The organism is Vibrio sp. YMD68 (assembly GCF_029958905.1).
Lineage (GTDB): Bacteria > Pseudomonadota > Gammaproteobacteria > Enterobacterales > Vibrionaceae > Vibrio.
This window is the reverse complement of the sequence record NZ_CP124614.1, coordinates 1-57,671: the sequence shown is the minus strand read 5'-3', so window position 1 is coordinate 57,671 and position 57,671 is coordinate 1. Positions and strand designations below refer to the sequence as shown.

Annotated in this window: 46 protein-coding genes, 4 tRNA genes, 3 rRNA genes and 1 riboswitch (1 of these 54 running past the window's edge); of the genes, 26 read left to right on the top strand and 27 right to left on the bottom strand. The window is 45.3% G+C overall.

Annotated features, from left to right (window positions below; translation table 11 throughout):
- On the top strand, positions 1 to 1,716 hold the 3' portion of the coding sequence (locus QF117_RS06210; protein WP_282388218.1) for an EAL domain-containing protein. 819 nt of this gene lie to the left of the window's left edge; the window shows 1,716 of its 2,535 coding nt (coding positions 820-2,535); the start codon falls outside the window, past its left edge; its stop codon occupies positions 1,714 to 1,716.
- 104 nt (positions 1,717 to 1,820) lie between these two features.
- The gene (gene add, locus QF117_RS06205; RefSeq protein ID WP_282388217.1) at positions 1,821 to 2,822 is read left to right on the top strand and encodes an adenosine deaminase; all 1,002 of its coding nucleotides are present in this window, start codon (positions 1,821 to 1,823) and stop codon (positions 2,820 to 2,822) included.
- A gap of 195 nt (positions 2,823 to 3,017) precedes the next feature.
- Here the strand turns inward: add and QF117_RS06200 are convergent, their stop codons facing one another.
- The 8 genes from QF117_RS06200 to QF117_RS06165 form a co-directional block, all read right to left on the bottom strand.
- A complete protein-coding gene (locus QF117_RS06200; RefSeq protein WP_282388216.1) occupies positions 3,018 to 5,150 on the bottom strand; it encodes a GGDEF domain-containing protein in 2,133 nt (710 codons plus the stop codon).
- A gap of 445 nt (positions 5,151 to 5,595) precedes the next feature.
- A tRNA-Ser gene (locus tag QF117_RS06195) sits at positions 5,596 to 5,686 on the bottom strand.
- A gap of 106 nt (positions 5,687 to 5,792) precedes the next feature.
- Positions 5,793 to 5,908 (bottom strand): 5S ribosomal RNA (rrf, locus tag QF117_RS06190).
- Between the two features lie 87 nt (positions 5,909 to 5,995).
- Positions 5,996 to 8,884 (bottom strand): 23S ribosomal RNA (locus tag QF117_RS06185).
- A 359-nt stretch (positions 8,885 to 9,243) separates the two neighbouring features.
- Positions 9,244 to 9,319: transfer RNA gene (locus QF117_RS06180), tRNA-Val, on the bottom strand.
- A gap of 71 nt (positions 9,320 to 9,390) precedes the next feature.
- A tRNA-Lys gene (locus tag QF117_RS06175) sits at positions 9,391 to 9,466 on the bottom strand.
- Positions 9,467 to 9,468: 2 nt separating this feature from the next.
- Positions 9,469 to 9,544, bottom strand: a tRNA-Glu gene (locus QF117_RS06170).
- 123 nt (positions 9,545 to 9,667) lie between these two features.
- Positions 9,668 to 11,214: ribosomal RNA gene (locus QF117_RS06165) — 16S ribosomal RNA — on the bottom strand.
- Together the 16S, 23S and 5S rRNA genes with 4 tRNA genes alongside form the textbook arrangement of a ribosomal RNA operon.
- 638 nt (positions 11,215 to 11,852) lie before the next feature.
- On the opposite strand from QF117_RS06165, the gene QF117_RS06160 reads away from it, so the two are divergent.
- Entirely contained in the window at positions 11,853 to 12,404 is a 552-nt protein-coding gene (locus QF117_RS06160) for a gamma carbonic anhydrase family protein (RefSeq protein ID WP_282388215.1), read from the top strand.
- 24 nt (positions 12,405 to 12,428) lie between these two features.
- Here the strand turns inward: QF117_RS06160 and QF117_RS06155 are convergent, their stop codons facing one another.
- The 3 genes from QF117_RS06155 to hemF all read right to left on the bottom strand — a co-directional run bounded on the left by QF117_RS06155 (position 12,429) and on the right by hemF (position 14,564).
- The gene (locus QF117_RS06155) at positions 12,429 to 12,689 is read right to left on the bottom strand and encodes a DUF1488 domain-containing protein (RefSeq protein ID WP_282388214.1); all 261 of its coding nucleotides are present in this window, start codon (positions 12,687 to 12,689) and stop codon (positions 12,429 to 12,431) included.
- Positions 12,689 to 13,522: a shikimate dehydrogenase gene (gene aroE, locus QF117_RS06150; RefSeq protein ID WP_282388213.1), complete on the bottom strand. Its 834-nt coding sequence runs from the start codon at positions 13,520 to 13,522 to the stop codon at positions 12,689 to 12,691. Before aroE ends, QF117_RS06155 begins: the two co-directional genes overlap by 1 nt.
- A gap of 124 nt (positions 13,523 to 13,646) precedes the next feature.
- On the bottom strand, positions 13,647 to 14,564 hold the full coding sequence (gene hemF, locus QF117_RS06145; protein WP_282389429.1) for an oxygen-dependent coproporphyrinogen oxidase: 918 nt from the start codon (positions 14,562 to 14,564) through the stop codon (positions 13,647 to 13,649).
- A 448-nt stretch (positions 14,565 to 15,012) separates the two neighbouring features.
- On the opposite strand from hemF, the gene purE reads away from it, so the two are divergent.
- A complete protein-coding gene (purE, locus tag QF117_RS06140) occupies positions 15,013 to 15,498 on the top strand; it encodes a 5-(carboxyamino)imidazole ribonucleotide mutase (protein WP_017034326.1) in 486 nt (161 codons plus the stop codon).
- Between the two features lie 3 nt (positions 15,499 to 15,501).
- Positions 15,502 to 16,626: a 5-(carboxyamino)imidazole ribonucleotide synthase gene (locus tag QF117_RS06135; RefSeq protein WP_282388212.1), complete on the top strand. Its 1,125-nt coding sequence runs from the start codon at positions 15,502 to 15,504 to the stop codon at positions 16,624 to 16,626.
- Between the two features lie 64 nt (positions 16,627 to 16,690).
- Here the strand turns inward: QF117_RS06135 and QF117_RS06130 are convergent, their stop codons facing one another.
- Genes QF117_RS06130 through QF117_RS06115 form a run of 4 tightly spaced genes read right to left on the bottom strand, consistent with a single transcriptional unit; the run spans position 16,691 to position 20,065 of the window.
- Positions 16,691 to 17,251, bottom strand: coding sequence for a topoisomerase DNA-binding C4 zinc finger domain-containing protein (locus QF117_RS06130; RefSeq protein ID WP_282388211.1), 561 nt, complete (start codon positions 17,249 to 17,251; stop codon positions 16,691 to 16,693).
- 33 nt (positions 17,252 to 17,284) lie between these two features.
- Entirely contained in the window at positions 17,285 to 17,761 is a 477-nt protein-coding gene (locus QF117_RS06125; RefSeq protein ID WP_017034329.1) for a DUF494 family protein, read from the bottom strand.
- A 2-nt stretch (positions 17,762 to 17,763) separates the two neighbouring features.
- Positions 17,764 to 18,876 carry a DNA-processing protein DprA gene (dprA, locus tag QF117_RS06120; protein WP_282388210.1) on the bottom strand — a complete coding sequence of 371 codons (1,113 nt, stop codon included), beginning with the start codon at positions 18,874 to 18,876 and terminating at the stop codon, positions 17,764 to 17,766.
- A gap of 55 nt (positions 18,877 to 18,931) precedes the next feature.
- The gene (locus tag QF117_RS06115; protein ID WP_282388209.1) at positions 18,932 to 20,065 is read right to left on the bottom strand and encodes a LysM peptidoglycan-binding domain-containing protein; all 1,134 of its coding nucleotides are present in this window, start codon (positions 20,063 to 20,065) and stop codon (positions 18,932 to 18,934) included.
- Between the two features lie 139 nt (positions 20,066 to 20,204).
- Here QF117_RS06115 and def point away from each other — a divergent pair, with 139 nt between their 5' ends.
- From def to QF117_RS06090, 5 genes are all read left to right on the top strand, one after another.
- Positions 20,205 to 20,723, top strand: coding sequence for a peptide deformylase (gene def, locus QF117_RS06110; protein ID WP_017034332.1), 519 nt, complete (start codon positions 20,205 to 20,207; stop codon positions 20,721 to 20,723).
- 91 nt (positions 20,724 to 20,814) lie between these two features.
- The gene (gene fmt / locus QF117_RS06105; RefSeq protein WP_282388207.1) at positions 20,815 to 21,762 is read left to right on the top strand and encodes a methionyl-tRNA formyltransferase; all 948 of its coding nucleotides are present in this window, start codon (positions 20,815 to 20,817) and stop codon (positions 21,760 to 21,762) included.
- 125 nt (positions 21,763 to 21,887) lie between these two features.
- A complete protein-coding gene (gene rsmB, locus QF117_RS06100) occupies positions 21,888 to 23,171 on the top strand; it encodes a 16S rRNA (cytosine(967)-C(5))-methyltransferase RsmB (protein ID WP_282388206.1) in 1,284 nt (427 codons plus the stop codon).
- A 90-nt stretch (positions 23,172 to 23,261) separates the two neighbouring features.
- On the top strand, positions 23,262 to 24,638 hold the full coding sequence (trkA, locus tag QF117_RS06095; protein ID WP_017034335.1) for a Trk system potassium transporter TrkA: 1,377 nt from the start codon (positions 23,262 to 23,264) through the stop codon (positions 24,636 to 24,638).
- Positions 24,639 to 24,666: 28 nt separating this feature from the next.
- Positions 24,667 to 26,112, top strand: a complete 1,446-nt coding sequence (locus tag QF117_RS06090; protein ID WP_282388205.1) for a TrkH family potassium uptake protein — start codon at positions 24,667 to 24,669, stop codon at positions 26,110 to 26,112.
- An 84-nt stretch (positions 26,113 to 26,196) separates the two neighbouring features.
- Here QF117_RS06090 and QF117_RS06085 read toward each other — a convergent pair whose 3' ends face one another.
- The gene (locus tag QF117_RS06085) at positions 26,197 to 26,856 is read right to left on the bottom strand and encodes a hemolysin III family protein (protein WP_282388204.1); all 660 of its coding nucleotides are present in this window, start codon (positions 26,854 to 26,856) and stop codon (positions 26,197 to 26,199) included.
- Positions 26,857 to 26,941: 85 nt separating this feature from the next.
- Positions 26,942 to 27,736: a sporulation protein gene (locus QF117_RS06080; RefSeq protein ID WP_282388203.1), complete on the bottom strand. Its 795-nt coding sequence runs from the start codon at positions 27,734 to 27,736 to the stop codon at positions 26,942 to 26,944.
- 345 nt (positions 27,737 to 28,081) lie between these two features.
- Here QF117_RS06080 and QF117_RS06075 point away from each other — a divergent pair, with 345 nt between their 5' ends.
- The 6 genes from QF117_RS06075 to QF117_RS06050 all read left to right on the top strand — a co-directional run bounded on the left by QF117_RS06075 (position 28,082) and on the right by QF117_RS06050 (position 33,162).
- Positions 28,082 to 28,249 (top strand): hypothetical protein, encoded by a 168-nt coding sequence (locus QF117_RS06075; RefSeq protein ID WP_282388202.1) that lies wholly within the window; start codon positions 28,082 to 28,084, stop codon positions 28,247 to 28,249.
- A 113-nt stretch (positions 28,250 to 28,362) separates the two neighbouring features.
- Entirely contained in the window at positions 28,363 to 28,629 is a 267-nt protein-coding gene (locus tag QF117_RS06070) for a YihD family protein (RefSeq protein ID WP_282388201.1), read from the top strand.
- A gap of 346 nt (positions 28,630 to 28,975) precedes the next feature.
- A complete protein-coding gene (gene ccoG / locus QF117_RS06065) occupies positions 28,976 to 30,394 on the top strand; it encodes a cytochrome c oxidase accessory protein CcoG (RefSeq protein ID WP_282388200.1) in 1,419 nt (472 codons plus the stop codon).
- Between the two features lie 57 nt (positions 30,395 to 30,451).
- Positions 30,452 to 31,438, top strand: a complete 987-nt coding sequence (locus QF117_RS06060) for a serine/threonine protein kinase (protein WP_282388199.1) — start codon at positions 30,452 to 30,454, stop codon at positions 31,436 to 31,438.
- A gap of 36 nt (positions 31,439 to 31,474) precedes the next feature.
- Entirely contained in the window at positions 31,475 to 32,074 is a 600-nt protein-coding gene (locus tag QF117_RS06055) for a thiol:disulfide interchange protein DsbA/DsbL (protein ID WP_282388198.1), read from the top strand.
- 131 nt (positions 32,075 to 32,205) lie between these two features.
- Positions 32,206 to 33,162: a DUF2860 domain-containing protein gene (locus tag QF117_RS06050; protein ID WP_282388197.1), complete on the top strand. Its 957-nt coding sequence runs from the start codon at positions 32,206 to 32,208 to the stop codon at positions 33,160 to 33,162.
- A 120-nt stretch (positions 33,163 to 33,282) separates the two neighbouring features.
- Here the strand turns inward: QF117_RS06050 and QF117_RS06045 are convergent, their stop codons facing one another.
- The gene (locus tag QF117_RS06045; protein ID WP_282388196.1) at positions 33,283 to 34,806 is read right to left on the bottom strand and encodes a YifB family Mg chelatase-like AAA ATPase; all 1,524 of its coding nucleotides are present in this window, start codon (positions 34,804 to 34,806) and stop codon (positions 33,283 to 33,285) included.
- A 489-nt stretch (positions 34,807 to 35,295) separates the two neighbouring features.
- Between QF117_RS06045 and ilvG the strand changes: the two genes are divergently transcribed.
- From ilvG to QF117_RS06015, 6 genes are all read left to right on the top strand, one after another.
- The gene (gene ilvG, locus QF117_RS06040) at positions 35,296 to 36,942 is read left to right on the top strand and encodes an acetolactate synthase 2 catalytic subunit (protein ID WP_282388195.1); all 1,647 of its coding nucleotides are present in this window, start codon (positions 35,296 to 35,298) and stop codon (positions 36,940 to 36,942) included.
- Positions 36,942 to 37,226 carry an acetolactate synthase 2 small subunit gene (ilvM, locus tag QF117_RS06035; RefSeq protein WP_282388194.1) on the top strand — a complete coding sequence of 95 codons (285 nt, stop codon included), beginning with the start codon at positions 36,942 to 36,944 and terminating at the stop codon, positions 37,224 to 37,226. The genes ilvG and ilvM overlap by 1 nt, the downstream gene beginning before the upstream one ends.
- 11 nt (positions 37,227 to 37,237) lie before the next feature.
- Entirely contained in the window at positions 37,238 to 38,203 is a 966-nt protein-coding gene (locus tag QF117_RS06030; protein WP_282388193.1) for a branched-chain amino acid transaminase, read from the top strand.
- Positions 38,204 to 38,220: 17 nt separating this feature from the next.
- A complete protein-coding gene (gene ilvD / locus QF117_RS06025) occupies positions 38,221 to 40,077 on the top strand; it encodes a dihydroxy-acid dehydratase (RefSeq protein ID WP_282388192.1) in 1,857 nt (618 codons plus the stop codon).
- A 4-nt stretch (positions 40,078 to 40,081) separates the two neighbouring features.
- Positions 40,082 to 41,629, top strand: a complete 1,548-nt coding sequence (gene ilvA, locus QF117_RS06020) for a threonine ammonia-lyase, biosynthetic (protein WP_282388191.1) — start codon at positions 40,082 to 40,084, stop codon at positions 41,627 to 41,629.
- Positions 41,630 to 41,785: 156 nt separating this feature from the next.
- Positions 41,786 to 42,766: an MDR family oxidoreductase gene (locus QF117_RS06015; RefSeq protein ID WP_282388190.1), complete on the top strand. Its 981-nt coding sequence runs from the start codon at positions 41,786 to 41,788 to the stop codon at positions 42,764 to 42,766.
- A gap of 118 nt (positions 42,767 to 42,884) precedes the next feature.
- On the opposite strand, the gene QF117_RS06010 is transcribed toward QF117_RS06015, so the two are convergent.
- The gene (locus QF117_RS06010) at positions 42,885 to 43,829 is read right to left on the bottom strand and encodes a LysR family transcriptional regulator (RefSeq protein WP_282388189.1); all 945 of its coding nucleotides are present in this window, start codon (positions 43,827 to 43,829) and stop codon (positions 42,885 to 42,887) included.
- Between the two features lie 165 nt (positions 43,830 to 43,994).
- Positions 43,995 to 44,180 carry a hypothetical protein gene (locus QF117_RS06005; protein ID WP_282388188.1) on the bottom strand — a complete coding sequence of 62 codons (186 nt, stop codon included), beginning with the start codon at positions 44,178 to 44,180 and terminating at the stop codon, positions 43,995 to 43,997.
- 150 nt (positions 44,181 to 44,330) lie between these two features.
- Here QF117_RS06005 and tusA point away from each other — a divergent pair, with 150 nt between their 5' ends.
- The gene (tusA, locus tag QF117_RS06000; RefSeq protein WP_282388187.1) at positions 44,331 to 44,579 is read left to right on the top strand and encodes a sulfurtransferase TusA; all 249 of its coding nucleotides are present in this window, start codon (positions 44,331 to 44,333) and stop codon (positions 44,577 to 44,579) included.
- A gap of 78 nt (positions 44,580 to 44,657) precedes the next feature.
- Here the strand turns inward: tusA and QF117_RS05995 are convergent, their stop codons facing one another.
- A complete protein-coding gene (locus QF117_RS05995; protein WP_282388186.1) occupies positions 44,658 to 44,915 on the bottom strand; it encodes a hypothetical protein in 258 nt (85 codons plus the stop codon).
- Positions 44,916 to 45,079: 164 nt separating this feature from the next.
- Positions 45,080 to 45,634, bottom strand: coding sequence for a TMEM165/GDT1 family protein (locus QF117_RS05990; RefSeq protein WP_282388185.1), 555 nt, complete (start codon positions 45,632 to 45,634; stop codon positions 45,080 to 45,082).
- Positions 45,635 to 45,726: 92 nt separating this feature from the next.
- Positions 45,727 to 45,852, bottom strand: a riboswitch (yybP-ykoY riboswitch).
- Between the two features lie 210 nt (positions 45,853 to 46,062).
- Here QF117_RS05990 and glyQ point away from each other — a divergent pair.
- The 3 genes from glyQ (at position 46,063) to QF117_RS05975 (ending at position 50,553) form a co-directional block, all read left to right on the top strand.
- On the top strand, positions 46,063 to 46,986 hold the full coding sequence (gene glyQ, locus QF117_RS05985; protein ID WP_017038344.1) for a glycine--tRNA ligase subunit alpha: 924 nt from the start codon (positions 46,063 to 46,065) through the stop codon (positions 46,984 to 46,986).
- A 2-nt stretch (positions 46,987 to 46,988) separates the two neighbouring features.
- Positions 46,989 to 49,070, top strand: coding sequence for a glycine--tRNA ligase subunit beta (gene glyS / locus QF117_RS05980; RefSeq protein ID WP_282388184.1), 2,082 nt, complete (start codon positions 46,989 to 46,991; stop codon positions 49,068 to 49,070).
- A 232-nt stretch (positions 49,071 to 49,302) separates the two neighbouring features.
- Positions 49,303 to 50,553, top strand: coding sequence for a valine--pyruvate transaminase (locus QF117_RS05975; RefSeq protein ID WP_282388183.1), 1,251 nt, complete (start codon positions 49,303 to 49,305; stop codon positions 50,551 to 50,553).
- Between the two features lie 81 nt (positions 50,554 to 50,634).
- Here QF117_RS05975 and QF117_RS05970 read toward each other — a convergent pair whose 3' ends face one another.
- From QF117_RS05970 to dnaA, 5 genes are all read right to left on the bottom strand, one after another.
- On the bottom strand, positions 50,635 to 51,069 hold the full coding sequence (locus QF117_RS05970; protein WP_282388182.1) for an Hsp20 family protein: 435 nt from the start codon (positions 51,067 to 51,069) through the stop codon (positions 50,635 to 50,637).
- A 484-nt stretch (positions 51,070 to 51,553) separates the two neighbouring features.
- Positions 51,554 to 53,971 carry a DNA topoisomerase (ATP-hydrolyzing) subunit B gene (gene gyrB / locus QF117_RS05965; RefSeq protein WP_282388181.1) on the bottom strand — a complete coding sequence of 806 codons (2,418 nt, stop codon included), beginning with the start codon at positions 53,969 to 53,971 and terminating at the stop codon, positions 51,554 to 51,556.
- A gap of 18 nt (positions 53,972 to 53,989) precedes the next feature.
- Complete coding sequence (gene recF / locus QF117_RS05960; RefSeq protein ID WP_282388180.1) at positions 53,990 to 55,069, bottom strand: DNA replication/repair protein RecF; 1,080 nt, start codon at positions 55,067 to 55,069, stop codon at positions 53,990 to 53,992.
- Positions 55,070 to 55,088: 19 nt separating this feature from the next.
- Positions 55,089 to 56,189 carry a DNA polymerase III subunit beta gene (gene dnaN / locus QF117_RS05955; protein WP_282388179.1) on the bottom strand — a complete coding sequence of 367 codons (1,101 nt, stop codon included), beginning with the start codon at positions 56,187 to 56,189 and terminating at the stop codon, positions 55,089 to 55,091.
- A 75-nt stretch (positions 56,190 to 56,264) separates the two neighbouring features.
- A complete protein-coding gene (dnaA, locus tag QF117_RS05950; RefSeq protein WP_017034363.1) occupies positions 56,265 to 57,671 on the bottom strand; it encodes a chromosomal replication initiator protein DnaA in 1,407 nt (468 codons plus the stop codon).

The following is a 57,671-nucleotide window of genomic DNA, read 5'->3' as shown; positions in this document are numbered from 1 at the left end:
AACCCTATCATTCAATCCATGGCTGAATTTATTCGACCACTCGCTTTCCCTATACAATCTCGATTATATAAATTCGATTCCATCATCTCTGGTGAACGCTACTTTAGCCAAGTCACCCCGTATACCGATCAACATGGGCTTGAATGGTATATCGGCGTTTCCATTTCAGAACCAGATTTGCTGGGAAAATTACCGAATAACCAACGCCTGAGTTGGAGTCTTGGCATTTTCGTCAGTGTTATCGGTATCGCTCTTGGCTTCATCGCGTTTAACAAAATTACTCAACCACTGACGGCTACCGCTCGAGCAGCTAGCGATCTAGCAGATGGCAATTGGCATAGCACCATGCCTAAGTCTGGCCATATCTATGAAATTAACCTTCTCGTCAACGCATTCAACGAAATGACGGATAACCTCAAAATCTCCTTTGATGCTCTTCGTAACCAGTTGTTGTATGACTCATTAACCAAGGTATATAGCCGCGAAGGACTCATTGATTGTTGTGATAAATTACCAACTCTTAATGGTCATTTATTGATGATTGGGATAAATAGGTTTCGAAACATTAATGACAGTATTGGGCACAACAGAGCCGATCACTTACTGAAAGATATCTCGCAACGCATTAAGCATATCGCGCACAAAAATACTTACCTTGCTCGTATTGGAGGTGATGAGTTTGCGATTTACTTACCAGAGCAAATAACCGAGAGCGATCTCAAGCAGTTGGCATTGCGTGTTCATCAAGCCTTTGCTTCACCGTTTGTTATCGATGGCCAAAACCTCATTATCAGTGTCTCTATCGGGATTGTCTCGGACAATGATAACCAGTCATCTATGGGGAAATGGTTAAGAAATGGCAGTATTGCACTGAGCAACTCTAAACTCGAACCCTCGAACATCAGCTACTACCGACCTGAAATGGCGGATATTTCCAAAAACCGAACAACAATGATGGCTAAAATTAAAACGGCGATTGAGAACAATGAGTTCGTTGCCTTTTATCAGCCAATTATGGATCTTAATACCGGTGATGTTATTGGTGCTGAAGCTCTTGCCAGATGGATATCCCCTAAAGAAGGCCTGATCCCACCTCTAGATTTTATCCCTATAGCAGAAGAATATGGTTTTATTTCCGAAATCGGTGAACAAATCTTGCGCCAAGCGTGCCGAGATACGATGCTCGGTGTAGAACAAGGAAAATGGGGCAAAGATTTTCACATGCATGTCAACGTGTCGGCTAATCAACTCTCCCAGCAAGATTATATTTCCAGCTTGACCAAAACAATCGAAGACTCAGGTATTGACGCTCAATACCTTACCCTCGAAATCACCGAATCTCGCATCGTCAGTGGTGATAAGCTGGTGCTAAATAACATGCAAGCTATTCAACAGTTAGGCTGCAAAATCGCCATTGATGACTTTGGAACTGGCTATAGTTCGCTGGCTTACTTACATGAATTACCCTTTAACTGCATTAAGATAGACCGAACTTTCATTGAACAAATGAACATTGAGACTCTCGATAACTCTATTGTCTCAGCCATTATTAATATGACAAAAGGAATGAAGGTTAATATTGTCGCCGAAGGTATTGAAACAATAGAGCAAGTGCAGATGCTTAACTCCCTTCACTGTCCCCAAGGCCAAGGCTTCCTCTATAGCCGCCCTGTTCCTTTCACGGAGTGGCCAACACATTTAGTTAACATTAAATGACAAATAGGGGATTCAATAACTTTTCCCCACTTTTACTACTGACAGTATAGTGATTGGTTTTTATACTTGGCATTAGCCCCCTAATAGCAATTGGAATGATTACAATGATTACAAAGAACATCCCTTTAACTGATCTGCACCGTCATCTCGACGGCAATATTCGTACTCAGACCATATTAGACCTTGGAAAAAAGTTTGGCGTTTCTCTTCCTGCTTATGATATTGAAAGCCTAACTCCTCACGTACAGATCGTTGAAGCTGAGCCATCACTGGTCGCTTTTCTATCAAAACTAGACTGGGGAGTGGCCGTATTGGGCGATCTTGACGCTTGTCGTCGTGTTGCTTACGAAAATGTTGAAGATGTTCTGAATGCACAAATTGATTACGCTGAGCTGCGTTTTTCACCGTACTACATGGCCATGAAACACAAACTGCCTGTCGAGGGTGTCGTTGAAGCTGTGGTTGATGGTGTTAGAGCTGGCGTCCGTGATTTTGGTGTTCAAGCCAATCTAATCGGTATTATGAGCCGCACATTTGGTATCGATGCCTGCCAGCAAGAACTTGATGCGATCTTAACTCAGAAAGATCATATTGTTGCCGTCGACTTAGCTGGAGATGAACTGGGTCAACCCGGAGATCGCTTCATTAGTCATTTTAAACAAGTTCGTGATGCGGGCCTGAATGTCACTGTTCATGCGGGAGAAGCAGCAGGCGCAGAAAGCATGTGGCAAGCAATTCAAGAGCTTGGAGCAACTCGCATTGGACACGGCGTTAAAGCCATTCATGATCCGAAATTAATGGATTACCTTGTAGAGCACCGTATTGGAATAGAGTCATGCTTAACCTCTAATTTCCAAACAAGCACAGTTGAGTCTTTAACAAATCACCCCATTAAACAGTTCTTAGATCACGGCGTTTTGGCGTGTCTAAACACCGATGATCCGGCTGTAGAAGGTATAGAGTTGCCTTACGAATACGAAGTGGCTGCACCACAAGCAGGCCTAAGCCAAGCTCAAATTAAACAAGCTCAAATTAATGGTTTGGATCTGGCATTTATCTCTGAACAAGAAAAACAAGCGCTGAAAGATAAAGTCAATCAGCGTTAGAGCCGATTTAAAGCAATAAATAGCATAATACTAAAAAGCCTCTTTTTCATATCTCTTTCGAAGAGCTCTGTGAATCAGAGGCTTTTTAATATATGTAGGGTGACCAACCCTTATCAAAAGTGCAGTCTCGCAACTCATCTACCCCCACTCTTCTCTGCTTTTTTTGGCACTTAGAATAGGAATATGGGGCGTTTTTTACTTAATTGTTTTACTCATACAGCAGTTCTTACCTTGCTCTTTAGCTTGATAGAGTGCTTCATCAGCTTGTGAAAAAAGACCTTCTTGAACTTTTTCACTATTGGGAATAGTAGACACTAAACCAATAGACAACGTCACTGATTTATATTGCTCTTCCAAGATGTCACGAAAACATTTGCGTAATTTATCTAAATGAGCAAACGCTGCTTCTGGAGTAAAATCGATGAGTAGGATAGCAAATTCGTCACCGCCAATCCGAAAAACTGTTTCTGAAGGTCGATGAAAAAATATCTGTAGGTACTTTGACAGTAACTGCAGCAGCTCGTCGCCGGCCTGATGGCCATAAGTATCATTCACCATTTTAAAGCCATCTAAATCCATAACAGCTAAAGATAAGTAACCTTTAGATTGCCACTGAGCTTGCCATTGTTTGATCAATACCTCTTCATAAGCTCGCCGATTTTTAAGCATGGTCAACATATCTTGTTGTGCAATATTGCTTAATTTTTTATTGGCGATTTCAAGCTCATGAGTTCGCTCTGCGATTCGTTTCTCTAATAAATTATTGGCTTCAATCAACGATTCTTGACTGCTTATACGCATCACCATTTCACCGACATTATTAAAAAACAGCTGTAGCAGTTGTTTCCGTTGACTGGTTAATACTCGCTTATGCAATAAGTTATCAGCAAAGACACAAACCGTGTCCACATCATTAACACGCACTAGAATACACGCATTCCAACCTTTCCCCACCACCTTGCTATCGTAATATAAAGGAGTGTCATCAAGCACAAATAGCTGGTTTGGTGTCTCTTGTGCCAGTAGATTGAGTTCGCTTTCCGGCATAGCTAAAATAATATGCGATTCGTCTCGAATTTTGCCTTCGGCATCAACGCCAAAAGTACCTTGTATCTGACTGATATCGCCATCAATAGGGAGGAAAATGCCAACCCTATCAATATCTAACTGTTCGACCGCGAACTGCACCGCATGACGACATAGATCGTGTCTGTTTTCCGCCCGAGACATAAAGCTCAGTGCTTTACCTAGCATTCTTATCTGAGAGTTATGACGAATTTCCACAAGAAAACGGGCGATGGTTTTACCAAAAATATTAAACGCTTCATTCAAATTTACATCGAATGGTTGTTTGTTCCAGAGATTGTCCATAGCAAACCAGCCTAATGCTTCTTGTTCATTTCGAAGCACTACCATACCGTTCCAACCTATACCAATAGGTTGATCGATATAATATAGCGTTACATCATTTTCTACATGGAGCACCTTTTCCGGATCAGTCAGTACCGTACAAAAGGGGGGGGATAAATGTGAAAATTTATACACATCTTGGCTTTCATCGCGATATTTTCCATCCGGGTCGATACCGTACACACCACGATATTCGTTTTCTTTTATATCAATAACAAACGCACCGGCTCTATCGATTCCTAACCGTTCATGTAAAATTTGAATGCTTTGCTGTAACAACTGATATTCATCACGACAAGCCGCCAGCTCAGCGAGAGCAGTAGCTACAATCTCCATCGCCTGATTTTTTTTCGTTTCACCCTGAAGCTGATTGAGTATGATGTTGTACTGTGTATCAATCAGATTCCGATGATTTTGTGACGACATCTCTGATAGTCGTTGCTGCCAGATATTTTGCAGTATCAACGCAAACATTGGTAAATCTTGTGGCTCTTTTCGCCACTCACTTTCGGGATGATAAACAACAACCAGTGCGAAATGCCCTTGATTGTCGGAACTTAACGTACAAATGTCGTAAGAACGTTTATTTTTTTGGCTCAACATCCTCTCTTTACTTAGCATACTTAAAGGCACGGTTAACATGCCTTTTTTCTCGTTAATTGAAGAGACTAAATAGAAGAATGAATCGAGTTGTTCACCCAGCAGATCCTTGGTTAAGGTTTCACCATCATAAGAAAAATTCAATTTATTATTCGATAAATCACAAATCTGTACGCCCTCAACAGGCAAAGTTTGCTTTAAAAGAACTGATAAACTGCATGCCAGCTCATTGATGCTCTTATCCTGCTTGCTAAGTTCTAATAACGACACCGCAGCATGATACAAAGCAGTAGTATGTAAAATAGAGGGTTCTGTCATTAGCGCACTATTGAATAATAAATATGTATGGCTTAATTATCATACATATTTATCAATATATCCAAAAACTAACCCTCATAACTTGATCGCTGCAATTAACATTCAATACTGGTCAGGTATCACGTTGTCAGTGTCTTTATCTATTAGGTCTAAACTTGAGATAGGAACAATCTATTAAAAACTGGCCTTTGTACTTCATACCAAGATGAAGTCATTATTTAGGGAGACAACGTTTTAAAAAGGTAGATTTATACCAAAAACGCAAGATGAGCCACTCCAAGTTAAGCATGAGGTGTGGAATGAATAAGACTCTGAAAATCGTGCTTCACGAAGACGCCTTTAAGAGCCTTTATTAGATCACGTAATTAATGGGGTTGGGATTAGTTGAATTGGCATTACTTTAAACGTAAAAAAGCCCAAGTCTTTCGACTTGGGCTTCTCAATGTGGCGGAGAGATAGGGATTTGAACCCTAGAAGGGCTACAAACCCTTGCCGGTTTTCAAGACCGGTGCTTTCGACCACTCAGCCATCTCTCCGTAAATCTTCATCGTCAGATTAGTACACTGATGATGTTTGTTATTTGCGTGAGCAAATAACGGTACCTTTTTGTCTTCACTTTTAAAAAGTGAAAATAAAATTAAAGCCTGGCGATGTCCTACTCTCACATGGGGAAGCCCCACACTACCATCGGCGCTACTGCGTTTCACTTCTGAGTTCGGCATGGGATCAGGTGGGTCCGCAACGCTATGGTCGCCAAGCAAATTCTTAATTCGGAAAACTGATTATAAAAGTTCAATCACACATTCAATGTTCTATTTGAGTCCACAAAACCCCTTGGGTGTTGTATGGTTAAGCCTCACGGGCAATTAGTACAGGTTAGCTCAATGCCTCGCAGCACTTACACACCCTGCCTATCAACGTTCTAGTCTTGAACAACCCTTTAGGGCACTTAAAGTGCCAGGGAAGACTCATCTCAGGGCTCGCTTCGCGCTTAGATGCTTTCAGCGCTTATCGATTCCGAACTTAGCTACCGGGCAATGCCACTGGCGTGACAACCCGAACACCAGAGGTTCGTCCACTCCGGTCCTCTCGTACTAGGAGCAGCCCCCTTCAATCTTCCAACGCCCACGGCAGATAGGGACCGAACTGTCTCACGACGTTCTAAACCCAGCTCGCGTACCACTTTAAATGGCGAACAGCCATACCCTTGGGACCGACTTCAGCCCCAGGATGTGATGAGCCGACATCGAGGTGCCAAACACCGCCGTCGATATGAACTCTTGGGCGGTATCAGCCTGTTATCCCCGGAGTACCTTTTATCCGTTGAGCGATGGCCCTTCCATTCAGAACCACCGGATCACTATGACCTGCTTTCGCACCTGCTCGAATTGTCATTCTCGCAGTCAAGCGGGCTTATGCCATTGCACTAACCACACGATGTCCAACCGTGTTTAGCCCACCTTCGTGCTCCTCCGTTACTCTTTGGGAGGAGACCGCCCCAGTCAAACTACCCACCAGGCACTGTCCGCAATCCCGATAAGGGACCAACGTTAGAACATCAAACGTACAAGGGTGGTATTTCAAGGTTGACTCCACTCCATCTAGCGACGAAGTTTCAAAGTCTCCCACCTATCCTACACATGTAGGTTCAATGTTCAGTGCCAAGCTGTAGTAAAGGTTCACGGGGTCTTTCCGTCTAGCCGCGGGTACACTGCATCTTCACAGCGATTTCAATTTCACTGAGTCTCGGGTGGAGACAGCGTGGCCATCATTACGCCATTCGTGCAGGTCGGAACTTACCCGACAAGGAATTTCGCTACCTTAGGACCGTTATAGTTACGGCCGCCGTTTACCGGGGCTTCGATCAAGAGCTTCGACCGAAGTCTAACCCCATCAATTAACCTTCCGGCACCGGGCAGGCGTCACACCGTATACGTCATCTTACGATTTTGCACAGTGCTGTGTTTTTAATAAACAGTTGCAGCCACCTGGTATCTGCGACTCCTAGTAGCTCCATCCGCAAGGGACTTCACCGCCAAGAGCGTACCTTCTCCCGAAGTTACGGTACCATTTTGCCTAGTTCCTTCACCCGAGTTCTCTCAAGCGCCTTGGTATTCTCTACCCGACCACCTGTGTCGGTTTGGGGTACGATTTCTTATAATCTGAAGCTTAGAGGCTTTTCCTGGAAGCATGGCATCAATGACTTCACCACCGTAGTGGCTCGACATCGTATCTCAGCGTTAAGAAAGTCCGGATTTACCTAAACTTTCCGCCTACGTACTTGAACCTGGACAACCGTCGCCAGGCCCACCTAGCCTTCTCCGTCCCCCCATCGCAATTATAAGAAGTACGGGAATATTAACCCGTTTCCCATCGACTACGCCTTTCGGCCTCGCCTTAGGGGTCGACTTACCCTGCCCCGATTAACGTTGGACAGGAACCCTTGGTCTTCCGGCGAGGGGGTTTTTCACCCCCTTTATCGTTACTCATGTCAGCATTCGCACTTCTGATACGTCCAGCAGCCCTTACAGACCACCTTCAACCGCTTACAGAACGCTCCCCTACCCCGCATACAAAGTATGCAGCCGCAGCTTCGGTGTATAGCTTAGCCCCGTTACATCTTCCGCGCAGGCCGACTCGACTAGTGAGCTATTACGCTTTCTTTAAATGATGGCTGCTTCTAAGCCAACATCCTAGCTGTCTAAGCCTTCCCACATCGTTTCCCACTTAGCTATACTTTGGGACCTTAGCTGGCGGTCTGGGTTGTTTCCCTCTCCACGACGGACGTTAGCACCCGCCGTGTGTCTCCCGGATAGTACTTACTGGTATTCGGAGTTTGCAAAGGGTTGGTAAGTCGGGATGACCCCCTAGCCTTAACAGTGCTCTACCCCCAGTAGTATTCGTCCGAGGCGCTACCTAAATAGCTTTCGGGGAGAACCAGCTATCTCCAGGTTTGATTGGCCTTTCACCCCTAGCCACAAGTCATCCGCTAATTTTTCAACATTAGTCGGTTCGGTCCTCCAGTTGATGTTACTCAACCTTCAACCTGCCCATGGCTAGATCACCTGGTTTCGGGTCTAATCCTAGCAACTGTACGCCCAGTTAAGACTCGGTTTCCCTACGGCTCCCCTAAACGGTTAACCTTGCTACTAAAATTAAGTCGCTGACCCATTATACAAAAGGTACGCAGTCACCCAACAAGTGGGCTCCTACTGCTTGTACGTACACGGTTTCAGGTTCTATTTCACTCCCCTCACAGGGGTTCTTTTCGCCTTTCCCTCACGGTACTGGTTCACTATCGGTCAGTCAGTAGTATTTAGCCTTGGAGGATGGTCCCCCCATATTCAGACAGGATATCACGTGTCCCGCCCTACTCGATTTCACTGATTATGATGTGTCGGTTACGGGGCTATCACCCTGTATCGCGAGACTTTCCAGACTCTTCACCTGCATCATTAAAAGCTTAAGGGCTACTCCAATTTCGCTCGCCGCTACTTTCGGAATCTCGGTTGATTTCTACTCCTCCGGGTACTTAGATGTTTCAGTTCCCCGGGTTTGCCTCGTTGTGCTATGTATTCACACAACGATACGTGCTTATGCACGTGGGTTTCCCCATTCAGAAATCCCAGACTCAAACGGTTATTACTACCTAATCTGGGCTTATCGCAAGTTATTACGTCTTTCATCGCCTCTGACTGCCAAGGCATCCACCGTGTACGCTTAGTCACTTAACCATACAACCCCAAGAGGTCTTATGTATGGCAAACAACCAAGTTGTCTCTCTATTTTATGAGTGAGAGACGTTCGATTTTGCCGGACTCAAATATAAACAATCATGACGAGTCATGGTTGTTTCCAAGAACACTTGAATGTGTGTTGGTACCTAGTCTCTAAAAGAGAATAGGATTTGAGAACTTTTATTTGAACAACAACCAATCACAGTCGTTGTTCGTCAGCTTTCCAAATTGTTAAAGAGCGAGTGTTTACTTTTTCAAGTTAAAGCACTTTCTAATGACTTTCGTCGACAAGAATCCGAACCATATTCGTTTTACTGAATTGGTTTGGAAGTCAACATCCAAAAGTCTTTAGAGAGTGGTGGGCGATACCGGGCTCGAACCAGTGACCCCCTGCTTGTAAGGCAGGTGCTCTCCCAACTGAGCTAATCGCCCACATTAAGTTTCTTTCTATTTTCACTTTTTAAAAAAGTGACAATAAAAAGCCATCTTCCTGTGGAGAAGAATGGTGGGTCGTGCAGGATTCGAACCTGCGACCAATTGATTAAAAGTCAACTGCTCTACCAACTGAGCTAACGACCCAATGGTATCCCGTAGGGGAGTCGAACCCCTGTTACCGCCGTGAAAGGGCGGTGTCCTAGGCCTCTAGACGAACGGGACACTAGATTTACTTTCACTTCTTAAAAGTGAAAACAAACTGTTGAAATATCTTGGGAGATATTTCTTTCTCTTTACATTTTAAACCATCAATCTGTGTGGGTACTCATCGTGAAAATCATCGTATAAGGAGGTGATCCAGCCCCAGGTTCCCCTAGGGCTACCTTGTTACGACTTCACCCCAGTCATGAACCACAAAGTGGTGAGCGTCCTCCCCGAAAGGTTAAACTACCCACTTCTTTTGCAGCCCACTCCCATGGTGTGACGGGCGGTGTGTACAAGGCCCGGGAACGTATTCACCGTGACATTCTGATTCACGATTACTAGCGATTCCGACTTCATGGAGTCGAGTTGCAGACTCCAATCCGGACTACGACGCACTTTTTGGGATTCGCTCACTATCGCTAGCTTGCTGCCCTCTGTATGCGCCATTGTAGCACGTGTGTAGCCCTACTCGTAAGGGCCATGATGACTTGACGTCGTCCCCACCTTCCTCCGGTTTATCACCGGCAGTCTCCCTGGAGTTCCCACCATTACGTGCTGGCAAACAAGGATAAGGGTTGCGCTCGTTGCGGGACTTAACCCAACATTTCACAACACGAGCTGACGACAGCCATGCAGCACCTGTCTTAGAGCTCCCGAAGGCACACCTGCGTCTCCGCTGGCTTCTCTAGATGTCAAGAGTAGGTAAGGTTCTTCGCGTTGCATCGAATTAAACCACATGCTCCACCGCTTGTGCGGGCCCCCGTCAATTCATTTGAGTTTTAATCTTGCGACCGTACTCCCCAGGCGGTCTACTTAACGCGTTAGCTCCGAAAGCCACGGCTCAAGGCCACAACCTCCAAGTAGACATCGTTTACGGCGTGGACTACCAGGGTATCTAATCCTGTTTGCTCCCCACGCTTTCGCATCTGAGTGTCAGTATCTGTCCAGGGGGCCGCCTTCGCCACTGGTATTCCTTCAGATCTCTACGCATTTCACCGCTACACCTGAAATTCTACCCCCCTCTACAGTACTCTAGTCCAACAGTTTCAAATGCAGTTCCGAGGTTGAGCCCCGGGCTTTCACATCTGACTTATTGAACCACCTGCATGCGCTTTACGCCCAGTAATTCCGATTAACGCTCGCACCCTCCGTATTACCGCGGCTGCTGGCACGGAGTTAGCCGGTGCTTCTTCTGTCGCTAACGTCAAGAGATAAGCGTATTAAACTTACCCCCTTCCTCACGACTGAAAGTACTTTACAACCCGAAGGCCTTCTTCATACACGCGGCATGGCTGCATCAGGCTTTCGCCCATTGTGCAATATTCCCCACTGCTGCCTCCCGTAGGAGTCTGGACCGTGTCTCAGTTCCAGTGTGGCTGATCATCCTCTCAGACCAGCTAGGGATCGTCGCCTTGGTGAGCCATTACCTCACCAACTAGCTAATCCCACCTAGGCGTATCCAATAGCACAAGGCCCGAAGGTCCCCTGCTTTGCTCCAAAGAGATTATGCGGTATTAGCCATCGTTTCCAATGGTTATCCCCCTCTACTGGGCAACTTCCTAGGCATTACTCACCCGTCCGCCGCTCGTCAGCAAAGAAAGCAAGCTTTCTTTCTGTTACCGCTCGACTTGCATGTGTTAGGCCTGCCGCCAGCGTTCAATCTGAGCCATGATCAAACTCTTCAATTTAAGATTTTGATTCCCTAAATAAATAGGGCTCGGCTCAACGAATACTGACTTCAAAACTAGGATTTATCCGAAGATAAACCTGTAATTCTAAAGCTATTATCTTTCCAACAGAAAGATAATGAATTGACTGTGCTCTTTTTGGTTTTCACTTTAAAAAGTGAAATCAAACAGCTCAAGGCTGTACCAAATTGAATTGGTCACTCAGTTCATTGAAACCAAAGTTGTTTCCGAAGAAACTGTTTTTACCTAGGTAAAAACATATTGGATTATCATCAACGAGTGCCCACACAGATTGATAGGTTTAAATTGTTAAAGAGCGTTGCTTGTCGAAGTGTTCTTCTCTAAGCGGACGGTCATTCTAGCGATTTAAGTTTTAGTGTCAACCACTTTTTTCAAAACTTTTTTAAGCACTTGGCTTAAGCTATTTGACCTTGCTAACTCGACTATCAAAACCGAAGTTGTGATGCTTTCCCGTGTCAGCGAGGGGGCATTATAGAGATCGCCGTCACGTTGGCAAGTGCTTTTTTCGGTTTTTTTGCTTTTTTTATTCACTCGATTAGTTTTCAATCAAAGAGGCCGATTTTTGCTACTATTTCAACCAAATTTACCGTTTAATCATCATCAATAAGGAGAACAATATGAATTCTATTCGTAGTTATAAAGGTATCAGCCCGCAAATTGGTGATCGTGTCTATATAGATAGCAGTTCTGTTTTAGTCGGTGATATAAAAATTGGTGACGATTCGAGTATTTGGCCGCTTGTTGCTGCTCGAGGGGATGTAAACCATATTCACATTGGCCAACGTAGCAATGTACAAGATGGTAGCGTTCTTCATGTTACCCATAAGAATGCGGAAAACCCAAGTGGCTACCCTCTGATTATTGGTAATGACGTGACGATTGGTCATAAGGTCATGCTTCACGGATGTACTATCCACGATCGAGTTCTCGTTGGTATGGGTGCAATCGTATTAGACGGCGTGGTTATTCAAGATGAAGTGATGATTGGTGCAGGCAGCCTTGTTCCACCGAATAAAGTATTAGAGAGTGGCTATCTTTATGTGGGTAGCCCAGTAAAACAAGCACGCCCTTTAACGGATAAAGAGCGTGCGTTCTTGCAAAAATCGTCAGATAACTATGTTCAGAACAAAAACGACTATATTAATGAAGTCACTTCTATTCCACTCTAAGCTCCGTCTTTGCCTGAGTTAGACCTACACATCAATAGAGCCAGAAGAGGTCCATTCTTCTTGCTCTATTTTTTCTTCTGCTATTTCTTCAATATCAAAACGGTACTGATTAAACACATCAAGCGCTTGTTGTGGTGACTTAACTTCTTGAGCCGATAATTTTTCTAGTTGCTCCATCGATATATAGCATTCAATTAATGCACCGGCTTGTTGAGCAGGGAAGCTCACCCTCTCTAAATTCTCATCCCAATTCTGCATGTCTGGAAATAAAATAGACTGATTCATTAAAGACCTTCCAAGTTTTTACGTAACTCTCTTAGGATTTGTCTCGAGCCAGGCCTCAATCCTCTCCATAGCATAAAACTTTCTGCGGCTTGGCCGACGAGCATTCCTAAACCGTCATAGGTGGCTGACACTAAGTGCTCTGTCGCCCATTGGTTAAATTTCGTTTTTCCTGAGCCATACACCATGTCATAAACAACGCTGTAAGGAGAAAATATTGCTGGAGATATTGCTGGCAAGTCGCCAGTTAAGCCCGATGAAGAAGAATTGATGATGACGTCGAAAGATTCATCCACCTCCCCAATGTTGATCGCTTTAATATTTCCATAAGGTTCAAACATCTCTGCAAGCTGTTGAGCTTTTGCATGGGTTCGATTGGCAATAATGATTTCAGCTGGGTTTTGATCCAAAAGCGGCTTGATGACACCTCTTGCAGCCCCACCGGCGCCAATCAGTAGAATACGAGCACCTTTCAAAGGCACTTGGTATTGAAGGAGGTCCTGGACGAGCCCTTCACCATCGGTATTGTCACCAATGATCTCTCCATCATCTAATTTCTTTAGTGTATTCACGGCACCTGCTAACTGTGCTCGCTCGGTTAAACGGTCAGCGAATTGATAAGCATCTTCTTTAAAAGGCGCCGTAATATTACAGCCCTTGCCACCTTCTGAAAAAAAGAGCGTTGCCGCTTGTTTGAATCCATCTTTGGGTGGACAAGCAGACACATAAGTAAGAGGCTGGTTGGTTTGGCGCGCAAATAGAGTATGGATGAAGGGAGATTTACTTTGTTTAATGGGATTGCCGAAAACCACGTAACGATCTATTTGCTGAGTCATATCCTTAACCTATCAGAAATTTAAAAGAGTCATACTAAAAGACATGTGCCTTAAAATATGACCCTATCACTAACTCTAGGCAGAAGAAACTACATATAGAAGAAAGCCTATAGAAAGCGACCGATTACCAATCTCGAGGTTTTAAGTAGTGATCGTAAAGCGCCGCTTCTGGAGAATCACTTTCTACCTGGTAGGCATATTCCCAGCGAGCTAATGGTGGCATCGACATCAGAATCGATTCTGTCCGCCCTCCGCTTTGCAATCCGAACAGCGTTCCCCTGTCATACACCAGATTGAATTCAACATAACGTCCACGACGGTAAAGCTGAAACTCACGCTCTCTTTCACCAAATGGCGTCTCTTTTCTTCGCTCAACAATAGGCAAGTAGGCATCAGTAAAGCCCTCACCCACCGCTTGCATATAAGAAAAGCACTGATCGAAGCCCCACTGATTGAGATCATCAAAAAACAAACCACCAACGCCCCGAGTTTCTTTGCGATGAGGCAAGAAGAAGTATTTATCGCACCAAGCTTTATGCTCAGCATAGACCTGGGCACCAAAAGGCTCACAAATATCTTTGGCAACATTGTGCCAATGCTGACAATCTTCCTCAAAAGGATAAAACGGCGTTAAATCAAAACCACCACCAAACCACCAAATCGGAGCCTCGCCCTCTTTTTCAGCAATAAAAAAGCGTACATTAGCATGAGATGTCGGAATGTACGGGTTATTAGGATGCATCACTAACGAAACACCCATCGCCTCAAATTTTCGGCCTGCTAACTCTGGTCGGTGCGCCGTTGCTGATGCTGGCATTTGTTCACCCAATACATGTGAGAAGTTAACACCACCTTGCTCAAAAACATGCCCATTGCGCATGACTCTTGTTCGGCCACCACCAGCAAGTCGCTCACTCGGACCTTTCTCCCAATCGTCATGTTCAAACTTAGCCGTGCCATCCGCCCGTTCTAGTGCGGAACAGATGTTATCTTGCAGTGATAATAGAAACTGCTTCACTTTGTGCTTATCAATACTTGCCATCATTTTTATCCAACGCTGATTTTGGTTATCTTTCTGACTTCATCTGACTTTCTTTATCAAACTTGCTATATCGTACATTCTCTATCGAAATGGTCAGCCTTGCCTTACGACCTTTGAGGTTTTGGCATCTCTATAACTCACTCGGCTTATCTCTTCTACTCGTTTTCCATTCGAGTATGTCAAACCGTTTATCACCCAGTAGCGGCTAAACTTCAGAAATGGTAATGCACGAAGTAAACCCCCGTCGGGTTAGCACCCTGACTCTGATTTATCAGCAGTGAGCACGGTAAGTGTACAAATAATCACAATCCGTGCATAAGGTATTTGTTTACAAATTGTATGATTCTTCTTTTAACACCAACGCAAACGTTTGCTTGATGAGGTTTTACCCGTATAATGCGCCCAAAATATCCACTCACCTAATTATTGAAGCTTGAAGGAGTTTGAGATGAAAGTCGGCATTATTATGGGTTCTAAATCAGATTGGCCAACCATGAAACTAGCAGCAGAGATGCTAGACCAATTTGGTGTCCCTTACGAAACCAAGGTCGTTTCTGCACACAGAACTCCTCAGCTACTCGCGGATTACGCAACTACTGCAAAAGAGCGTGGCATTAAAGTCATCATCGCAGGAGCGGGCGGGGCTGCTCACTTACCAGGAATGGCTGCGGCCTTTACCAGTGTTCCGGTATTAGGGGTTCCAGTACAATCTCGCGCTCTTAAAGGGATGGATTCATTGTTATCCATTGTACAAATGCCTAAAGGGATCGCCGTGGGTACTTTGGCTATCGGTGAAGCCGGTGCGGCCAATGCTGGAATTCTAGCTGCACAAATCATCGGCACACACGATGAGACAGTCATGGCTAAAGTTGAAGCGTTCCGAACAGAACAAACCGACACCGTCCTTGCCAACCCGAATCCTGCTGAGGACTAAACCATGCACGTATTGGTATTAGGTGCAGGTCAACTTGCTCGAATGATGTCACTGGCTGGCGCACCACTTAATATTGAGATATCTGCCTTTGACGTGAACAGTGCAACTATTGTTCACCCTTTGACCCTGGCGGTAATGGGTCAAGGATTAGAAAATGCCATTGCACAAGCCGATGTGATCACGGCTGAATTTGAGCACATTCCACATGATGTGCTCGATATCTGTGAACAAAGTGGAAAGTTCCTTCCCAGGACAGAAGCAATCAAGGCGGGTGGTGACCGACGAATAGAAAAAGCGCTGCTTGATCAAGCCCAAGTGAGAAATGCTGACTATTACATCGTGAATACCCGTGAAGATTTTGATGCCGCTATTGAGTCTGTGAAGCTTCCAATGGTGTTGAAGAGTGCGTTAGGCGGGTATGATGGAAAAGGTCAATGGCGTCTTAAATCGCTAAAAGACGTTGATGCCATCTGGTCTGAAATGGCTGAATGTATCGCCTCTTCTCCTTCTCAATCGATTGTGGCAGAAGCCTTCATTCCGTTTAATCGAGAAGTCTCTCTTGTGGGAGCAAGAGCAAAAGATGGCAGCATTGCCGTTTACCCATTAGCGGAAAACGTTCACACCAATGGCGTACTCAGCTTATCAACAGCTATTGATGATCCCCAACTGCAAAGCCAAGCACTGCAGATGTTTTCAGCGATTGCCAATCGCCTAGATTATGTGGGCGTTCTTGCGTTAGAGTTTTTTGATGTTGATGGGCAACTACTGGTCAACGAAATAGCTCCGCGAGTGCACAACTCCGGACACTGGACTCAGCAAGGTGCAGAAACCTGTCAATTTGAAAACCACCTACGCGCTGTTTGTGGTCTGGCTTTAGGGTCAACTAAGCTTATCCGTCCTACTGCGATGATCAATATACTGGGTGAAGACAAACTACCAGACGCTCTGCTTTCTACGGAAGGCTGTCATATACATTGGTATGGAAAAGAAAAGAGGGCGGGTCGAAAAATGGGCCACATCAATGTTTCAGCTCAAACAGCCACAGAACTTAAGCTGACTTTGGCCTCTCTGGCTAAGGTTCTCAATGAACGTGCTTACCCCGCTATTCATGAACTGGCTAAAAATTAATGTTTAGCGTCAGTAACCCATGTGAAAACCAAATAAAAAATGACGCTATTGCGTCATTTTTTATTTATTTCTGAATGTGATGACAACGTCTGTCGGCGCATTGCAGCTTAACCCCACTGGCGAGTTTCTTTTCAACTAATAATGGAAAACCACACTGCTCACAGCGACCTTTAACGGGGGGCAAATTCACAGCAAATTTGCATTTAGGGTAGCAATCGCATGCATAAAATACCTTGCCGAAGCGTGTTTTCCTCTCAGCGAGATGTCCTTTGCCGCAATCAGGACACGCGTACTGTGGTGCTTTGTCATCACTTTTGTCTTCTAATGACTCAATGTGATGACAAGTGGGATAGTCACTACAGCCAATGAACATCCCATATCGCCCCTGGCGTAAAACCAACTCGTTTGTACACAATGGGCAAGCCACACCCAATGGTTTGATTATGTGCCCATCATTTTGATGCAATGGTCGAATAAAATCACAGCTAGGGTATTGGTTACAACCTAAAAAAGGGCCGTGTTTGCCATGGCGAAGTTGAAGTTCTCCATCACAATTAGGACAAGGTTCATGCTCTAGCGCATGCTCGTGGTTCGAAAATAAATGTTGATCAATTTTACTGCTCATTGGGCTCTTAAGTGGTTAATAAAAGATGGCAACTTAATGCAAAATACCTTGCTCGGTTGTGTATAACAGCTCTTCCATTAGCGTATAAGCATTTTCATTTCCAGGTACATTAAACAGCACCATCAAAATAATCCACTTCAAATCATCCAATTCAAATTCGTTGGTTTCTAGCCCCATCACGCGATCAACCACCATTTCACGCGTTTCTGTTGTAAGCACATTAATATGCTCTAAAAACAGTAAAAAGCCACGACTCTCTAAATCAAGCCGCTGCATCTCTTTTGCTGTGTAAATGCGCATTGATGTCGCTGCACAGGTAGAAATAGCCGAGTGCTCATCACTCTGTTGAAGTAATGCCAGCTCTTCCAACCAATGAAGGGCTTTATAGATATCTTTTTCGTGAAACCCCGCACGAAGAAGTTCATCTTCAAGCTCATCTTGGTCCACTTGTAATTCCACATCGCTATGGATATAGGTTTCGAACAAATACATCAGTATGTCCATCATCATAGCTAGCCCCTCCCATTTCGAATATAGCCACCGGAAACTGCAACAACATGCCCTGAAAGCTCAAGCTCTAGGATCTGCATCATGACTTCATGAACAGGTATATTGGTCCTGCTCGCGAGAATATCAACTGGCGTAGCCTCTACCCCTACGTTAGCTAACAGTTGTGGAAATGGCAATTCTTGTTCACTCTCTATTTGATCAAACAGCTCAGCTTGACTGCTGAACCGTTGTTTAATCGACCAGTCTACCAAAGTATCGATTTCATCTAAAACATCTTGTTCATTTTGAACCAAACAAGCGCCGTTTTTAATCAGTGCATTCCCCCCTTGATTATTACCGCTATAAATAGAGCCTGGAATCGCAAACACATCTCGCCCTTGTTCTGCAGCGTATCTTGCGGTGATCAGTGAGCCACTTTTTTCTGCCGCTTCAACGACCAGCACCCCAACCGACAAACCACTGATAATGCGGTTTCTGCGCGGAAAGTGCGTTGGCCTTGGCTTAACCTGTGGAGCGAACTCAGACACCAGAGCCCCTGATTCTATGATTCGTCCTGCTAGGCTCTTGTGCCTAGATGGGTAAATTTGATCCAATCCCGAACCCAACACGGCAATGGTTTTTCCGTCAGCACTCAGCGCCCCATCATGAGCATAGCCATCAATCCCCAAAGCCAAACCACTCGTCACCACTAACCCATGCTGAACAAAGCGACTCGCATAAGACTGAGCACTATTCAATCCTTCCATACTGGCATTTCTGCTGCCAACCATAGCAATTTGTGGATGAGACAGTGTGGTGACATCGCCTTTAACGAACAAAACTGGCGGAGGTAGGGCTATCTCTTTAAGTAAAGGCGGGTATTCTTCATCAAGAGGCGTCAAAATATGATGATTGGATGCCTGGAACCACTCCATACACAGGTCCACATCACGCTCAGAGCCTTGCTTAAAATAGGTAATCTGCTCAAGAGATAAACCAAGAGAAGACAACGATTCCGTATCTCTATCCATCAAATTACACGGTGCGTCAATCGCAATAAGCCGAGCGAGAGCTTTACTGCCGACCTTTGGGGTAAAAGATAGCGCCAACCAAGCGGCGAGCTCCCGTTCTAACATAAGAATAGACTAACAACCTTAATGGGCAGCGCTCTCTTTGTGAACAACGTCATGACTAGCCTTCGTCGACAATTGAACGTTCATTAATAATAGAAAGCTCATCCGTGGTATTGGTTGTTTTTTTCAATGAATGATTTGGAGACACGAGCAAAGCCTCGCTACTGATAGGCGCCTTGCTGTCTGTAATGAGAGCTAAGCTGAAATAACGGTAAGGTCGGATAACAATTAAACTGCCAATGGAGGTATCAGGCAAGCGAAGTTCAGAGGCGTTAGATTCATCGGTATAACTATATTTACCCTGTTGTTGATACACATTCACCCCCGGCTGAAGCAACCGAAACATACTGCCCTGGATAACTTGGTCTTCAGAACCTTTATCAATAATAACCACCTGATTTTTTACCGAGTACTGACTGCCATTAAGCGCCCCTAAAATCTTCGCCATCGTCTCATCAGGGGCGGGTAGCGGATAAAAGGTGGTTGATAAACCGTGACTCTTGACCGTAATGTCAGGAAGTGCAATATCATTGAGCCAAATTTCATTGGCCTGAGTGAGCACCTTCAATTGGGTAAAATCTTCTTGTTGCTTTTCAAGTTGCGCGCTGGCAATGCGTTGCAGTGCCACCATAGTTTGAGTGTCACGCTTAAATTCACTCGCAACACGATAGATACCCCAATGGCGTTCGTTTGTTGTCCGAGAGATAAACAACGCATCCTCAGACGTTAAAAATTTCTTACCACCACTCGACCCTAAGACTTTACTGCCTGAACTGAGCGTCTCTAGGCTGACGAGTCGATCAGATTGCAAATAAGGGACAACCAGACTCTCCTTAAGCGTAGGAACGGCTTGTTTATCCAACACCCTGACCTTGGGGCTCATTTTCACCATGGGTTTTAAGCTCAAGACAGGCTGACCATTTAGCCAAACCAAGGTGAGCTTATCTCCAGGGTAGATTAAATGAGGGTTGTCTATTTCAGGGTTGTTCCTCCACAATTTAGGCCAAAGCCATGGGCTGTTCAAATACAGGGCAGAGATATCCCAAAGTGTATCGCCTTTGACGACCGTATAAGTCTTAGGGGCGCCCTCTTTTAGCGTTAATAGTGTACTTTTGCTTGCAAAAACAGACCAAGAAACGAACATTAGAATTGAAAAAGAAAGCATAAGAACCCAATGATTAATGCGCGGCATAGCCTCATTCCTTTAGTCTTAAAAGTAATCAATAATTCGATTATTCACGTTTGGATGCTGTCATTTAGGGTCTAAAATGTCTAGAATTGACCCAACCACCTTTAGGCCGATTCGGCACAGTTCAACATTTAGAGTGTATATGTCTGTATTACAAGTATTAACGTTCCCCGATGACCGCTTACGCACTGTCGCTAAGCCAGTAGAAAAGGTAACACCTGAAATTCAAAAACTCGTCGATGACATGATTGAAACCATGTACGAAGAAGAAGGTATTGGCCTCGCTGCGACACAAGTTGATTTTCACCAACGTATTGTCGTGATTGATGTTTCTGACACACGCGATCAGCCTATGGTGCTTATCAATCCAGAGATCACTGAAAAGCGCGGTGAAGATGGCATTGAAGAAGGTTGTTTATCGGTTCCTGGTTCACGTGCTTTAGTATCACGCGCGGCAGAAGTGTCAGTAAAAGCGCTCAACCGCGATGGTGAAGAATTTACCTTTGAAGCGGATGACTTACTGGCTATCTGTGTCCAGCACGAACTGGATCACCTCAAAGGGAAACTCTTTGTCGATTACCTATCTCCTTTAAAGCGCAAGCGTATCCAAGATAAGCTAGCAAAAATTAAACGCTTTAACGAAAAGCAAGCGAACCGATAATAACGGCCTAGCAACAAACACAGCTAAACCGGCTATTGATGACAAGATATTATTGATAGCTAAAGACCATCATTAAAAAAGGAAGCCTACCTTGAGCCAGTCTTTGAGAATTGTCTTTGCAGGTACTCCAGATTTCGCCGCCCGTCACTTGGCGGCGTTGTTGTCTTCGGTACATGAAGTCATTGCTGTTTATACTCCGCCAGATCGCCCAGCAGGACGCGGTAAAAAACTGACCGCGAGCCCAGTAAAAAACATGGCATTAGAAAACAACATTCCTGTTTATCAGCCAGAAAACTTTAAGTCTGATGAAGCAAAGCAACAATTAGCAGAATTAGATGCCGATATCATGGTCGTTGTAGCGTATGGGTTACTGCTACCTCAAGCGGTTCTTGATACACCAAGGCTCGGCTGCATCAACGTTCATGGTTCTATTCTCCCTAGATGGCGCGGCGCGGCTCCCATTCAGCGTTCAATTTGGGCGGGGGATAAAGAGACTGGCGTAACCATCATGCAGATGGACAAAGGGCTCGATACGGGCGACATGCTTAAGATCGCAACCTTACCGATTGAAGCCGATGATACCAGTGCTTCGATGTACGAGAAGCTAGCAGAACTAGGCCCTGATGCTTTGGTCGACTGCCTTGCTGATATTGCTTCTGGCACGGCTGTGGCGGAAAAGCAAAATGATGAGTTGGCCAACTACGCGAAGAAATTGAGCAAAGAAGAAGCCAGAATTAACTGGGCAGACGACGCAGAGCACATTGAACGCTGCGTACGGGCATTTAACCCTGGGCCAATGAGTCACTTTTCCGTCGCTGACAACAACATCAAGGTGTGGCAAAGCCGAGTGGATGAAAAGCCATGTGACCAACCCGCAGGGACGATCATTCAAGCCGATAAAACGGGTATTTACGTGGCGACGGGCAATCAGGTTCTCATCCTAAGCCAACTGCAAGTTCCGGGTAAAAAAGCCATGCCCGTACAAGATATCCTCAACGCCCGTGCAAGCTGGTTTGAGGTGGGTACGGTGCTCAGTTAGTCTCGATTTCTATCGGATAGGTCGACCCAATAAAGCACTACCAAAGCAACTCCCCGACTTAGCCAATGCTAAGTCGGTACATTTTAGGAAGCCGAGACGCCTCCACTAATTTTAAGGTATTCACAATGAATGTTCGCGCAGCAGCAGCTAACGTACTTTTTCAAGTCGTCGACAAGGGTCATTCTCTTTCTCACGCTTTACCCGCCGCTCAAAAAACAATCCGCCCGAGAGACCACGCCCTGCTGCAAGAGATTTGCTACGGTTCATTGCGTTATTTACCGCGCTTAGAGTCCATTGCTAACGAACTGATGGAAAATTCACTCAAAGGCAAAAAGCGTGTTTTTCACCATCTGATTCTGGTGGGCATCTACCAACTTGGCTTTATGCGTATCCCTTCTCATGCCGCAGTAGGCGAAACCGTTGAAGCAACCAATACACTGCGAGGCCCAAGCTTAAGCGGCTTGATCAACGCTGTGTTACGAAACTACCTACGCAGCCAAGAAGAGCTTGATGCGTTCTCCGTTAGCCACAACGCTGGAAAATATAGCCACCCAAGCTGGATTTTAAAGATGCTTCAAGAGAGTTACCCAGAGCAGTGGGAAACCATCATTGAGGCTAACAACAGCAAAGCACCAATGTGGTTGAGGGTGAACCGCCAGCACCACACGCGAGATGAGTATCTAGAACTGCTCAAAAATGAAGACATTGAATTCACCGTTCATCCAGAAGCATCGGATGCGATAAAGTTAGCCACGCCTTGCGATGTCTCCAAATTACCCGGGTTTGAAAAAGGCTGGGTATCGGTACAAGATGCAGCAGCGCAACTGTCTGTCGATTATTTAACACCGCAAGAAGGCGAGCTAATTCTAGATTGCTGCGCCGCACCAGGCGGAAAAACCGCACATATTTTAGAGCACACGACAGATACAGAAGTTGTCGCCATTGATAGCGACGCGAAAAGACTGGACCGTGTTTACGATAACCTAGACCGATTGCAGCTGAAAGCAGATGTTCTTTGCGGTGACGCACGTTACCCAGAAGAGTGGTGGCAAGGTGAGCAATTTGATCGTATTTTGCTTGATGCACCGTGTTCCGCAACCGGTGTTATTCGTCGCCACCCAGACATCAAATGGCTGCGTCGAGCTACAGACATCGAAGCGCTAGCAGAACTGCAAAGTGAAATTATGGATGCGATGTGGCAGCAATTGAAACCAGGTGGCACTATGGTATATGCAACGTGCTCAATTGCACCGCAAGAGAACAGCTTACAAGTGAGTGCATTTTTGAATCGCAAAGATAACGCCGAGCTTATTGGATCAGAACCATCATCCCCAGGCAGACAAATTCTTCCCGGTGAAAATGATATGGATGGTTTCTACTACGCTGTATTGAAAAAGGCTTTAGCATAACGTTACCTTGCTAGATAGAACCGCACAGAGTGAAAGTGCAATAGAGTACTTTCATTCTACGATTTAAAGCAGTAATAGAAGAGAAACGGCATGAAAATCATTATTCTTGGCGCAGGTCAAGTGGGCGGCACGCTCGCAGAAAACCTAGTGGGTGAAAATAACGATATCACTATCGTCGATAGAAATGGTGATCGCCTTCGTGAGCTACAAGATAAATATGATCTGCGAGTCGTGAATGGATACGCTAGCCACCCTGACGTGTTAAGAGAAGCCGGCGCACAAGATGCCGACATGTTAGTGGCCGTCACCAATATGGATGAAACGAATATGGCCGCTTGCCAAGTGGCTTTCACACTCTTTAATACGCCAAATCGTGTTGCTCGTATTCGCTCTCCTGAGTATTTAATCGAAAAAGATGCCTTGTTTAAGTCGGGTGCGGTTCCTGTCGATCACTTGATTGCTCCCGAAGAGCTCGTCACCAGCTATATTGAACGCTTAATCCAATACCCTGGTGCTTTGCAAGTGGTCAGTTTTGCGGATCAAAAAGTCAGCCTAGTGGCGGTTAAGGCCTACTATGGTGGCCCACTAGTGGGTAATGCACTATCAGCACTTCGTGATCATATGCCACATATTGATACTCGTGTTGCAGCGATTTTTCGTCAAGGCCGACCAATCAGACCACAAGGCACAACTATCATTGAAGCAGACGATGAAGTGTTCTTTGTTGCCGCAAGTAACCACATTCGTGCGGTCATGAGTGAACTGCAACGACTAGAAAAGCCCTACCGACGCATTATGATTGTGGGTGGTGGTAATATTGGTGCCGGTTTAGCGAAACGCCTTGAACAAGACTACAGTGTCAAACTGATTGAGCGCAGTTATAAACGAGCAGAGAAGCTCTCTGAAGATCTTGAAAATACCATCGTTTTTTGTGGTGATGCCGCCGATCAAGAATTATTAACGGAAGAAAATATCGATCAGGTTGATGTGTTTATTGCGTTAACCAATGAAGATGAAACCAACATCATGTCAGCGATGCTCGCGAAACGCATGGGAGCCAAAAAGGCGATGGTGCTGATTCAGCGAGGCGCCTACGTTGACTTAGTGCAAGGCAGTGTTATTGATGTGGCGATCTCACCACAACAAGCGACAATATCCGCCCTATTAACCCACGTGCGTCGAGCCGATATTGTTAATGTTTCATCACTTCGTCGCGGTGCAGCGGAAGCCATTGAAGCGATTGCTCATGGCGATGAAACCACCTCTAAAGTCGTTGGTCGCGCCATTGGCGATATTCGACTTCCACCGGGTACAACCATAGGTGCCATTGTTCGCGGAGAAGAAGTACTCATCGCCCACGATAGAACCATCATCGAACAAGATGACCACGTTGTGATGTTCTTGGTCGACAAAAAATACGTACCCGACGTAGAAGCACTATTCCAACCAAGTGCATTTTTCTTATAGATATTATGGCGACTAGGAGCATCATTGAATGGTAAACCTGCGTCCCATACTCTTTGTAATAGGGCTACTTTTATCAAAACTAGCCCTATTTATGTACATCCCAACTCTCGTTGCCTTTTTTACCGGTACTGCTGGTTTTTGGGAGTTTGGTCAATCGATATTGATTACCCATGTTGTGGCTTTTTTGTGCTTATCACTGGGTCGGACGGCGAAGTTTAAACTCAGTGTTCGTGATATGTTTCTCATCACTAGCCTCGTCTGGACGATCGCCAGTGCGTTTGCCGCTCTCCCCTTTGTGTTTATTAACCACATTAGTTTCACCGATGCCTACTTCGAAACCATGTCTGGGATTACCACTACGGGATCCACCGTATTAAGTGGCCTAGATACCATGGCACCTAGCATTTTATTATGGCGTTCTATATTGCAGTGGTTAGGCGGCGTTGGATTTATTGTCATGGCGGTCGCTGTTCTGCCGATGCTCAATGTCGGTGGTATGAAGCTGTTCCAAACCGAGTCCTCCGATTGGTCCGATAAAAGCAGCCCTAGGGCCAAAACCGTGGCAAAAAATATCGTGATTGTTTATCTGACCCTAACCCTGTTGTGTTTTATTGGGTTTGTTGTCACTGGTATGTCACTGTTTGAGGCGATTAATCATGCCTTTACCACCTTGTCCACCGGAGGGTATTCCACCTCTGATGGTTCGATGAATAGCTTCTCTCATGGGTCGCATTGGGTAGCAACGCTGTTTATGTTTTTGGGGGGGTTACCCTTTTTGCTCTTCGTCACCGCATTAAAAAAACGTAAGCCCAACGTACTGTTACAGGACTCTCAAGCAAGAGGCTTTACCTATCTCTTCCTAATTTCTAGCTTCGTTGTTGCCTTATGGCTGGTCGTGAGAGATGGATATTCGAGCATAGATGCCCTTCGCGTTGCGATGTTCAATATCGTCTCTGTTGTTACGACGACTGGGTTTGGTTTAGAAGATTTCACCGCCTGGGGCGCACTTCCTACCACTCTCTTCGCGTTTTTAATGATGGCAGGTGCGTGTTCTGGGTCAACCTCTGGGGGGATTAAAGTCTTCCGGTTTCAGATTGCGATAGCGCTACTGAATAAACAGATGATGAAACTTATTCACCCTAATGGAGTGTTTGTTCAGCGCTACAATCAGCGCCCAGTAAACGACGATATCGTTCGTTCTGTCGTCTCATTTGGCTTAATGTTCTTCATTACCATTATCTTCATTGCCGCTGGGCTGAGTACAATGGGGCTTGATCCTATCACCAGCATTTCAGGATCCATTACTGCGGTCGCCAATGTCGGGCCGGGAATGGGTTCTGTCATTGGCCCAACGGGTAATTTCGCTCCGTTGCCCGATGCCGCTAAATGGTTATTAAGCTTTGGTATGTTAATGGGAAGGTTGGAGATTTTAACTCTACTCGTGCTATTTTTTCCTGCGTTTTGGAAAAGCTAGCGGTTTACGGTATTCCGACTTATTCAAAACCCGACTCATTAAAACCCCTGAGATAAAATAGCCACAGCCCCCTATCTCCTGCCCCTATGAAGAAACAGGAACCACATACAGATATATAGAAAGAAAGTGGCAAACGCACCCTGCTAAAACAAACACATGCCAAATGGCATGATTATAAGGAATGCGTTTAATGGCATAAAACACCACACCGAGTGAGTAGACAATCCCGCCTGCGGCAAGCAAAATTAGACCCTCGACTTCAATACTGATAGCCAATTGATAGATAACGACTAACGACAACCACCCCATGGCTAAATAAGTCATCAATGACAACTTTTCAAACCTGTACACAAAAAACAGCTTAGCGATAACACCGAACAAGGCAATTAACCAAATGACGGCCATCAACCCAATCGCAAGTGGCGTTCGAAGACTCACCAATAAATACGGGGTATAGCTGCCGGCAATCAGTAAATAAATCGCACAGTGATCAAAGGTTTTTAACCAACGTTTAGCTTTAGGGGAAGGGATAGAGTGATACAAAGTTGAAGCCAGAAAAAGCACAATAATGCTTACGCCATAAACAACCATGCTCACTAGAGTCAGCGTATCACCTTGGGCATATATCGATTTTTGCAGTAGGAGTCCTAACCCGGCGATGCCAAAAAGCACACCAAGACCATGGGTTATTGCATTTGCCTGTTCTTCACGGACAGAATATTCCGAGCTAACCGCAGAGTTCATGAGCTACCAACCAAAGTAGAAATTCAATAATCCGCAGTATCGCACATTTAAGCTTACACTTGTAAGCTTAAATGATTATCCACGCTTAACAGCTCTCTTCTAAAAATGCTAGAACCTGTTGCCCTGCCAGTTCCGGATTGGTTCCGATAGGAATAGATAGCTCTCGCTTTAATTCCCCCAACCCAAGCAAGCTTGCCAACATGCCTTTTGCACCTTTGCGATTTCGATCCACTTCAAACCAAAGTTTCAACTCGCTTTCTGTATGATGCGCGACAATTTCAACTTCACGCCACCGCCCATGGTAAGGACCTGTCGTTGGTACAAATTCGAACTCTTGAACAAAAGGCAATTCAAAGCCTTTAACCGCTTCACACTCCACTTGCCTAATTCTGAGTCCCTGCTCCTCGAGTGCCGTAAAAATCCCATCCATTAACGGGTCGGGCCTCACCGTCAAAATATCTTTGTCTGTGGGATCGATCGCCATCGAAATATCCAGACCGGTCTCCAACCACACTTTCGCATCCCCGATGGTCACTGGGGTATTAAGTGGGACGTCGAGCTCAACGTTAAAGTCTCGCTCTTCACCTGATTTTATCGTGAATGCATAGGGCAACGTCCACTCGGCTAATGTATGCGTTTTATTGACACGACGAGTACGCTGGCCTTCAGAATTTTTTCCAGGCTCAGTCGTCACCTCTTCGACATATCGACAACACAGCTTTAGCTCAATATTATCGATTTCTTGTTCACTTGAACCGCCATAGACATGAATGGTCACATTGACGCCTTGACCAGGGTAGAGCACTTCTTGTTGCAATACCGAATCAACCTTGGCTGAACCGATACCAAAACTTGCGAGGGTTTTCTTGAAAAATGACATACACACCTCCTTGATGAGTCTCCATAGTAACCACGAATCGAGTCTTAACTCAATCGCCCCTCTGGCGTTTTTCCCACTTCACCCCTGAAAAGCCCCGTCAAATTGTTAGCCGCTATTTCAATCGCATTTTTATCATAATAAACCCACACAAAAACTGTTTATATATCGACCAATCCACAAGTTGGTGCTAATCTACTTTTTGATGTGCTTGCATATCACAACTCCTGAGTCGTTATTTGGATTGGCGAGAGCCAGAAGAGCCACCCTTCAAGCAATTGAAGCTCAACTCATAACGACTTAGGCCATTAAATTGGCAATGGATATGCCTGGCAGTTAGGTTAATCAATGCGCCCAACACCCGTCAGGTTTGCGCACTCAAATCGCAGTGCGTCTCGTCGTCGTAGTGGCTTTGCTACTGCTCCGACAGCAAGACAGGCAACACCCGTGATGACTTTGGCAGAGAAGACAGCAAGAACGATGTCCGACCCTACTAAAGAAACAAAAGCGGCTTAATAAAAAGCGCAGTACTCACTGCGCTTTTTTGTACCTAAAATCGACCAACCCTAGATTTAAACGTGATATTTGATACATTACATCCCATAAAATGATAACCGTGAGATGAAATAGTGAAGTGCCATAGAATTGAAGAATTAGTCGAACTTCTCGAGCCTGAATGGCAAAAAGATCAACAGCTGAACTTATTACAATTTATTGTAAAATTAGCGGAAGAAGCTGGCTATGAAGGTAAACTCGACGATCTCACTGACGACGTGCTTATTTACCATCTAAAAATGCGTAATAGCGATAAGTCAGACATGATCCCAGGATTAAAGAAAGACCAAGAAAATGATTTTAAAGAGGCGATTCTGCGCGCCCGAGGCATCATCAAATAACGTATTTTCCTTTCTTGTGATCTTAGCGACCGACCATCCGGTCGCTTTTTTATTCCCTTTAAGGCTAACCCACCACAAAACAGGCACATTTTGTTATGAAGTGTGGTTAATGTTAAACAATTGAATCCACAATCCACTGTATAATAACCCGCCACTTAGCGCTCAGGGATTTAAAATACGTCTCAGCAAACAAGATGAATTTGCAAAAAGCGTTAATTTGCGAACAACGTTTATTTACAAACACAAGTATTAACTAACCAAAAGTATTGACCAAACAAAATGCAATGTCGATAGAGCATGAGCAATAGAACTCATGCCTAGCAGCCCCAAAGAAAAGGATGACTTCATGAGTCAGGACAAGATCGATGTTAAGGATATCACTCCCAAAACATATAACCCCAAGACCCATAAAGGGAAACAAGATCGCTTCAACCCAAGCAATCGCATCTATGTTCGAGAAAGCAAAGGGGTATTTCAGCAACTACGCCGCTATGGGGGCTGGTTTTTACTCGCTCTATTCACGCTAATTCCGTGGATACCTTATGGAGAACGTCAGGCGATCCTGCTCGATATTGCCAGCCAGCAGTTTAACTTCTTCGGAACCACACTCTACCCACAAGATCTCACGCTCCTCGCGTTGCTCTTTATGATTGCAGCATTTGGGCTGTTTTTTATCACCACTTTTTTAGGTCGAGTCTGGTGTGGTTATCTTTGCCCACAAACCGTTTGGACTTTTATGTACATCTGGTTTGAAGAAAAACTCGAAGGCAGTGCCAACAAGCGGCGTAAGCAAGATTCAGGAAAACTCACTGGAAAAATACTGTTTCGAAAAGTATTGAAACATTGCGCCTGGATAGCCATAGCATTAGCCACAGGTTTAACCTTTGTCGGCTACTTTATTCCGGTCAAAGAGTTGGTTGTCGATTTCTTCACCTTTAGTGGCACTTTTTGGCCTGTATTTTGGGTCATTTTCTTCGCCGCATGTACTTATGCGAATGCCGGTTGGATGCGCTCAATTGTGTGTATTCACATGTGTCCTTATGCTCGTTTTCAATCAGCAATGTTCGACAAAGATACCTTCATTGTCGGCTACGATAGCAAGCGAGGTGAAGAGCGCGGCCCACGAGCACGTAAAGCCGATCCAAAAGAATTGGGATTAGGTGACTGTATCGATTGTGACCTTTGTGTTCAGGTTTGCCCTACGGGTATTGATATCCGTGACGGTCTGCAATACGAATGTATTAACTGCGGCGCGTGTATTGATGCTTGCGATCAAACCATGGAGCGCATGAAATACAAAAAAGGTCTCATTAGCTATACCACCGAGCATCAATTGGCGGGCAATAAGACCGATATCATGCGGCCAAAACTGATTGGCTACGGCTTGGTGCTTCTTGTGATGATTGGGTTATTCTTTGTGCAAATCGCCAGAGTCGATCCAGCTGGGCTCAGTGTTATCCGCGATAGAAGTGAGCTGTTCCGGGAAAACAACGTCGGTGAAATTGAAAATACCTACACCTTAAAGATAATCAACAAAACACAACAGACGCAGCGTTACCAACTCGAAGTCACCGGCTTAACCGATGCGACTTGGTATGGTCGCCAAACGATTCAGGTGAAACCAGGGGAAGTACTCAACCTGCCAATGAGCTTAGGAGTCAACCCTGACAACTTAACCTCATCGGTCACGACAATTCAGTTTATACTGTCCGACAATGATGACTTCAGTACCGAAGTAGAAAGTCGATTTATCAAGAATCTTTAATCGATACTCTCACTCTTACACTAAGGAAAAGGCTCAGTTAATGAGCCTTTTTATTTTATGACCGAAAAAGCCTTTAATTTTAATGCCCTGACACCCGATTTCATGTGGTACGCATTAGAGAGTATCGGGATTCGTGCCGAGTCTGGTTTCTTGCCTCTTAATAGCTACGAAAACCGTGTGTACCAGTTCACTGATGAAGAACGCCAACGCTATGTTGTGAAATTCTATCGCCCTGAGCGGTGGAGCGAACTGCAAATCCAAGAAGAGCACGACTTTACCCTCGAACTTCACGAGGCCGAAGTACCGGTCGCACCGCCATGTCGAATTAACGGTCATACTCTGCATCAATACCAAGGCTACCAATTTGCATTGTTTGTGAGTGTAGGCGGAAGACAATTTGAAGTGGATAACTTGGATCAACTGGAAGGCGTAGGTCGCTTTCTTGGTCGCATTCACCAAGTCGGACAGCAGCGTACATTTGCTCATCGACCGACGATCAGCCTAGATGAGTATTTGTATCAACCGAGGAAATTGTTGGAAAATTCAACCTTTATTCCAATGCACCTTGAGAACGCTTTTTTCAGCGATCTTGACCTGTTGATTTCGCGATTAGAGGCACAATGGCTGCCTAACGTCGATGTTATTCGGCTGCATGGTGACTGCCATCCTGGCAATATTCTATGGCGAGATGGCCCAATGTTTGTCGACCTCGATGACGCTCGAAATGGCCCTGCGGTTCAAGATTTATGGATGCTTCTCAGCGGAGATAGAACAGAAAAATTGGCTCAACTGGACATCGTTTTAGAAGCTTATCAAGAGTTTTGTGATTTTGATCACTCACAGCTGAAACTTATTGAGCCTTTGCGTGGTCTACGAATGGTCTACTATATGGCTTGGTTGGCAAAAAGGTGGCAAGATCCGGCTTTTCCCATCGCTTTTCCTTGGTTTAATGACCCTAAATACTGGGAAAGCCAAGTCTTAGGCTTTAAAGAACAAATTGCGGCGCTGAGTGAACCGTCATTGTCACTCACACCACAATGGTAATGGCATTTGCCTTATAATTAGAATATGGAGATAACAATGAAGAAGCTGTTTGCAATTTTCGCAACCCTCATGCTGAGTATTACAGCTCACGCGGCACAGTTTGAAGAAGGAACACACTATAAAGTACTCGATCTTGAGCCTTCAAAAAAGCCGATAGTCACGGAGTTTTTCTCTTTCTACTGCCCTCACTGTCATTCACTGGAACCTGTTATTGAGCAAATGAAACAACAGCTACCAGAGGGCGCTAAGCTACTGAAAAGCCATGTTTCATTCATGGGCGGATCAATGGGTAAACCGGTCAGTAAAGCGTATGCCACGATGATCGCTCTAAAAGTCGAAGACAAAATGGTCCCAGTCCTTTTTAACCGTATCCATAACATGGGCAAGCCACCCAAAAATGAAGAAGAGTTGCGCCAAATATTCTTAGATGAAGGCGTTGATGGTAAGAAATACGACGCTGCATATAATGGTTTTGCTGTCGATTCCATGGTTCGCCGTTTTGATAAACAGTTTCAAGATAGTGGTCTAACGGGTGTCCCTGCTCTCGTGGTCAATAACCGCTACCTTGTTCAAGCTCAGTCAATCAAAACGACGACGGAATATTTTGCGCTAGTGAATTATTTGCTGACCAAGTAGTTTTACCGCCACAGAATCATCATTCAATGAAAGAGAACACCGTGTGTTCTCTTTTTTTTTATTAAAAAATTCAATAAGTGCATAAATCATAACGTATAGTAGAAACCCTTGTTCAGGTGATGGAGAACCTAATGAAAGCCAACTATGTCTTACTTTTGACTTTACTGACAGCTGCCCCTACTTACGCCCAACTGGGCTCTAGCAATGGGTTTAGCGGAGAGATCTCTCTGAATACCGGGTATATCTCCACTCAATCGCATCTCAATACCAACGCTAATTCCGTTCTAACCGGTTTAGATCAAACCGCAGAAACCGATGACACGGTAATTGTCGCCCCTCTAGGTAATCTTGCCTATACATTCGGCCGATCAAATCAACAGGTCTATTTTGGTACGACTCGTGATGATATCGCGATAGGGACACTTGCCTTACAATTGGGGTATAAATATCAATTCCCTTCGAGAATGACCGTAGACATCGCCTACCTTCCAACGGTCATGTCAGGCAGTGAATGGCAGAATCCTTACGAGACCACAACGGCACGCCAAGAAACCGATGTCGATGGCAACGCTTACCGATTAAAGCTGTCGAATATTGGCGGGAGCTTATTCTCTCTCGATATGGCCTACGCTGACAAAGAGGTTGAGCAGGATGCCCTGGTCAATACCGCATTAGCCCGTGACGCCAAAACCTTTCTCATCAAAGGGCAAGTAAGAATTCCTCTAAGCCGCACGACCATGTTGTTACCTGCCATATCGTATATTGAAAGTGATGCACAAGGAGAAGCCAATTCTTTCAAGGGTTACCGAGGTGAACTGAGTCTGTTTCAATCGATAGGTGAGCATAACATCGCTTTAACCGCAGCCTATTCTCAGCATGACTATCAAGCGGGTAATCACTTATTTGGAAATCAAATACGTAACGATGATGCATTGAAGTTTTTTGTCGCCTATGAATACCAAAACTTGATGGGCTGGCAAAATTGGTCTTTCATTTCTTTCGTTGGGTATAGCCAAACCGATGCAAATATTAACTTTTATGATGAATCTCAAAGCATCGTAACGCTGGGTGTTAACTACAAATTCTAATCCCTACCTCATCAATTAGAACCGCCATAAACATCAAGTTATGGCGGCTTAATGATCGCGACATATCTTTAAAATGAGATAGCCTATTACGTCATACCGCCTTCTACGTTAACCATCGTCTTAGACTGCTTGTAAGGTCAGTTGCTTTAACAATCGATCCATCGCTCGGTACCCAAGCGCCTCTGCTAAGTGAGGCTTCTCTATTCTCTCTGCGCCGTCGAGATCGGCAATGGTTCGAGCGACCTTAATGATCCGATGATAAGCACGAATAGAAAGGCCAAGGCGATGCAAAGCAGTTTCTAAAAACTGAGCATCGACTTTTTCCAACGGGCAATATTGATCGATATCTCGGCTACCAAGCAGCGCGTTAACCACGCCACTTCGCTCACACATTCTCTCTCTGGCGATTTTCACTCGTTGTTTTACCACCTCAGTAGGTTCTCCTCTGTCTCCACCTTCTGTCAGAACGCCTTTGGGTAGCACCGGAATTTCTATCGACATATCAAACCGATCAAGCAGTGGACCAGAAAGTCGACTCAAATAGCGCAAAATCAATTGAGGATTGGTACGCGTATGACTTCCCTCGTAATAACCCGTCGGGCTTGGGTTTAAGGCTCCGACCAATTGAAAGCGAGCCGGGAAACGGGTTTTCCCTTGAGCGCGAGAAATCACAATTTCACCCGACTCTAACGGCTCTCTTAACGAATCGAGGACTTTTCTCTCAAACTCAGGCATTTCATCCAAAAAGAGCAGCCCGTTATGGGCTAAAGAAATCTCTCCGGGTCGAGGAATCGACCCGCCACCGACGAGCGCCGCCATCGAGCTTGAATGATGAGGCGAGCGAAACGGCCTCTTTTTCCAGTTGTACTCATTGATTTCTTGTTGAGTTAAAGACGCAACCGAAGCCGTTTCCATCGCTTCATTAACCGACATTTCAGGCAGTAAATCACACAGCCGAGACGCCAGCATGGTTTTTCCGGTTCCAGGTGGCCCCAAAAAAAGCAAATTGTGGTTTCCCGCAGCGGCAATCTCTAACGCGCGCTTTCCTTGCTGCTGGCCAATAATATCTTGCAGATCACGAGTTAACTTAGCCTCACTGAACTTGGCTTTGGTTTGAAAAAGTTGCAGTGGCTGTTGCCCACACAGTTCCGCACACACTTCCAATAAGCTTTGTGCCGACTTATGGGTTTCTTTCCCGACTAATGCGGCTTGATCCCCATTTAAATGCGGAACAATAAGACATCGCTTCGCTTTATTGGCAGCAAGAGCAGCAGGAAGAACCCCTTTAATTGCGCGTAGCTCCCCTGACAACGCCAGCTCACCGATAAACTCTCGCTGCGTTAACTTATCAATTGGAATCTGCTCACACGCCGCCAAGATACCCAGCGCAATAGGGAGATCAAATCGGCCGCCTTCTTTAGGTAAATCTGCTGGTGCCAAATTGACCGTAATCCGCTTTGCTGGGAACTCAAATCGAGAATTAATAATGGCACTGCGAACACGATCTTTTGCTTCTTTGACCGTGGTTTCAGGCAACCCAACCAAGCTAAATCCTGGCAACCCATTACTGATATGAACTTCTACCGTCACCTCAGGTGCTTCAACACCTACACTCGCGCGACTATGAACGATGGCTAACCCCATTTATCTTACCTACTGAAACCGATTCACATGATCAATTGAATGGTTCTTTTTTGAATGAGGGTGTTATATAACCTGCCTAGATGCTGAGGAAATGTGAAAAAAGAATGAGTTTTTGCTTGTCATTTAACGGAATTCTATGTTACCACTAGGTACGCAACATATTTTGTTCAATATTTATAAAATACAAAAACGAAGATAAAAAATAAAATGGACTTCAAAGCTCGCCTTAACACTCTGGTACTCCTGATTATCGTGGTCATTATTGACACCGCGCAGGGGATAGTGGGCAGCAAGTAACCACAAGATTTTAAAAACCCCCGCACTGAAAAGTCCGGGGGTTTTTTACAATTAGTACACTAAAAATTGAAGCACATCCGACCGAACATAACCAAGGTTCAGTCGAGAAATGACAGGAAGAATGGGAGCGCACATGACGTGCAAAAATAATGGAAGTCACTACGAGCCAAGTCGTAGTATGAGAGGGATACGATGAAAGGAGCAGATTTAGTCGTATCCGCATTAAAACAACAAGGCATAAAAACCATCTTTGGTTACCCCGGCGGTGCCATTATGCCTATCTACGATGCCCTTTATGAGTGTGGTGTAGAACATATTTTATGTCGCCATGAACAAGGCGCTGCAATGGCGGCCATTGGTATGGCGCGAGCATCACAAGATGTCGCAGTCTGCATGGCGACCTCTGGTCCAGGTGCGACTAACCTCGTCACAGGCCTTGCCGATGCTTTCATGGATTCCATTCCTTTAGTTGCCATTACCGGCCAAGTTGCCAGCTCCCACATTGGTACTGATGCTTTTCAAGAAATGGATGTCATCGGTATGTCCCTTTCTTGTACCAAGCACAGCTATCTAGTGACTGATATCCATGACCTAGCACCAACACTTGCAGAAGCATTTGAAGTCGCAAAAGCAGGTCGACCAGGCCCTGTCATCGTTGATATTGCGAAAGATGTTCAGTTGGCCGAAGCCCCTGTCGAAATTTTACCGGATTTCGAACATATCCCATTCCCTGTGCCAACGCCTGAAGCGTTTCGCCTGGCAAATGCATTGCTTCGCGAATCGAACCGCCCCGTATTGTACGTTGGCGGCGGCGTTCAACTCGGCAGAGCCACTGACTCCGTTCGTCAGTTTCTTGCTGAAAACCCAATGCCATCCGTCAGCACATTGAAAGGTTTAGGAACCATTGATCGCCACGACCCACATTATCTTGGCATGTTGGGGATGCACGGCACAAAAGCCGCCAACCTTATCGTCCAAGAAAGTGACCTTTTGATCGTTGTCGGTGCACGTTTCGATGACCGCGTGACCGGCAAACTCGATACCTTCGCGCCCCATGCGAAAGTCATTCATATTGATATTGATGCAGCTGAAATCAGCAAACTTCGTCATGCCAATGCGGCATTGCGTGGTGACATCCGAGAAATACTGCCGAAACTGAAATGCACTCACGACATCAGCTCTTGGGCTCACCACAGTGAAGGGCTACGCACCGCGTTTACATGGCGATATGATCACCCAGGTGATCTGATCTTTGCCCCGCTTTTGCTTAAGCAATTATCCGACATGATGCCAGACAGCTCTATCGTATCTACCGATGTGGGCCAACACCAAATGTGGGCAGCTCAACACATTCAGCCTCGTGAACCACAAAATTTCATTACGTCTGCGGGTTTAGGGACAATGGGCTTTGGTTTACCAGCGGCCATGGGTGCGGCAGTTTCTAGGCCTGATGATCAATCCATTTTGATTTCAGGCGACGGCTCCTTCATGATGAACATTCAAGAACTTGGCACCTTAAAACGCCGCCAAATTCCGGTCAAAATGGTGTTGTTGAACAACTCTCGATTGGGCATGGTTCGTCAGTGGCAATCCTTATTCTTTGACGGCCGCCACAGTGAAACAATTTTGGATGACAACCCTGACTTTGTCATGCTCGCTAAAGCATTTGATATCCCTGGAAAAACCATCACTCGCAAAGAAGAGGTTGAACCGGCTTTACAAGAAATGCTCGAAAGTAAAACGGCATACCTTTTACATGTCCTAATCGATGAAGAAGAAAATGTTTGGCCACTCGTACCACCGGGTGCATCAAACAGTGAAATGTTGGAGAACACCTAATGGAAAGATATTTCTTAGATATTAAAGCCGACGATAAACCGGTTCTATTAGAGCGCGTTTTACGCGTCGTTCGCCACCGCGGTTTTGTTGTAAAACAAGTGGCGGGAACACAAAATCACGACAGCAAAATTGCGAGTGTAGAAATTATTGTCGATAGCGATCGACCTATTGCATTTCTCACCAATCAGATTGAAAAATTATGGGATGTCATCAGCGTTGAAGTGACAAAAATCGACAATAACGAACTCCCTAACAACAATTTACAACACACACTTAACGCTTAAGGAAGATAATAATGTCTAAAAAAACAGCTGACTACATTTGGTTTAATGGTGAGATGGTTCCTTGGGCTGAGGCCAATGTTCACGTTCTTACTCATGCTATGCACTATGGCACTTCTGTATTTGAAGGCGTGCGCTGCTACAACACACCAAATGGTCCAGTTATCTTCCGTCACCCAGAGCATGCAAGACGCCTAAAAGATTCCGCGAAAATCTACCGTTTTCCAATTCCTTATACGGAAGAAGAAATTATGGAAGCGACACGCGAGACTCTGCGTCAAAATAAACTTGAATCCGCTTACATTCGCCCACTTGGCTTTGTTGGCAATGTTGGCTTGGGTGTTTGTCCTCCAGAAAATTCAGAAATGGAACTGATCATTGCGGCTTTCCCTTGGGGCTCTTACCTTGGTGAAGAAGCGCTAGAGAATGGTGTTGATGCGATGATTTCCAGCTGGAACCGCGCGGCGCCAAACACGATTCCTACCGCAGCAAAAGCTGGTGGTAACTACCTTTCATCGCTATTGGTTGGTGGTGAAGCTCGTCGCCATGGTTACGATGAAGGTATCGCTTTAAGTGTTGATGGTTATCTTTCTGAAGGTGCCGGTGAGAACATCTTTGTGATTCGCAATGGCGTTCTTTCTACACCACCAGCAACCAGTGCCATTTTGCCGGGTATTACACGTGACACAATCATCACTCTGGCTAAAGAACGTGGTTACGAAGTTCGTGAAGAAAATATTGCTCGTGAAGCACTCTACCTTGCTGACGAAGTGTTCATGACAGGAACCGCAGCAGAAATTGTTCCAGTACGCTCAGTGGATAAGATTGAAGTGGGCACAGGAAAACGTGGCCCAATCACTCAAGTATTGCAAGCGGATTACTTTGGCCTATTTAACGGCACCACAGAAGATAAGTGGGGCTGGCTTGACTACATTTACCCAGAGAACAAGCCCCAACAAAGCACTCCGTCTGCGAAGTAATTGAAAAGGAAATTCAAATGTCTAAGACTCCAAAAAATACCTACCGCAGCGCGACCACAACTCATGGACGCAATATGGCGGGCGCACGAGCATTGTGGCGTGCAACGGGCGTAAAAGATGAAGATTTCGGTAAGCCGATCATCGCTGTTGTTAACTCATTCACGCAATTCGTTCCAGGTCACGTACATCTAAAAGACATGGGGCAACTGGTTGCTAGAGAAATTGAAAAAGCCGGTGGTATCGCCAAAGAATTCAACACCATCGCTGTCGATGATGGCATCGCAATGGGCCACGGCGGCATGCTTTACTCGCTGCCATCTCGTGAAATTATTGCCGATTCAGTCGAGTACATGGTCAATGCGCACTGTGCCGACGCCATGGTGTGCATCTCAAACTGTGACAAAATCACCCCAGGAATGATGATGGCCGCTATGCGCCTTAACATTCCGGCGATTTTTGTATCAGGCGGCCCAATGGAAGCAGGTAAAACCAAGCTTTCCGATCAAATCATCAAGCTCGACTTGGTCGATGCTATGATTCAAGGCGCTGATCCCACCGTTTCAGATGAACAAAGCGAGCAAGTTGAACGATCAGCATGCCCAACATGTGGCTCTTGCTCTGGTATGTTTACAGCGAACTCAATGAACTGTCTAACAGAAGCATTGGGGCTGTCTCAACCAGGTAACGGTTCTATGCTTGCTACCCACGCCGATCGTGAGCAGTTGTTCATCAATGCTGGTAAGCGTGTCGTTGACCTAACCAGACGTTACTATGAAGAAGGCGACGATTCAGCACTGCCGCGCAACATAGCTAACCGAGCCGCGTTTGAAAACGCCATGGCGCTAGATATTGCCATGGGCGGTTCAAGTAATACGGTTTTACACCTTATTGCAGCCGCGCTTGAAGGCGAGATTGATTTTGATATGGACGATATCGACGCCATGTCACGTCGTGTTCCACACCTATGTAAAGTTGCCCCATCCACCCCTAAATATCATATGGAAGATGTTCACCGTGCAGGTGGTGTGATGGCTATCCTTGGTGAACTTGATCGTGCAGGCCTACTCAACGGTGACACTCGCACGGTACTCAATATGTCGATGAAAGAGCAGCTTGCTCAATACGACATCATGCAAACTGACGATGAAGACGTTCTCAAGTTCTACCGTGCAGGTCCTGCTGGTATTCGTACCACCAAAGCATTTTCGCAAGATTGCCGCTGGGATCGTTTAGATGATGACCGTAAAGAAGGGTGTATTCGCACCATAGAAAATGCGTTCAGCCAAGAAGGTGGGCTGGCCGTTCTTTCGGGTAACATTGCGGTCGACGGTTGTATCGTTAAGACGGCTGGTGTAGACGAAGAAAACTTAACATTCCAAGGCCCTGCCATAGTATTTGAAAGCCAAGATGACGCGGTTGAAAATATCTTGGGCGGTAAAGTCAAAGCGGGCGAAGTGGTTGTTATTCGTTACGAAGGCCCGAAAGGTGGCCCAGGTATGCAAGAAATGCTCTACCCTACGACTTACCTCAAATCGATGGGACTCGGTAAATCTTGTGCACTGCTGACTGATGGCCGCTTCTCTGGTGGTACATCGGGGCTTTCTATTGGTCACGTATCTCCAGAAGCGGCAAGTGGTGGTGCAATTGGTCTAGTGAAAAATGGCGATATCATCACCATTGATATTCCTAGTCGTTCCATCACACTTGATGTGCCTGAAGATGAACTGGCAGCTCGACGTAACGCGCAAGATGAAATGGGTTGGAAACCAGTCAATCGCGAACGTGTTGTATCACTTGCACTTAAAGCCTATGCGAGCCTGGCAACAAGCGCAGACAAAGGCGCGGTACGCGATAAGTCTAAGCTAGAAGGGTAACCCCATGACCGACGCTTTTTTAGCAAAGCAAGGGAAACAAACTGGCGCAGACTATCTGCGCCAAATCCTTAAAGCACCTGTCTACGAAGTCGCGATGGTCACCCCATTGCAAGATATGCCACGCTTGTCCGAACGTTTGGGCAATCAGGTGCAACTGAAACGTGAAGATCGTCAACCTGTGCATTCGTTCAAGTTGCGTGGCGCGTACAACATGGTTGCTAGCTTGTCTGAAGCACAGAAAGCTGAGGGCGTCATTGCGGCATCCGCAGGCAACCATGCACAAGGTTTAGCGATGTCAGGAACAAAGCTGGGGATCACGACGACCATTGTGATGCCGAAGACAACCCCCGATATCAAAGTCGAGGCGGTTCGAAGCTTTGGTGGCAACGTTGTACTTCATGGCAGTAACTTTGATGAAGCGAAATCCGAAGCTGAACGGTTGTCAGAAAAGCACGGCTATACCTTTGTTCCTCCCTTTGATCACCCATTAGTGATTGCAGGGCAAGGCACGATAGGCATGGAGATGTTGCAGCAAAATGGTCACCTGGATTATATCTTTGTGCCTGTTGGTGGCGGTGGTTTAGCGGCTGGGGTCTCGGTGTTAATCAAACAGCTGATGCCAGAAATCAAAGTGATTGCCGTCGAGCCAGAAGATTCTTCCTGCCTCAAAGCCGCGCTTGATGCTGGTGAGCCTGTTGTTCTTGACCAAGTGAGCATGTTCGCTGATGGCGTTGCGGTAAAGCGCATTGGCGATGAAACATTCCGTTTATGTCAGCAATACCTTGATGGGCATATTTCTGTCTCAAGTGACGAGATTTGTTCTGCGGTAAAAGACATCTTTGAAGATACACGTGCCATCGCCGAACCTTCAGGCGCCCTTGCCCTGGCAGGATTGAAGAAGTTTGCAGAGCAAAACCAACTGAAAGGGAAGCAACTCGCCACCATACTTTCAGGGGCGAATACCAACTTCCACGGCTTACGTTATGTTTCAGAGCGCTGTGAACTGGGTGAAAAACGTGAAGGCTTGCTCGCGGTGACCATTCCAGAACGCCAAGGTGCATTCTTTGAATTTTGCGATCTTATTGGTGGTCGAGCTGTGACGGAATTTAATTACCGCTACAACGACGATAGCCTAGCCAATATTTTTGTTGGTGTACGTTTGCAAGGTGGGCAAGAAGAGCTCGACCACATCATTAACGATCTTCGCAACGGGGGATACCCTGTCGTGGATTTATCGGACGATGAAATGGCGAAACTACACGTTCGCTACATGATTGGTGGTAAACCGTCGAAACCACTGAAAGAACGCTTATACAGTTTTGAATTTCCAGAATACCCTGGTGCATTGCTTAAGTTCTTAAGCACCCTCGGAACGCATTGGAATATTAGCCTGTTTAACTACCGTAACCATGGCGCCGACTATGGTCGAGTGTTGTGTGGTTTTGAACTGGATGAACATGATTTAACTCGTTTTTCAGCGCACCTGCGTGAATTGGGATATCAATGCAAAGACGAAACTGATAACCCTTCCTATCAGTTCTTTTTATCCTAAACTCAAAGCCAGTCTCCTTGACTGGCTTTTTTATGCTGCACTGTTTAATAAATGCGTTTAGCACATAGATATAATGCTAAAGTTTCATTTTATTCATAGTTAGTTTCCCACTACACTGTGTGTAATTTCATTGCTGTCCTTAAATGGAGAATACGAATGTTCAATGCCTTAGTTCTAAACCAAGAAGAAAAACGTACCATCGCTCGTGTAGAAAAAATCGATGAATCACAACTGCCGGAAGGTGAAGTACTGATTGATGTCGATTATTCTTCTCTAAACTACAAAGATGGCCTTGCTATTACAGGCAAAGGTAAAATCATTCGTCATTTCCCTATGGTCCCAGGTATTGATTTAGCCGGCACTGTCGTAAGCTCAGAAGATGACCGCTACAAAACAGGCGATAACGTTGTTCTCACTGGCTGGGGCGTTGGTGAAAACCACTGGGGTGGCATGGCGCAGCGAGCACGTTTAAAGGCGGACTGGCTGGTTCCACTACCAAAAGGGTTGGACAGTAAAAAAGCGATGATGATTGGCACCGCAGGCTTTACCGCTATGCTTTGTGTGCAAGCGCTTGTTGATGCGGGGGTAAAACCAGAAACCGGTGAAGTACTTGTGACAGGCGCGAGTGGTGGTGTGGGTTCCGTCGCGGTGACACTGCTGGCTAAGTTAGGTTACCAAGTGGCAGCCGTGACAGGTCGAGTCGAACAAAACGGACCGTTACTTGAAAAATTAGGGGCAAGTCGAATCATTGATCGTAGCGAATTTGAAGAACCAGCACGCCCACTAGAAAAACAAATCTGGGCTGGCGCGGTTGATACTGTGGGCAGTAAGGTGCTTGGAAAAGTACTCGCACAGATGGACTACAACAGCGCGGTTGCCGCGTGTGGATTAGCGGGCGGTTTTGACCTTCCAACGACAGTGATGCCATTCATATTACGTAACGTGCGCTTGCAAGGTGTCGATTCAGTCTCTTGTCCACTTGAAAAACGCATCGCAGCATGGGAAAAACTGGTTGAACTACTACCAGAGAGCTATTTTGAGCAAGCCTGTACAGAAATCGATCTTGCAGAGGCCCCAAGATACGCAGAAGACATCACTAATGGTCAAATCACGGGTCGAGTCGTGATCAAACTGTAACTGACTGGTTGTTGATTCTAAAAACCGTCTGTTTAGCAAAAAGCTTTAGGGAGACCTAAAGCTTTTTTTGATCATAATTTTTATCATAAATAGGTGCTATAGCGGCCTTTCTGTGGGGTTAACCATCCAACCCCATGTCTTTTACTCGCTTAGCAATCAAACGGCCACATTCCTCTTTTACAATGCTTCTCAGCCATTCTTGCGCGGGGGAGTGCTCACATCGAGGGTGCCAAATCATCGAATAATCGAAAGGAGTAAACTGAAATGGTAAAGGCTTAACCACCAAATCGTATCGTTCAGCCACTAAGTAAGCCAAGTCAGCAGGAACCGTAATGATAAGTGGCATAGTATCCACAATCGCTAATGCGGCTTCTAAATGGTAAGCCCGAAGTACCATTTTAGGGGTGGGATTTCCCACTAGCGACTGCTCTAGCAACGTTTTAACGCCATCACTGATCGCTATCATCGCATGAGGATAATCTAGGTAGTCCGTTAGACTCATCTCTTGGTCTGCCAATGGATGCTGCTTTGAAAGCAGGCACAGTACCCCAACTCGACCTAATACTTCACTGCGTAGTGGTTCTACTGGGCCCGTTGGCCTGCAAATGGCTAGGTCTGCGCCTTCATACGTAAGCTGATCTGACAATCTGTCATGCTGAAGCGGCAAAAAATTAAACGAAACATTGGGGGCTTCTTGATAAATTCGAGGCAGAGCAAAGGGCAAGATAGTTTGCATCGCATAGTCAGTAGTGGCGATGGAAAAAGTTTGTGTACAACTTTGCGGTTCAAATTCTACTGGGGAAAGTAGCTGACGAAGAGATTCAAGTGGCTCCCCCAAAGAGCGATCGATCTCTAGTGCTTTTTCAGTCGGTATAAGGTGTTGGCCTTGGCGAGTAAACAGAGGGTCCGCCAATAATTGGCGAAGCCTACCAAGAACACGACTCATGGCCGACTGGCTGAGGCTTAAACGAGCAGCGGCTTTACTCACGCTGGACTCTTCAATCAATACCCTTAAGGCGATCAGTAGATTGAGATCTTTACGGTAAACCTCTTCTAATTCCACGGCTTGGCTCCACTAAAGTAATAACCTTTAGTGTAACCTCTGGGCAAAAAAAATCCCGCTTTTCAGCGGGGAAGCCCAAGAAAACTGGGGGAGTGTCGGAATGTATTCGTGTGTAGTCTTACAAGTGAGCAGTCTTTGCTTAACGTTAATTAAGCCTATTGTGCATTAATTTTTTTGTTCTTCAGATACGCCCGTCCAACGACGCATCTCAAGCCAAATCCCTAAAATCGTTGCACTTAAACCAAATAATGGTGTTAAAGACAAGTCAGCTGGTGAACGTAATACCAAAGCGCAAAAAGATATAAAACAAAGAACGGAGTAGATGGTCAGTCTATCGAGTGCTGTTAGCATGTTCGCTCCTTAATCTTTTCTCTGAAATACCAGTTGTTACCAACTTGTTAACTAAATTAAAACAAAATGATCAATTTGCCAAGAGATTATTGAATATTTTTTCTTCATTAGTATTATCTACCGCTCTAACGCTGTCACTGAGAGTTCACCATGACCTTTGATTCAACACTTGCCACCCATACACTAGAAGCGGAAGGATTACGCTGCCCAGAGCCCGTAATGATGGTGAGAAAAACGATGAGAAAAATGCAAGATGGGGACGTACTATTCGTCAAAGCCGACGATCCTTCAACGACTCGTGATATTCCAAGCTTTTGTCGCTTTATGGATCATGAATTGGTCGCCTTTCAGACTGAGAAGTTGCCCTATCAATATTTAATACGAAAAGGCATTGCCTAAAACACAAAAACTGAAAAGGGGCACAACCATCTATGTTGCGCCCCTTTTTAATGCATTCTAAGACAAAATGGCTATCTTCTATTCTAATTCGTGTCGATGTAACTGGGTTTGCAATGCGGTAATTTGTTTTTGCATATCTCGCATTTCTTGATGCATAGGAATAATGTGAGCAACGCGAATCCAAGACTCCACCATTAACCCTGTCATCACAATAGCGCCAATCACCATGGGTAACCACATGTCGGTCAACACGACACCAAGCAATGTTATCGCTAGCCCAAAGGTGAATAAGTAACTCTGACTTTTCGGTGTCATACCCATATAACGTGTAAGCATAATAGTGCCCTCTCGCTGCTATGAATGGTTTACTTTCACACCACCAAATTAGCACAATCTTTGTGACATTTATGTGTCAGTGAAAGCGATATTGAGAAAGATCGAATCTCTTTTTGATCTAGTTCAATATCGCAATAATCACGACGTCATTTACCCTGTATCGCTTAGAAAAGAGCGGCTCCTATCGCCAAACCAACAAATAACATCGCTGTTACCTTGCGAATTAGCGCCAATGGCATTTTATCGGCAGATAACTTACCGATGATAACGACTGGGACGTTAGCCAGTAGCATCCCGATGGTTGTTCCCAAGATAACCCACACCAAGGCATCAGCGTATTGCGCTCCAAGTATCGACGTAGCTATCTGAGTTTTATCACCGATCTCAGCAATAAAAAAGGCGATAAAACTGGCAACAAAAGGGCCTCGACTCGAAATGTTTTCATCGTCATCGAGTTTATCTGGAATCAAAATCCAGCCCGCCATCGCAATAAAGCTGACCACCAACACCCATTTTAATACGTCAGGTGATAAATAATCAGCGACAACCACACCGAGCCACGCAGCTAACGCGTGATTGGCAATGGTCGCAAAAAAGATAGCGGCTATGATTGGGATTGGTTTTCGGTACCGGCTAGCCAGTAATAATGAAAGTAACTGTGTCTTATCACCGATCTCGGCTAAAGCGACAGTGGTAATGGAAATTGCTAAAACGCTCACGACATGCTCATTGGGGCGAGGATTATTATATTTAACCATAGACAAACCTCATGCCCCACCCCGGTTCATGATGTTTGTCTAAGGTCTTGCTAAACCTTGCACCCAGAAAAGTCTGATTGATACAAAGGTCTCGAACGCCATGGTGATTTTGCACCAATTATGTTGACGAACGAACTTATTCGATCTGAATAAGCAGGCTACTCCCCAAAGACGATGAGAATTTTAAAGCGAATCCCAATAAATACAAGCAAAGACGACGTAAAACTGTTTCATTTGATGAATTTATTGATAAGGAAAGCGATAAAATTGATTAAACCCCGTACTGGGTACTAATTAACCATGATTACCTCTACTCGCAGGCTCAATATATCGCTATACTTGGTGGTTATTTTCATTTAATCATTTAGAAGAATCGCGCGAACTTGACTATGCAAAAATACGATATCAAAACCTTCCAGGGAATGATCCTCGCGCTGCAGGATTATTGGGCTCAAAACGGTTGTACCATTGTTCAACCTCTAGATATGGAAGTAGGTGCTGGCACCTCTCACCCAATGACATGTCTGCGTGCACTTGGCCCAGAACCAATGTCTACGGCGTATGTTCAACCTTCTCGTCGTCCGACCGATGGTCGTTACGGTGAAAACCCGAACCGCCTGCAGCACTACTATCAGTTCCAAGTCGCTCTAAAACCTTCTCCAGATAACATTCAGGAGTTGTACTTAGGCTCGCTTGAAGTTCTTGGTGTCGACCCACTTGTTCACGATATTCGTTTCGTAGAAGACAACTGGGAAAACCCAACGCTAGGCGCATGGGGTCTTGGTTGGGAAGTATGGCTAAACGGTATGGAAGTCACTCAATTTACTTACTTCCAACAGGTTGGCGGCCTTGAGTGTAAGCCTGTCACTGGCGAGATCACTTACGGTATCGAGCGTCTAGCCATGTACATCCAGGAAGTAGATTCTGTTTACGACCTAGTATGGAACGTAGCACCAGACGGTTCTAACGTGACTTACGGTGACATCTTCCACCAAAACGAAGTTGAGCAATCAACCTACAACTTCGAGCACGCAGACGTCGATTTCCTCTTCACTTTCTTCGACCAGTGCGAGAAAGAGTGTAAAGAGCTACTTGAACTTGAGAAGCCACTGCCGCTTCCAGCTTACGAGCGCATTCTAAAAGCAGGTCACGCATTCAACATTCTTGATGCGCGCAAAGCTATCTCTGTAACAGAGCGTCAACGTTACATCCTTCGTATCCGCAACCTGACTAAATCCGTTGCAGAAGCGTACTACGCGTCACGTGAAGCACTTGGCTTCCCGATGTGTAAAAAGACAAACGAGGAGAAGTAATCATGGCGAAGAATTTTCTAATTGAACTGGGTACGGAAGAGCTTCCACCAACAGCACTACGTTCTCTAGCAGAAGCTTTTGCTGCTAACTTTGAAGCAGGCCTTAAAACCGCTGAGCTTTCTCACGAAGGCATCAAGTGGTACGCAGCACCTCGTCGTCTAGCACTTAAAGTAACGGCACTGGCTGAAGGCCAAGCAGACAAAGTGGTTGAGAAACGTGGCCCTGCAATTTCTGTCGCATTCGATGCAGAAGGTAACGCGACGAAAGCAGCACAAGGTTGGGCTCGTGGTAACGGTATTACTGTTGAACAAGCTGACCGCCTGAAAACAGACAAAGGCGAGTGGCTTCTTTTCAAACAAGAAGTAGCTGGCAAACCTGTTCAAGAATTGGTGATGGACATTGCTGCGAAAGCACTCGCTGGCCTGCCGATTCCTAAAGCAATGCGCTGGGGTAGCTCAGACATTCAATTTATCCGCCCAGTGAAAACACTGACAGTACTACTTGGTGATGAGCTTGTTGAAGGCGAAATTCTCGGCGTAGCCTCTGCTCGTACTATCCGTGGCCACCGTTTCATGGGCGAACAAGAGTTCACCATCGACTCTGCTGACCAATACCCTGCGATCCTAGAAGAGCGCGGTAAAGTCATGGCAGATTACGAAGCGCGTAAAGCGATCATCCTTGCTGATTCGCAAAAAGCAGCAGCAGCGGTTGGTGGTGTTGCAGATCTAGAAGATGACCTTGTTGAAGAAGTCACGTCTTTGGTTGAATGGCCAGTAGTACTGACAGCGAAGTTTGAAGAAGAGTTCCTAAAAGTCCCTTCTGAAGCGTTGGTTTACACCATGAAAGGTGACCAAAAGTACTTCCCAGTTTATTCGCATGAGATTGGTGACGCTGAAAGAAGCCTTCTACCAAACTTTATCTTCGTATCGAACATCGAGTCTAAAGAGCCTCGCCACGTTATCGAAGGTAACGAGAAAGTGGTACGTCCGCGTCTTGCTGATGCGGAGTTCTTCTTCAACACAGACCGTAAGCGTCCGCTTATCGACCGTCTTGCTGAACTAGACCAAGCTATCTTCCAGAAGCAATTGGGTACGATCAAAGACAAAACAGACCGCATCACAGAACTTGCTGGCTACATCGCTGAGCAAATCGATGCTGACGTTGAGAAGTCTAAGCGCGCTGGCCTACTGGCTAAGTGTGACCTTATGACATCTATGGTATTCGAATTTACCGATACTCAAGGTGTAATGGGCATGCACTACGCGACTCACGATGGTGAAGACGAGCAAGTTGCACTAGCACTTTACGAGCAGTACATGCCTCGTTTCGCGGGTGACACACTACCAAGCAATGGTATTTCATCAGCAGTAGCAATGGCAGACAAGCTAGACACTATCGTAGGTATCTTCGGTATTGGCCAAGCACCAAAAGGTTCTGACCCATTTGCACTTCGTCGTGCATCACTAGGTGTACTACGTATCATCGTTGAAAACGGCTACAACCTAGACCTAACTGATCTGATCGGTAAAGCGAAAGAGCTACTAGGCGACAAGCTAACCAACGACAACGTAGAAGCTGACGTTATCGACTTCATGCTAGGTCGTTTCCGCGCATGGTACCAAGATGCTGGTTTCAGCGTTGATATCATTCAAGCGGTACTAGCACGTCGTCCAACTAAGCCAGCTGACTTTGACCAACGTGTTAAAGCGGTTTCTCACTTCCGTGAACTGGAAGCAGCAGAAGCACTCGCAGCAGCGAACAAGCGTGTCGGTAATATCCTTGCGAAATTCGATGGCGAACTACCCGCTGAAATCGACCTAACGCTTCTTCAAGAAGACGCAGAGAAAGCACTGGCTGAAAACGTTGCAGTCATGACGGAAGCACTAGAACCCGCATTCGCGACAGGCAACTACCAAGAAGCCCTAAGCAAGCTTGCTGACTTACGTGAGCCCGTTGATGCATTCTTCGATAACGTCATGGTGATGGCTGATGACGAAGCTCTGAAGAAGAACCGTCTAACGCTACTGAACAACCTACGTAACCTGTTCCTACAGATTGCTGATATTTCTTTACTTCAAAAATAAGCTTTATTGCAAAATAAGCTTTGCTGTAACAGTAACGAAACTAAAGCAAAGAGACTAGGTAATTAACACCTTCTAAGCCCAACTCCTCGAAGTTGGGCTTTGTTTTTGCCTAATCCAAAAATAAGCTTTGCCTCGCAAAGTGTTTCCGCGGTATGTTCAAATATCATCCCAAACGGAGTGAACATCCGTTTTCATTATAAAAAGCACTCGTAATAAACTAGGTAAGTAAGCAATGCAATTCTCTAAGTTTGGTGAAAAGTTTAATCAGTATTCTGGTATTACCCAATTAATGGATGACTTAAATGAGGGTCTGAGAACACCAGGAGCCATCATGCTCGGTGGTGGTAACCCCGCCGCCATTCCATCCATGCTCGATTACTTTCACCAAGCCAGTGAAGAAATGCTCGCCAATGGGGATCTCCTCGCCGCTATGGCCAACTATGATGGTCCTCAAGGTAAAACGACTTTTGTTAAGTCGCTCGCCAAGCTATTTAGAGAAACCTACGGTTGGGATATTTCTGAAAAGAACATTAGTCTTACCAACGGCAGTCAAAGTGGTTTCTTCTACCTGTTTAATCTCTTTGCTGGCCAGCAACCCGATGGTTCCCACAAAAAAATATTACTGCCCTTAGCGCCAGAATATATCGGCTATGGGGATGCAGGCATTGATGAAGACATTTTCGTCTCGTACCATCCAGAAATTGAAATGCTAGAGAATAGATTGTTCAAATATCATGTTGATTTTGAGCAACTGATAGTGGATGAATCCGTCGCCGCCATTTGCGCGTCTCGCCCAACCAACCCAACGGGTAACGTATTAACCGATGAGGAAATTCAAAAACTGGATAAGTTAGCGCGAGAGAATAACATTCCACTGATCATCGATAACGCTTACGGTTTGCCGTTCCCAAACATCATTTTTGAAGATGTAAAACCGTTCTGGAATGACAATACAATCCTCTGCATGAGTTTATCGAAGCTGGGTTTACCGGGTGTTCGCTGTGGGATTATTATCGCGAATGAAGAAGTGACTCAAGCACTGACCAATATGAATGGGATTGTCAGCTTAGCACCAGGAAGCATTGGACCAACCATAGCGAACCATATGATAAAGAAAGGTGACTTACTGAAACTCAGTAGTGATGTCATTAAGCCATTTTATCAACAGAAATCGCTTAGAGCCGTTGAGTTACTTCAACAGGCGATAGAAGATCCACGCTTTAGAATCCACAAACCAGAAGGCGCCATTTTTTTGTGGCTTTGGTTTGATGAACTGCCCATCACCACCATGGAACTGTATAAGCGCTTGAAAGACCGTGGCGTATTGATCGTTCCCGGTGAGTATTTCTTTATTGGCCAAAAAGACGAATGGGATCATGCTCATCAATGCCTACGTATGAACTATGTCCAAGATGATGAAATGATGCAAAAAGGCATCCATATTATTGCCGAAGAAGTAAAGAAAGCGTATCAAGAACAATAAACTAAAAAGAGCGCCTCTTAACAAGAGTGCGCTCTTTCTCTACCGATGGCCGTTAACGCTCATTGTTAGTTATCAATAAGGTTAGTTCTCAATAAGATTTTTTCCGTTGATCGCAATTTTACGTGGCTGCATAGCTTCTGGAATTTCACGTTCTAAATCAACATGAAGCAAGCCATTTTCCATGGTTGCACCGTTCACTTTGACATAATCAGCCAATTGGAATTTGCGTTCAAAATCACGCTCAGCGATGCCTTGATAAACGTAATTCTTACCTTCTTCAGGTTTACGTTCACCGCGAACAATCAGCATGTTCTCTTTTTGAGTAATATCGATCTGTTCTTCAGAAAAGCCTGCCACCGCCATGGTAATGCGGTAGTTATTTTCATCTTGTTGTTCGATATTGTACGGAGGGTAACCGCCTTGAGTGCTCTTGGTATTGTTCGCTTCCATCAGATTGAACAAACGGTCAAAACCAATCGCGTTACGGTATAAAGGTGAGAAATCTACGTTGCGCATAATACTATCCTCTTAAATTAAGCAATAGTCTCAGCTACTGGGCACTGTGCCTCAAAGCAGTCTGAGTCATTCAAATCTCACTCCTCTGGCACTATTTGCTCTGGGACATGAGTGAATGGGTACATTAAATTGTGTGCATCAAACGATATCCTCTTATGAGCGACATGTTATCAGCGATCCAGAGTTCTGTTTCTTCTCATCAGAGCAAGACAGTTATCCTCTTCACAAATAGATATGTGGATTGAGAAAAATAGTTTCAAGGGATTATTTTTAATTATTTTCCCAATCCAATATTTTTCAATCAGTTACATACATAAAAAAACACCACCCAAAGGGTGGTGCTCTTAAATGATTTAGTGTTTTTGAGGAGAAGCTGTTTCGTTTAGTTCAAGGAAGAGGCGCGGAGCATACGAATGTATGTGAGCACCTCTGACACAGAAATTAAGCGAAAGAGCGAAATATCAAAGAGACTAAACGTCTAGGTTTAAACGTCTAAGTTTGCTACTTTCAATGCGTTTTCTTCTATGAAGTTACGACGCGGCTCAACTTGATCGCCCATTAGCGTAGTAAACAATAGATCCGCTCCAACAGCGTCTTCAATGGTGACTTGCATCATACGACGAGTTGCAGGATCCATGGTGGTTTCCCAAAGTTGATCTGGGTTCATCTCACCAAGACCTTTGTAACGCTGCAGACTTAGACCACGGCGAGACTCTTTGATTAGCCATTCTATCGCTTCAACAAACGTTGAGATTTCCAGTGTGCGCTCACCACGTTTAATGTAAGCACCCTCTTCGATAAGACCATCGAGAGCCTCTGAAAGATCCGCTAATTTTGCGTACTCTTTCGAGTTAATCAGATCAATGCTCAATAAGTGCTCGTGAGTCACACCATGAGTGCGAACAATCACTTTAGGTAGGTTTAAGCCCAGTTCAGCGTGTTGTTCAATTTCAAGGCTGTATTGACTTGCACCAACTTCTTTCGCATTAAGCTGGTCAATCAGCTGCTTACCCCAAGCTTCCACTGCGGCTGCATCATTACACTGCTCAGCGGTTAGACGAGGCGTATAGATGAACTCATGAATCAAAGCGCGAGGGTAACGGCGGCTCATGCGATCCACCAGCTTAATACCGGCATTGTACTGCTGCACAAGCTTCTCTAAACCTTCACCTGAAAAAGCAGGAGCTTCAGCGTTCACATGTAATGACGCGTTATCAAGTGCTAAAGACACCTGATATTGACCCATAGCCTCTTCATCTTTAATGTACTGCTCTTGCTTACCTTTCTTCACTTTGTAAAGCGGTGGCTGAGCAATATAGATGTAACCACGTTCAATCAGTTCAGGCATTTGACGATAGAAGAACGTCAGGAGCAGAGTACGGATGTGAGAACCATCGACATCGGCATCGGTCATGATGATGATGTTGTGGTAACGCAGTTTATCTGGGTTGTATTCGTCACGACCGATACCACAGCCTAGTGCGGTAATCAGTGTGGCAACTTCTTGAGAAGACAGCATTTTATCAAAGCGTGCTTTCTCAACGTTTAGGATTTTACCCTTCAGTGGCAAAATCGCTTGGTTCTTACGGTTACGCCCCTGCTTGGCTGATCCGCCAGCAGAGTCTCCTTCCACAATATACAGTTCAGACAAGGCAGGATCTTTTTCCTGGCAGTCAGCAAGCTTACCTGGAAGCCCCGCTAGATCTAATGCGCCTTTACGACGTGTCATTTCACGCGCTTTACGCGCTGCATCACGAGCACGTGCCGCATCAATAATTTTCGTACAAACAATTTTCGCTTCACCTGGGTTCTCAATCAGGAACTCAGACAACTTCTCGCCCATTGTTGATTCAACCGCTGATTTCACTTCTGATGAAACCAGCTTATCTTTGGTTTGGCTTGAGAACTTAGGATCTGGCACTTTTACAGAAACAATCGCCGTTAGACCTTCACGAGCATCGTCACCTGATGTAGAAGTCTTGGCTTTCTTAGAAAAGCCTTCTTTATCCATAAAGCTGTTTAGCGTACGAGTTAACGCCGAACGGAAACCGGCTAAGTGAGCACCACCATCACGCTGCGGGATGTTGTTGGTAAAGCAGTAGATATTTTCTTGGTAACCATCGTTCCATTGCATCGCGACTTCAACGGTAATACCATCATCTCGCTCTGAATCGAAATGGAATATTTTCTGGATGATTGGCGTCTTATTGGTATTAAGATGCTCAACAAACGCTTGGATGCCGCCTTCGTATTCGAAGTGATCCATTTTATCTTCTTCACGCTCATCAATCAGCTTGATAGACACGCCAGAGTTTAGGAACGAAAGTTCACGCAGTCGTTTTGCTAAGATATCGTAATGGAATTCGATATTAGTGAAGGTCTCTTCACTTGGCCAAAAACGAATTTCAGTACCGGTTCTATCAGTATCGCCCGTCGCAGCCAATGGCGCTTGCGGCTCACCATGTTTATACGTCTGTTTGTGAATTTTACCACCACGATGGATGGTTAACGTCACTTGCTTAGAAAGGGCGTTAACAACCGAGACACCTACCCCATGCAAACCACCAGATACTTTGTACGAGTTATCATCGAACTTACCACCAGCATGAAGAACCGTCATGATAACTTCAGCAGCTGATACATTCTCTTCCGAGTGCAATTCTGTTGGGATACCACGGCCGTCATCACGTACCGATACTGAGTTATCCTCATGAATCGTCACAATGATGTCATTACAATGACCGGCTAACGCTTCATCAATTGAGTTATCCACCACCTCAAAAACCATGTGGTGTAGACCGGTGCCATCATCTGTGTCGCCGATGTACATACCCGGACGCTTACGTACTGCATCCAGACCCTTTAGTACCTTAATACTCGATGAATCGTAATTTTCAGACATGAATTACTCTCTCGTTATTTATCCGTGCTCTATTGTGCCATGTTCCACATGAAACATCTTGCCGTTATTGTCATGCATATCGGCAATTTGGCGTTCGGTAATAGAGCTTACAAAAACTTGAGCCTTGGTCTCTTTTAAGCAGTCAGCAAGACGCTTACGACGTTGGCTATCTAATTCTGAAGCAAAGTCATCGATTAAATAGATGCATTGCTTACCGGTCTTCTGGGTTAAATGTTGACCTTGCGCGACACGAAGTGCACAAACCATCAACTTTAACTGACCTCGTGATAAAACATCCTCAACGGGTGTCCCATTCACTTTTATCTTTAAATCGGCTTTATTTGGCCCACTGAAGGTGTAACCAAGCGCCTGATCGCGGACAAAATTATCTTCCAGACTCTTCTGATATGGTGTGGATTTATCCCAACCACGATAATAATTGACCTGAATATCGAACTCGGGCAGAAAAGCTTGGCAAATCTGCTCGGCATGATTCTTTAACTCATCGACATACTGCTGTCGCCAAGCGTTAATACTTTCCGCTAAACGCGCCGTCTCTTGATCCCAGTAACTGAGCTCTCGATAGCTGGTCGCTGTTTTTAGTAATGCGTTTCTTTGCTTGTTCAGACGTTTGAAACGCCCCCATGCATCATAAAATGCAGGCTCACTGTGGAACACGCCCCAATCGATAAATGCACGTCGATGTTTTGGTCCATCAGTCAGTAACTCAAACCCTTCAGTATGAATAAGTTGCAAAGGTAAAATCTGGGCTAGCTGTGCAAGCTTCTGCCCAGATTGACCGCCTATTTTAACCTCTGTTGTCCCATCGCGCTGCTTATTAATGCCAATTGGTAGCTCAAATTGATCCGAGTTCAAAAAACGACCGTGGACAAACAGTTCATCCTGTTCATTTTGGATGATTCGGCCCGTGAGTGAACTTTTAAAGGAACGGCCATGTCCGAGCAAATAAATCGCTTCTAAGACACTGGTTTTGCCACTTCCATTAGGCCCAATAAGAAAGTTAAAGCCTGTAGATAGTTCAATATCACAGGCTTCAATATTTCTAAATTGTTTGATAATCAGACGGTTTAATGGCATTCAATCAAATCAATGCGAATTAAAGACGAATCGGCATAACAACGTACATCGCACTGTCATCATCGGCATTTTCGATCAAGGCACTGGCGTTACCGTCAGACATCGAGATCAGCACTTTTTCACAGCGTAATGTGTTTAATACATCCAGTACGTAACTGACGTTAAAGCCTATTTCTAGGTCTTCCCCCTGAAAGTCTACATCAAGTGTTTCTTCCGCTTCTTCTTGTTCAGGGTTGTTTGCGGTAATTCGCATCTCGTTATTAGTAAGATTGACACGCACACCACGGAATTTTTCATTAGACAGAATGGCCGCGCGAGAAAAAGCTTGGCGCAATTCATCACATTCTGTGGTTAATGTCTTGTTGGTATTTTGCGGCATAACACGGCGATAATCAGGGAAGCGGCCATCAACAAGCTTTGACGTGAAGATAAAGTTGTTCACCTCAGCTCGCAGGTTAGAGCTGCCTATTTGCAATACCACCGGCTGCTCTGGTGCATCTAATAACTTTGACAGCTCTTGTACCCCTTTTCGTGGCACAATAATTTGCTGTTTTTCAAAATCACCCACTAAGGTCACTTGCGAAACCGCCATTCGGTGGCCGTCAGTGGCGACAGAACGAATGGTGTTCCCATCGATCTCAAACAACATGCCATTGAGGTAATAGCGGACATCTTGGTTGGCCATTGAAAACTGTGTTTTTTCAATCAAACCTTTTAACTCGGCTTGAGTCAGCGACACCTCGACGTCACTTTGCCAATCTTCAATGTTAGGAAAATCATTCGCTGGGAGTGTAGCTAATGAGAATCGGCTTCGACCAGAGCGAACCTGTACCCGATCTGCGTCTAAAACAACCGTAATGACCGAGCTATCTGGTAATCCGCGGCAGATATCGAGAAATTTACGCGAAGGAACGGTAATGCTGCCCGCTTCAAAGTCACCTTCTAATGTCACTCGGCTGACCAATTCAACTTCTAAATCGGTTGCCGTCATGGAAAGGACATTATCTTCAACTTTGAGCAACAAGTTACCTAATATAGGCAATGTTGGGCGCCCACCTAAAGCACCTGACACTTGCTGAAGTGGCTTAATTAAATGGCTACGTTCAATGGTAAATTTCATATCTAACTCTTAACGGTAGTTTGGCGCGATGCCTGTGTTCTTTTATATATAGATAAAATAATCAAGTTGTGGCAATTAAGAAGACAATGTGCGAATCAAATTCGAGTAATCTTCTTTTATATCGTGACTCTCTTCTCGAAGCTGAGCAATTTTGCGGCATGCATGCAATACCGTCGTATGGTCTCGGCCACCAAAAGCATCACCGATCTCAGGTAAACTGTGGTTAGTGAGCTCTTTCGCTAATGCCATCGCCAATTGACGAGGACGAGCAACCGAACGAGAGCGACGCTTTGAAAGCAGATCGGCGACTTTTATTTTGTAGTACTCAGCCACGGTTTTTTGAATATTGTCGATCGTGACCAGTTTTTCTTGCAGCGCTAATAAATCACGAAGTGCTTCGCGAACGAAATCAATGGTAATTGGGCGACCGGTGAAATTCGCATTGGCGATAACACGGTTGAGTGCCCCTTCCAATTCACGAACATTAGAGCGTAAACGTTTCGCAATAAAGAACGCCACTTCATCTGCAAGGTGAATTTGATGGTCTTCTGCTTTCTTCATCAAAATAGCCACTCGCGTTTCTAGCTCTGGTGGCTCGATCGCGACCGTTAACCCCCAACCAAAACGAGATTTCAGGCGATCTTCTACCCCATTGATCTCTTTTGGATAGCGATCAGACGTCAAAATGATCTGCTGATTGCCTTCTAACAATGCATTGAAGGTATGGAAGAATTCTTCCTGGGAGCGTTCTTTGTTAGCAAAGAATTGAATGTCATCGATCAGGAGCGCATCCACACTGCGGTAATAGCGTTTAAATTCTTCAATCGCGTTATTTTGCAGGGCTTTTACCATATCTTGCACAAAACGTTCTGAGTGCATATAAACCACTTTCGCATTGGGTTTATTATCCACAATGGCATTACCGACCGCGTGCAATAGGTGCGTTTTACCTAAACCTGTACCACCGTACAAAAATAGCGGGTTGTAAGCTGAACCTGGATTATCCGATACCTGTCGGGCAGCCGCTAAACCCAGCTGGTTCGATTTACCCTCGACAAAATTATTAAACTTGTGCTTAGGGTTCACATTTGAACGATGGTTGATGTCTGCCAAGGTGCTCGGTTCGTCATCCCAGGTTTTGTGCACCGGTTTACGCGCTTGTAGACGCGCAGGAGCGGAAGACATAGCGGCAACATCGGCGGCTGAACGAGTCGGGGCTGCTTTTGGCGCTGCAACAGGCAAGCTACCAATTTCAAAACGTAAACTGGGCGTATCATTACCACAATATTCTTGCAGTAAGCGATTAATACTATTGATGTACTTATCACGTACCCAATCTAGAACAAATCGGTTCGGGGCAAATAAGGTCAGAGTATTGTCATTGAGCTCCGCTTGTAACGGACGAACCCACATACTGAATTCTGTAGCTGGTAGCTCTTCTTGAAGCTGTTGCAGACATTGCAACCAAAGCGAAGATGACAC

Coding starts and splice junctions, on each gene's coding strand:
- add (WP_282388217.1), top strand. CDS start 1,821: ATGATTACAAAGAACATCCCTTTAACTGATCTGCACCGTCATCTCGAC.
- QF117_RS06200 (WP_282388216.1), bottom strand. CDS start 5,150: ATGACAGAACCCTCTATTTTACATACTACTGCTTTGTATCATGCTGCG.
- QF117_RS06160 (WP_282388215.1), top strand. CDS start 11,853: ATGAATTCTATTCGTAGTTATAAAGGTATCAGCCCGCAAATTGGTGAT.
- QF117_RS06155 (WP_282388214.1), bottom strand. CDS start 12,689: ATGAATCAGTCTATTTTATTTCCAGACATGCAGAATTGGGATGAGAAT.
- aroE (WP_282388213.1), bottom strand. CDS start 13,522: ATGACTCAGCAAATAGATCGTTACGTGGTTTTCGGCAATCCCATTAAA.
- hemF (WP_282389429.1), bottom strand. CDS start 14,564: ATGGCAAGTATTGATAAGCACAAAGTGAAGCAGTTTCTATTATCACTG.
- purE (WP_017034326.1), top strand. CDS start 15,013: ATGAAAGTCGGCATTATTATGGGTTCTAAATCAGATTGGCCAACCATG.
- QF117_RS06135 (WP_282388212.1), top strand. CDS start 15,502: ATGCACGTATTGGTATTAGGTGCAGGTCAACTTGCTCGAATGATGTCA.
- QF117_RS06130 (WP_282388211.1), bottom strand. CDS start 17,251: ATGAGCAGTAAAATTGATCAACATTTATTTTCGAACCACGAGCATGCG.
- QF117_RS06125 (WP_017034329.1), bottom strand. CDS start 17,761: ATGATGATGGACATACTGATGTATTTGTTCGAAACCTATATCCATAGC.
- dprA (WP_282388210.1), bottom strand. CDS start 18,876: ATGTTAGAACGGGAGCTCGCCGCTTGGTTGGCGCTATCTTTTACCCCA.
- QF117_RS06115 (WP_282388209.1), bottom strand. CDS start 20,065: ATGCCGCGCATTAATCATTGGGTTCTTATGCTTTCTTTTTCAATTCTA.
- def (WP_017034332.1), top strand. CDS start 20,205: ATGTCTGTATTACAAGTATTAACGTTCCCCGATGACCGCTTACGCACT.
- rsmB (WP_282388206.1), top strand. CDS start 21,888: ATGAATGTTCGCGCAGCAGCAGCTAACGTACTTTTTCAAGTCGTCGAC.
- trkA (WP_017034335.1), top strand. CDS start 23,262: ATGAAAATCATTATTCTTGGCGCAGGTCAAGTGGGCGGCACGCTCGCA.
- QF117_RS06090 (WP_282388205.1), top strand. CDS start 24,667: ATGGTAAACCTGCGTCCCATACTCTTTGTAATAGGGCTACTTTTATCA.
- QF117_RS06085 (WP_282388204.1), bottom strand. CDS start 26,856: ATGAACTCTGCGGTTAGCTCGGAATATTCTGTCCGTGAAGAACAGGCA.
- QF117_RS06080 (WP_282388203.1), bottom strand. CDS start 27,736: ATGTCATTTTTCAAGAAAACCCTCGCAAGTTTTGGTATCGGTTCAGCC.
- QF117_RS06075 (WP_282388202.1), top strand. CDS start 28,082: ATGCGCCCAACACCCGTCAGGTTTGCGCACTCAAATCGCAGTGCGTCT.
- ccoG (WP_282388200.1), top strand. CDS start 28,976: ATGAGTCAGGACAAGATCGATGTTAAGGATATCACTCCCAAAACATAT.
- QF117_RS06060 (WP_282388199.1), top strand. CDS start 30,452: ATGACCGAAAAAGCCTTTAATTTTAATGCCCTGACACCCGATTTCATG.
- QF117_RS06055 (WP_282388198.1), top strand. CDS start 31,475: ATGAAGAAGCTGTTTGCAATTTTCGCAACCCTCATGCTGAGTATTACA.
- QF117_RS06050 (WP_282388197.1), top strand. CDS start 32,206: ATGAAAGCCAACTATGTCTTACTTTTGACTTTACTGACAGCTGCCCCT.
- QF117_RS06045 (WP_282388196.1), bottom strand. CDS start 34,806: ATGGGGTTAGCCATCGTTCATAGTCGCGCGAGTGTAGGTGTTGAAGCA.
- ilvG (WP_282388195.1), top strand. CDS start 35,296: ATGAAAGGAGCAGATTTAGTCGTATCCGCATTAAAACAACAAGGCATA.
- ilvM (WP_282388194.1), top strand. CDS start 36,942: ATGGAAAGATATTTCTTAGATATTAAAGCCGACGATAAACCGGTTCTA.
- QF117_RS06030 (WP_282388193.1), top strand. CDS start 37,238: ATGTCTAAAAAAACAGCTGACTACATTTGGTTTAATGGTGAGATGGTT.
- ilvD (WP_282388192.1), top strand. CDS start 38,221: ATGTCTAAGACTCCAAAAAATACCTACCGCAGCGCGACCACAACTCAT.
- ilvA (WP_282388191.1), top strand. CDS start 40,082: ATGACCGACGCTTTTTTAGCAAAGCAAGGGAAACAAACTGGCGCAGAC.
- QF117_RS06015 (WP_282388190.1), top strand. CDS start 41,786: ATGTTCAATGCCTTAGTTCTAAACCAAGAAGAAAAACGTACCATCGCT.
- QF117_RS06005 (WP_282388188.1), bottom strand. CDS start 44,180: ATGCTAACAGCACTCGATAGACTGACCATCTACTCCGTTCTTTGTTTT.
- tusA (WP_282388187.1), top strand. CDS start 44,331: ATGACCTTTGATTCAACACTTGCCACCCATACACTAGAAGCGGAAGGA.
- QF117_RS05995 (WP_282388186.1), bottom strand. CDS start 44,915: ATGCTTACACGTTATATGGGTATGACACCGAAAAGTCAGAGTTACTTA.
- glyQ (WP_017038344.1), top strand. CDS start 46,063: ATGCAAAAATACGATATCAAAACCTTCCAGGGAATGATCCTCGCGCTG.
- glyS (WP_282388184.1), top strand. CDS start 46,989: ATGGCGAAGAATTTTCTAATTGAACTGGGTACGGAAGAGCTTCCACCA.
- QF117_RS05975 (WP_282388183.1), top strand. CDS start 49,303: ATGCAATTCTCTAAGTTTGGTGAAAAGTTTAATCAGTATTCTGGTATT.
- QF117_RS05970 (WP_282388182.1), bottom strand. CDS start 51,069: ATGCGCAACGTAGATTTCTCACCTTTATACCGTAACGCGATTGGTTTT.
- gyrB (WP_282388181.1), bottom strand. CDS start 53,971: ATGTCTGAAAATTACGATTCATCGAGTATTAAGGTACTAAAGGGTCTG.
- recF (WP_282388180.1), bottom strand. CDS start 55,069: ATGCCATTAAACCGTCTGATTATCAAACAATTTAGAAATATTGAAGCC.
- dnaN (WP_282388179.1), bottom strand. CDS start 56,189: ATGAAATTTACCATTGAACGTAGCCATTTAATTAAGCCACTTCAGCAA.